This is a genomic window from Paraburkholderia phenazinium (genome assembly GCF_900100735.1).
Taxonomy (GTDB): domain Bacteria; phylum Pseudomonadota; class Gammaproteobacteria; order Burkholderiales; family Burkholderiaceae; genus Paraburkholderia; species Paraburkholderia phenazinia.
The window spans coordinates 111,432-162,219 of the sequence record NZ_FNCJ01000006.1; the positions used below are offsets into that span (position 1 = coordinate 111,432).

Annotated in this window: 70 protein-coding genes (2 of these 70 only partly in view); 11 read left to right on the forward strand and 59 right to left on the reverse strand. The window is 66.8% G+C overall.

The features are described from left to right. The 6 genes from BLQ92_RS15455 to BLQ92_RS15480 all read right to left on the reverse strand — a co-directional run. Positions 1-22: the 5' end (the start) of an ankyrin repeat domain-containing protein gene (locus tag BLQ92_RS15455; protein ID WP_090685405.1), read on the reverse strand. It extends 191 nt beyond the left edge of the window; only the first 22 of its 213 coding nucleotides appear in the window; it begins with the start codon at positions 20-22; the stop codon falls past the left edge of the window. Further along, a complete protein-coding gene (locus BLQ92_RS15460; protein ID WP_090685406.1) occupies positions 19-243 on the reverse strand; it encodes a hypothetical protein in 225 nt (74 codons plus the stop codon). Before BLQ92_RS15460 ends, BLQ92_RS15455 begins: the two co-directional genes overlap by 4 nt. A 139-nt stretch (positions 244-382) precedes the next feature. Then, entirely contained in the window at positions 383-742 is a 360-nt protein-coding gene (locus tag BLQ92_RS15465) for a hypothetical protein (RefSeq protein ID WP_090685407.1), read from the reverse strand. A 67-nt stretch (positions 743-809) separates the two neighbouring features. After that, complete coding sequence (locus BLQ92_RS15470) at positions 810-1,022, reverse strand: hypothetical protein (protein ID WP_090685408.1); 213 nt, start codon at positions 1,020-1,022, stop codon at positions 810-812. 137 nt (positions 1,023-1,159) lie between these two features. Next, positions 1,160-1,666: a hypothetical protein gene (locus tag BLQ92_RS15475; RefSeq protein ID WP_090685409.1), complete on the reverse strand. Its 507-nt coding sequence runs from the start codon at positions 1,664-1,666 to the stop codon at positions 1,160-1,162. Positions 1,667-1,795: 129 nt separating this feature from the next. Then, positions 1,796-2,563: a hypothetical protein gene (locus BLQ92_RS15480; protein WP_090685410.1), complete on the reverse strand. Its 768-nt coding sequence runs from the start codon at positions 2,561-2,563 to the stop codon at positions 1,796-1,798. A 177-nt stretch (positions 2,564-2,740) separates the two neighbouring features. Here BLQ92_RS15480 and BLQ92_RS15485 point away from each other — a divergent pair, with 177 nt between their 5' ends. Both BLQ92_RS15485 and BLQ92_RS15490 read left to right on the forward strand, forming a co-directional pair. Beyond that, complete coding sequence (locus BLQ92_RS15485) at positions 2,741-3,049, forward strand: hypothetical protein (protein WP_090685411.1); 309 nt, start codon at positions 2,741-2,743, stop codon at positions 3,047-3,049. 100 nt (positions 3,050-3,149) lie between these two features. Continuing rightward, positions 3,150-3,893, forward strand: a complete 744-nt coding sequence (locus BLQ92_RS15490) for a hypothetical protein (protein WP_090685412.1) — start codon at positions 3,150-3,152, stop codon at positions 3,891-3,893. A gap of 60 nt (positions 3,894-3,953) precedes the next feature. Here the strand turns inward: BLQ92_RS15490 and BLQ92_RS15495 are convergent, their stop codons facing one another. The 9 genes from BLQ92_RS15495 to BLQ92_RS15535 all read right to left on the reverse strand — a co-directional run bounded on the left by BLQ92_RS15495 (position 3,954) and on the right by BLQ92_RS15535 (position 9,418). Beyond that, positions 3,954-4,589: a hypothetical protein gene (locus tag BLQ92_RS15495; protein WP_090685413.1), complete on the reverse strand. Its 636-nt coding sequence runs from the start codon at positions 4,587-4,589 to the stop codon at positions 3,954-3,956. Positions 4,590-4,635: 46 nt separating this feature from the next. Next, a complete protein-coding gene (locus tag BLQ92_RS15500; RefSeq protein ID WP_090685414.1) occupies positions 4,636-5,148 on the reverse strand; it encodes an ankyrin repeat domain-containing protein in 513 nt (170 codons plus the stop codon). A gap of 7 nt (positions 5,149-5,155) precedes the next feature. Continuing rightward, the gene (locus BLQ92_RS15505) at positions 5,156-5,584 is read right to left on the reverse strand and encodes a hypothetical protein (protein ID WP_090685415.1); all 429 of its coding nucleotides are present in this window, start codon (positions 5,582-5,584) and stop codon (positions 5,156-5,158) included. A gap of 154 nt (positions 5,585-5,738) precedes the next feature. Continuing rightward, positions 5,739-6,509, reverse strand: a complete 771-nt coding sequence (locus tag BLQ92_RS15510) for a hypothetical protein (protein WP_090685416.1) — start codon at positions 6,507-6,509, stop codon at positions 5,739-5,741. Between the two features lie 37 nt (positions 6,510-6,546). Continuing rightward, positions 6,547-6,786: a hypothetical protein gene (locus BLQ92_RS15515; protein ID WP_090685417.1), complete on the reverse strand. Its 240-nt coding sequence runs from the start codon at positions 6,784-6,786 to the stop codon at positions 6,547-6,549. 180 nt (positions 6,787-6,966) lie between these two features. After that, the gene (locus tag BLQ92_RS15520; protein ID WP_090685418.1) at positions 6,967-7,521 is read right to left on the reverse strand and encodes a hypothetical protein; all 555 of its coding nucleotides are present in this window, start codon (positions 7,519-7,521) and stop codon (positions 6,967-6,969) included. Positions 7,522-7,621: 100 nt separating this feature from the next. Then, positions 7,622-8,005, reverse strand: coding sequence for a hypothetical protein (locus BLQ92_RS15525; RefSeq protein ID WP_090685419.1), 384 nt, complete (start codon positions 8,003-8,005; stop codon positions 7,622-7,624). Positions 8,006-8,062: 57 nt separating this feature from the next. Next, a complete protein-coding gene (locus BLQ92_RS15530) occupies positions 8,063-8,314 on the reverse strand; it encodes a hypothetical protein (protein WP_090685420.1) in 252 nt (83 codons plus the stop codon). A gap of 489 nt (positions 8,315-8,803) precedes the next feature. Further along, positions 8,804-9,418, reverse strand: coding sequence for an HAD domain-containing protein (locus tag BLQ92_RS15535; RefSeq protein ID WP_090685421.1), 615 nt, complete (start codon positions 9,416-9,418; stop codon positions 8,804-8,806). Positions 9,419-9,453: 35 nt separating this feature from the next. On the opposite strand from BLQ92_RS15535, the gene BLQ92_RS15540 reads away from it, so the two are divergent. Continuing rightward, a complete protein-coding gene (locus tag BLQ92_RS15540) occupies positions 9,454-10,035 on the forward strand; it encodes a hypothetical protein (protein ID WP_090685422.1) in 582 nt (193 codons plus the stop codon). Between the two features lie 96 nt (positions 10,036-10,131). On the opposite strand, the gene BLQ92_RS15545 is transcribed toward BLQ92_RS15540, so the two are convergent. From BLQ92_RS15545 to BLQ92_RS15635, 19 genes are all read right to left on the reverse strand, one after another. Beyond that, the gene (locus tag BLQ92_RS15545; protein WP_090685423.1) at positions 10,132-10,530 is read right to left on the reverse strand and encodes a hypothetical protein; all 399 of its coding nucleotides are present in this window, start codon (positions 10,528-10,530) and stop codon (positions 10,132-10,134) included. A 462-nt stretch (positions 10,531-10,992) separates the two neighbouring features. After that, positions 10,993-11,547, reverse strand: a complete 555-nt coding sequence (locus tag BLQ92_RS15550; RefSeq protein WP_090685424.1) for a hypothetical protein — start codon at positions 11,545-11,547, stop codon at positions 10,993-10,995. A gap of 154 nt (positions 11,548-11,701) precedes the next feature. Further along, positions 11,702-12,487, reverse strand: coding sequence for a DUF5710 domain-containing protein (locus tag BLQ92_RS15555; protein WP_090685425.1), 786 nt, complete (start codon positions 12,485-12,487; stop codon positions 11,702-11,704). A gap of 57 nt (positions 12,488-12,544) precedes the next feature. Then, a complete protein-coding gene (locus BLQ92_RS15560) occupies positions 12,545-12,880 on the reverse strand; it encodes a hypothetical protein (protein WP_090685426.1) in 336 nt (111 codons plus the stop codon). An 8-nt stretch (positions 12,881-12,888) separates the two neighbouring features. Beyond that, positions 12,889-13,566 carry a hypothetical protein gene (locus tag BLQ92_RS15565; protein WP_090685427.1) on the reverse strand — a complete coding sequence of 226 codons (678 nt, stop codon included), beginning with the start codon at positions 13,564-13,566 and terminating at the stop codon, positions 12,889-12,891. A gap of 247 nt (positions 13,567-13,813) precedes the next feature. Next, on the reverse strand, positions 13,814-14,410 hold the full coding sequence (locus BLQ92_RS15570; RefSeq protein WP_090685428.1) for an ankyrin repeat domain-containing protein: 597 nt from the start codon (positions 14,408-14,410) through the stop codon (positions 13,814-13,816). 9 nt (positions 14,411-14,419) lie between these two features. Further along, positions 14,420-14,614: a hypothetical protein gene (locus tag BLQ92_RS15575; RefSeq protein WP_090685429.1), complete on the reverse strand. Its 195-nt coding sequence runs from the start codon at positions 14,612-14,614 to the stop codon at positions 14,420-14,422. Between the two features lie 10 nt (positions 14,615-14,624). Continuing rightward, complete coding sequence (locus tag BLQ92_RS15580) at positions 14,625-14,999, reverse strand: helix-turn-helix domain-containing protein (protein WP_090685430.1); 375 nt, start codon at positions 14,997-14,999, stop codon at positions 14,625-14,627. Between the two features lie 229 nt (positions 15,000-15,228). After that, complete coding sequence (locus BLQ92_RS15585; protein WP_176860751.1) at positions 15,229-16,005, reverse strand: N-6 DNA methylase; 777 nt, start codon at positions 16,003-16,005, stop codon at positions 15,229-15,231. 65 nt (positions 16,006-16,070) lie between these two features. After that, on the reverse strand, positions 16,071-16,922 hold the full coding sequence (locus tag BLQ92_RS15590; RefSeq protein ID WP_090685432.1) for an N-6 DNA methylase: 852 nt from the start codon (positions 16,920-16,922) through the stop codon (positions 16,071-16,073). A gap of 78 nt (positions 16,923-17,000) precedes the next feature. Further along, positions 17,001-17,954 (reverse strand): ankyrin repeat domain-containing protein, encoded by a 954-nt coding sequence (locus BLQ92_RS15595; protein WP_090685433.1) that lies wholly within the window; start codon positions 17,952-17,954, stop codon positions 17,001-17,003. A gap of 35 nt (positions 17,955-17,989) precedes the next feature. Beyond that, a complete protein-coding gene (locus tag BLQ92_RS15600; RefSeq protein WP_090685434.1) occupies positions 17,990-18,304 on the reverse strand; it encodes a hypothetical protein in 315 nt (104 codons plus the stop codon). A 2-nt stretch (positions 18,305-18,306) separates the two neighbouring features. Beyond that, positions 18,307-18,885 carry an ankyrin repeat domain-containing protein gene (locus tag BLQ92_RS15605; RefSeq protein ID WP_090685435.1) on the reverse strand — a complete coding sequence of 193 codons (579 nt, stop codon included), beginning with the start codon at positions 18,883-18,885 and terminating at the stop codon, positions 18,307-18,309. Positions 18,886-18,908: 23 nt separating this feature from the next. Continuing rightward, entirely contained in the window at positions 18,909-19,172 is a 264-nt protein-coding gene (locus tag BLQ92_RS15610; protein WP_090685436.1) for an ankyrin repeat domain-containing protein, read from the reverse strand. Between the two features lie 24 nt (positions 19,173-19,196). Next, positions 19,197-19,703: a hypothetical protein gene (locus tag BLQ92_RS15615; protein ID WP_090685437.1), complete on the reverse strand. Its 507-nt coding sequence runs from the start codon at positions 19,701-19,703 to the stop codon at positions 19,197-19,199. A gap of 114 nt (positions 19,704-19,817) precedes the next feature. Then, positions 19,818-20,954, reverse strand: a complete 1,137-nt coding sequence (locus BLQ92_RS15620; protein WP_090685438.1) for a hypothetical protein — start codon at positions 20,952-20,954, stop codon at positions 19,818-19,820. A gap of 122 nt (positions 20,955-21,076) precedes the next feature. Further along, positions 21,077-22,150: an ankyrin repeat domain-containing protein gene (locus BLQ92_RS15625; RefSeq protein WP_090685439.1), complete on the reverse strand. Its 1,074-nt coding sequence runs from the start codon at positions 22,148-22,150 to the stop codon at positions 21,077-21,079. Positions 22,151-22,228: 78 nt separating this feature from the next. Beyond that, positions 22,229-22,543, reverse strand: a complete 315-nt coding sequence (locus tag BLQ92_RS15630) for a hypothetical protein (protein ID WP_090685440.1) — start codon at positions 22,541-22,543, stop codon at positions 22,229-22,231. A gap of 503 nt (positions 22,544-23,046) precedes the next feature. Further along, positions 23,047-24,300 carry a hypothetical protein gene (locus tag BLQ92_RS15635; protein ID WP_090685441.1) on the reverse strand — a complete coding sequence of 418 codons (1,254 nt, stop codon included), beginning with the start codon at positions 24,298-24,300 and terminating at the stop codon, positions 23,047-23,049. 204 nt (positions 24,301-24,504) lie between these two features. Here BLQ92_RS15635 and BLQ92_RS15640 point away from each other — a divergent pair, with 204 nt between their 5' ends. The 5 genes from BLQ92_RS15640 to BLQ92_RS15660 all read left to right on the forward strand — a co-directional run bounded on the left by BLQ92_RS15640 (position 24,505) and on the right by BLQ92_RS15660 (position 30,616). After that, complete coding sequence (locus BLQ92_RS15640) at positions 24,505-27,051, forward strand: Eco57I restriction-modification methylase domain-containing protein (protein ID WP_090685442.1); 2,547 nt, start codon at positions 24,505-24,507, stop codon at positions 27,049-27,051. Between the two features lie 197 nt (positions 27,052-27,248). After that, the gene (locus tag BLQ92_RS15645) at positions 27,249-28,082 is read left to right on the forward strand and encodes an endonuclease NucS domain-containing protein (RefSeq protein WP_090685443.1); all 834 of its coding nucleotides are present in this window, start codon (positions 27,249-27,251) and stop codon (positions 28,080-28,082) included. An 89-nt stretch (positions 28,083-28,171) separates the two neighbouring features. Beyond that, positions 28,172-28,621, forward strand: a complete 450-nt coding sequence (locus BLQ92_RS15650) for a LexA family protein (RefSeq protein ID WP_090685444.1) — start codon at positions 28,172-28,174, stop codon at positions 28,619-28,621. Continuing rightward, a complete protein-coding gene (locus BLQ92_RS15655) occupies positions 28,618-29,901 on the forward strand; it encodes a Y-family DNA polymerase (RefSeq protein WP_090685445.1) in 1,284 nt (427 codons plus the stop codon). Before BLQ92_RS15650 ends, BLQ92_RS15655 begins: the two co-directional genes overlap by 4 nt. Before the next feature lie 40 nt (positions 29,902-29,941). Then, complete coding sequence (locus tag BLQ92_RS15660) at positions 29,942-30,616, forward strand: hypothetical protein (protein WP_090685446.1); 675 nt, start codon at positions 29,942-29,944, stop codon at positions 30,614-30,616. 112 nt (positions 30,617-30,728) lie between these two features. On the opposite strand, the gene BLQ92_RS15665 is transcribed toward BLQ92_RS15660, so the two are convergent. The 6 genes from BLQ92_RS15665 to BLQ92_RS15690 all read right to left on the reverse strand — a co-directional run bounded on the left by BLQ92_RS15665 (position 30,729) and on the right by BLQ92_RS15690 (position 33,709). Further along, positions 30,729-31,079 carry a hypothetical protein gene (locus BLQ92_RS15665; protein WP_090685447.1) on the reverse strand — a complete coding sequence of 117 codons (351 nt, stop codon included), beginning with the start codon at positions 31,077-31,079 and terminating at the stop codon, positions 30,729-30,731. Beyond that, positions 31,079-31,399, reverse strand: a complete 321-nt coding sequence (locus BLQ92_RS15670; RefSeq protein ID WP_090685448.1) for a hypothetical protein — start codon at positions 31,397-31,399, stop codon at positions 31,079-31,081. The genes BLQ92_RS15665 and BLQ92_RS15670 overlap by 1 nt, the downstream gene beginning before the upstream one ends. Positions 31,400-31,480: 81 nt before the next feature. Continuing rightward, complete coding sequence (locus BLQ92_RS15675) at positions 31,481-31,903, reverse strand: hypothetical protein (protein ID WP_090685449.1); 423 nt, start codon at positions 31,901-31,903, stop codon at positions 31,481-31,483. Then, positions 31,903-32,244, reverse strand: coding sequence for a hypothetical protein (locus BLQ92_RS15680; RefSeq protein ID WP_143016590.1), 342 nt, complete (start codon positions 32,242-32,244; stop codon positions 31,903-31,905). Before BLQ92_RS15680 ends, BLQ92_RS15675 begins: the two co-directional genes overlap by 1 nt. Positions 32,245-32,424: 180 nt before the next feature. Next, the gene (locus BLQ92_RS15685) at positions 32,425-32,934 is read right to left on the reverse strand and encodes a hypothetical protein (protein ID WP_090685451.1); all 510 of its coding nucleotides are present in this window, start codon (positions 32,932-32,934) and stop codon (positions 32,425-32,427) included. 88 nt (positions 32,935-33,022) lie between these two features. After that, positions 33,023-33,709, reverse strand: coding sequence for a helix-turn-helix domain-containing protein (locus tag BLQ92_RS15690; protein WP_176860752.1), 687 nt, complete (start codon positions 33,707-33,709; stop codon positions 33,023-33,025). A 193-nt stretch (positions 33,710-33,902) separates the two neighbouring features. Here BLQ92_RS15690 and BLQ92_RS15695 point away from each other — a divergent pair, with 193 nt between their 5' ends. Further along, positions 33,903-34,283, forward strand: coding sequence for a hypothetical protein (locus BLQ92_RS15695; protein WP_176860753.1), 381 nt, complete (start codon positions 33,903-33,905; stop codon positions 34,281-34,283). Between the two features lie 84 nt (positions 34,284-34,367). On the opposite strand, the gene BLQ92_RS15700 is transcribed toward BLQ92_RS15695, so the two are convergent. The 16 genes from BLQ92_RS15700 to BLQ92_RS15775 form a co-directional block, all read right to left on the reverse strand. Beyond that, on the reverse strand, positions 34,368-35,048 hold the full coding sequence (locus tag BLQ92_RS15700) for a hypothetical protein (RefSeq protein WP_090685454.1): 681 nt from the start codon (positions 35,046-35,048) through the stop codon (positions 34,368-34,370). 96 nt (positions 35,049-35,144) lie between these two features. Beyond that, entirely contained in the window at positions 35,145-35,609 is a 465-nt protein-coding gene (locus BLQ92_RS15705; protein ID WP_090685455.1) for a hypothetical protein, read from the reverse strand. Positions 35,610-35,699: 90 nt separating this feature from the next. Beyond that, a complete protein-coding gene (locus tag BLQ92_RS15710; RefSeq protein ID WP_090685456.1) occupies positions 35,700-35,918 on the reverse strand; it encodes a hypothetical protein in 219 nt (72 codons plus the stop codon). Between the two features lie 368 nt (positions 35,919-36,286). Next, complete coding sequence (locus BLQ92_RS15715; RefSeq protein WP_090685457.1) at positions 36,287-36,889, reverse strand: hypothetical protein; 603 nt, start codon at positions 36,887-36,889, stop codon at positions 36,287-36,289. Positions 36,890-37,032: 143 nt separating this feature from the next. Beyond that, entirely contained in the window at positions 37,033-37,440 is a 408-nt protein-coding gene (locus tag BLQ92_RS15720) for a hypothetical protein (RefSeq protein WP_090685458.1), read from the reverse strand. Continuing rightward, positions 37,434-38,573, reverse strand: a complete 1,140-nt coding sequence (locus BLQ92_RS15725; protein WP_090685459.1) for a helix-turn-helix domain-containing protein — start codon at positions 38,571-38,573, stop codon at positions 37,434-37,436. The genes BLQ92_RS15720 and BLQ92_RS15725 overlap by 7 nt, the downstream gene beginning before the upstream one ends. Positions 38,574-38,680: 107 nt before the next feature. After that, entirely contained in the window at positions 38,681-39,127 is a 447-nt protein-coding gene (locus BLQ92_RS15730; RefSeq protein ID WP_090685460.1) for a hypothetical protein, read from the reverse strand. 71 nt (positions 39,128-39,198) lie between these two features. Next, a complete protein-coding gene (locus BLQ92_RS15735; protein ID WP_090685461.1) occupies positions 39,199-40,242 on the reverse strand; it encodes a hypothetical protein in 1,044 nt (347 codons plus the stop codon). Positions 40,243-40,358: 116 nt separating this feature from the next. Continuing rightward, complete coding sequence (locus tag BLQ92_RS15740) at positions 40,359-40,955, reverse strand: antirestriction protein ArdA (protein ID WP_176860754.1); 597 nt, start codon at positions 40,953-40,955, stop codon at positions 40,359-40,361. 407 nt (positions 40,956-41,362) lie between these two features. Continuing rightward, positions 41,363-41,608: a hypothetical protein gene (locus tag BLQ92_RS15745; RefSeq protein WP_090685463.1), complete on the reverse strand. Its 246-nt coding sequence runs from the start codon at positions 41,606-41,608 to the stop codon at positions 41,363-41,365. Continuing rightward, positions 41,605-41,910 (reverse strand): hypothetical protein, encoded by a 306-nt coding sequence (locus BLQ92_RS15750; protein WP_090685464.1) that lies wholly within the window; start codon positions 41,908-41,910, stop codon positions 41,605-41,607. The genes BLQ92_RS15745 and BLQ92_RS15750 overlap by 4 nt, the downstream gene beginning before the upstream one ends. A 5-nt stretch (positions 41,911-41,915) precedes the next feature. Further along, positions 41,916-42,269 (reverse strand): phage protein NinX family protein, encoded by a 354-nt coding sequence (locus tag BLQ92_RS15755; protein WP_090685465.1) that lies wholly within the window; start codon positions 42,267-42,269, stop codon positions 41,916-41,918. Positions 42,270-42,338: 69 nt separating this feature from the next. Further along, positions 42,339-42,719: a DUF6876 family protein gene (locus tag BLQ92_RS15760; protein WP_244896648.1), complete on the reverse strand. Its 381-nt coding sequence runs from the start codon at positions 42,717-42,719 to the stop codon at positions 42,339-42,341. A 541-nt stretch (positions 42,720-43,260) separates the two neighbouring features. Continuing rightward, the gene (locus tag BLQ92_RS15765) at positions 43,261-43,692 is read right to left on the reverse strand and encodes a hypothetical protein (protein WP_090685467.1); all 432 of its coding nucleotides are present in this window, start codon (positions 43,690-43,692) and stop codon (positions 43,261-43,263) included. An 88-nt stretch (positions 43,693-43,780) separates the two neighbouring features. Next, the gene (locus BLQ92_RS15770) at positions 43,781-44,230 is read right to left on the reverse strand and encodes a hypothetical protein (protein WP_090685468.1); all 450 of its coding nucleotides are present in this window, start codon (positions 44,228-44,230) and stop codon (positions 43,781-43,783) included. A gap of 306 nt (positions 44,231-44,536) precedes the next feature. Next, a complete protein-coding gene (locus tag BLQ92_RS15775; protein WP_090685469.1) occupies positions 44,537-45,034 on the reverse strand; it encodes a hypothetical protein in 498 nt (165 codons plus the stop codon). A gap of 432 nt (positions 45,035-45,466) precedes the next feature. Between BLQ92_RS15775 and BLQ92_RS15780 the strand changes: the two genes are divergently transcribed. Next, positions 45,467-45,739 carry a hypothetical protein gene (locus BLQ92_RS15780; RefSeq protein ID WP_090685470.1) on the forward strand — a complete coding sequence of 91 codons (273 nt, stop codon included), beginning with the start codon at positions 45,467-45,469 and terminating at the stop codon, positions 45,737-45,739. A gap of 72 nt (positions 45,740-45,811) precedes the next feature. Here BLQ92_RS15780 and BLQ92_RS15785 read toward each other — a convergent pair whose 3' ends face one another. Together BLQ92_RS15785 and BLQ92_RS15790 are read right to left on the reverse strand one after the other, a co-directional pair. After that, complete coding sequence (locus BLQ92_RS15785; protein ID WP_090685471.1) at positions 45,812-46,459, reverse strand: hypothetical protein; 648 nt, start codon at positions 46,457-46,459, stop codon at positions 45,812-45,814. A 95-nt stretch (positions 46,460-46,554) separates the two neighbouring features. After that, positions 46,555-48,744, reverse strand: a complete 2,190-nt coding sequence (locus BLQ92_RS15790; protein ID WP_090685472.1) for a DNA topoisomerase 3 — start codon at positions 48,742-48,744, stop codon at positions 46,555-46,557. Positions 48,745-49,012: 268 nt separating this feature from the next. On the opposite strand from BLQ92_RS15790, the gene BLQ92_RS15795 reads away from it, so the two are divergent. Continuing rightward, positions 49,013-49,321, forward strand: coding sequence for a hypothetical protein (locus BLQ92_RS15795; RefSeq protein ID WP_090685473.1), 309 nt, complete (start codon positions 49,013-49,015; stop codon positions 49,319-49,321). 623 nt (positions 49,322-49,944) lie between these two features. Here BLQ92_RS15795 and trfA read toward each other — a convergent pair. Beyond that, positions 49,945-50,788: the 3' portion of a plasmid replication initiator TrfA gene (gene trfA / locus BLQ92_RS15800; RefSeq protein WP_090685474.1), read on the reverse strand. The gene runs 323 nt beyond the window's last position; the window shows 844 of its 1,167 coding nt (coding positions 324-1,167); the start codon falls outside the window, past its right edge; it ends in the stop codon at positions 49,945-49,947.

The window sequence follows — 50,788 nt, forward strand, 5'->3', positions numbered from 1 at the left end:
CCTCGGGGGTGCCGGTGCTCATGGTTGTGCCCGGTCCGTCGTGCTGTTGATGAGCTGGGCCCAGGCAAGCCGCGAGCCCAAGGCAACGATCAGGCTCACGATCAAGCCCTGGATGGGGAGACACGCGACCGCCACCACCGTGCTCACGGCGGTCAGGATCCTGATCGCAAACGCCAACCGGGCAATGGGTCGCAGGTAGTCTGCGATCACAATCCCCAGAACGACTCCGATGATTTCAAGCATGCCACTCCCATCCGTCTGGTGGTCCCGGGTTAGACCTATATGGTCGAACCTAGCGGGTTCCGAATGCCCGTCAACTATTCCGATCAAAAAATAGCCCGTGCTAGGGCACGGGCGTACGTCGGGTGACGGTGCTCAGGGTTTAGAGCCCTCCGCGCGCCCGCTGGACGGTTCCCCGCATTTTCAAGATCACCATCAGGCTAAGCATGAAGACCTTCCAGAACGCCATGACCGCGTCACCGAACAGGAACACCGCGAGGAGCATGTTCAGCCAGAGCGACTGAATGGGAAGGACATGCGCGATGTAGAGGTAGATCCCCACCTTGATCGCGCCCCACACGATCGGCATGTAACCCATCGTTTTCGCGTCGATCTGAACACCCCGTCGTACCGCGCTGGCGATCACGGATCGCGCCACCCCACAGACCAGGATGGCCGTGATGATGCTGATGATGGCCGCCCAGACTTCGACATGCAGAATGGTTTGAAAGGAATGCAACATGGTGGTCCCCCTTGAATGGATGGGGGCCAGAGCCCCCGGTCGTTGCCCCCCCCTCAGGGCGATGACGTCAGGCGTTGCCGTTCTGGGTGAAGAGCTTGATGGCCTCTTCCCGCGTCACACCGGGGTTGGCAGCCATGTGCGCGTCGATCAAAGCGTGGAGCGCCCGGATAGCCCGGTCTTGGCGGACGTCATGAACCCGCTTCAGAAAGACGCCGAACGCCACGAACAGCACAAACAGGCCGGCGATGATCGCCAAAATGATTCCGATAGATTCCAGCATGGTTCTCTCCTCCAGTGCGTGGCCCCAGGCTGGGACCTTCTCCTCTGTACTTAGCGGGTCTAGCACCCCTGTCAAGCGTCCGGCCCAAAAATAAGCCCGTGCCCGGGCACGGGTTGATGCCTCGCCGGTCGATCGGGTCAGCGCCGGCGTCCCCGCCACCGGCCCAGGACGCTTACCGGCCTCTGCATGCCCTGGTGGCCGATGATCTGGGTGATCCCGACCCCGAGCGCGATCAAGTCCGTGGCGGCGTACCAGAACACGTCGTTACCGTGGTGGGTCGGACCTTCGATCTCGAGCTGAGGCGCCCACATGAGCGACACACCCAGAGCCATGTCGCCCATCATCATGACCACCACCGCCGCGAAGGCCACAACGATCCACGGCTTCGGCGTTTGGAGCGTTTCGATTCTCGATTTGTTGAAGCGGTAAGCAAGCACGATCGCCCCGCCCACGTAGAGATCGACCATGCGGCAGGTGTCGTAGTGGGCGTAGACCCACGTCGTTAGGCCCGAGGCCAGGGATCCCCACACGAGGAGCGCGAAGAGGGCCGCGACGCCCACCGCTCCGAGGTGTCCCACGTGGACGACCCCGCGGCTTTTGCGATCCTCAGGTTCCTGGTTCTGCGATCCGGTGGGGTTCGACATGGCGACTCCGTGGGGTGGTGGGCGCGCCCGACGTTGGCGAGCCCTTCCTCGCTCACCTTAAAGGCTCGCGCTCGCCCGTCAATCGGTTGTGCGTGCTTTAGCACGGGTTGACGCGGTACGAAACCGCCCTCACAACCGCTTGCGCGCCCGCCCTTCCCCACCCGTCCCGGCCAGGCTCTGCCGAAGCACGTCGCCCCGGTGACGCACCAGTGCCGTCGCCAGCAGGTGGGCTTGCTGCTCCCGTGCGCTCGGCGTGGCCCGTGCCGCGCACTCGCCCAGCTCGCCCAGCAGGGGTCGATCCAGGTCCGCACCGGCCTTGGCCAGACGGGGCAGCACGACCGTGGCCAGGCGCTCGACCCAGGCGGTCGCACCGGGCGCCGTCGGGCCCTGCGTTTCGACGTTGTACGGGAGCACCACGGTCTCCCACACGCGCAGGCCCAGGGCGTCCGTCGCGTCCCCGTTGAGGGCCTCGGATGTGCAACGTGCGAGCACCAGCTCCAGCAGGTCGTCACGGGCCACCACGGCCGGCCGGGCGAGCAAGGGGTAAGGCGACGCCCCGAGGGCCAGGCCGACGGCGAGCGGATGGGCTTCCCCCTCGTCGGCGCCCAGCTCGGCCAGGCGAACGCCCAGCGTCGCCTGAGCGTCGGGCGAGAGCCGCCGCAGATCGTCCAGGGGAGCGGTACGTGCGTGCTCCACCAGGGGCCGGACGGCATCACGGTGGTCCTCGTGCGCGACGTTGGTCACCGTGGCGAACGCGCCGCGCTCGTCGATGTGACGAACCCGCAGGTCGTTCGCGCGCGCCCGTTCGTGCAGCTTGCGGATCCGCTGGAGCGTGTCCAGGCGTTGCAGGGCGGTGTCGCGCAGGCCGTTGAAGGTGGTGGTCCAGTCGATCGCCATTGCAGTTGCCATACGGTGGTGTTTGACGAACCACCTTCGCAGGTCGTCTGAGGATGTCAAACCGTGAGCGTGCCCTGGCACGGTCCTCCCGCCTCCTCCAACGTTGACAAGTCTCGTAATGCTGCGATGGTGGTTGGGTCGGCCCCGTCGAGGGTCATCGCCTCTGGAGGGGACGTCATGGAATGGAACGAGACCACCCGGTCGTCGCGAAGCGCGATCATCTACCGTTGCCTCATTGTTGCGCCCGACAGAGTCTTGATGGAGATCGACGTATCGATCCTGGACGAACTGGTTCGTGCAGGATTGGGAAAGGATCATCTATCGGTTGTCTCGAACTCACTTCAGTTTTCACGGTTCCTGGAACGCTTCAAGGATAAGAACGGCTATGTGTTTGTGCAGCAGAAGCCGCACGACATGGTCGCCATTCACGCATTTGACGTCGATCCTCCCGTCCTGGGCGCCTGCCAACCGTTTGGTGTGCCATAGCAGGGGCTTTCCCCTCTCCCTCAACGTTGACAAGCCCTGTAATGCTGCGATGGTGGTTGCGTCGGCCCCGTCGAGGGTCATCGCCTCTGGAGGGGACATCATGGAATGGAACGAGACGACCTGGTCGTCGCGAAACGCGACCATCTACCGTTGCTTGATCTCCCGCGTATACCACCTGAAGCGTGCCCGCTTCCTGGCGTTGTGCGGTCTCCGGGGCAAGGCCCGCCTGCACACGGATCTGGCGAAAGCGTTCGTCGAGCTTCACAGCCGGATCGTGGCCGCGAATGTGTTCGACGAGCAGCAGGCCGCCGCGTTCGAAGCGGAGGTCCTTCGCATCGAGGTCGATGAACCGCGGACCCTGGGGGCGCTGGTCCGGCTCAGCCAGAACGAGGTCAACATGTCGAGGGGCCAGCCGATCGTCCCGGTGACGTTCGTGCAACGCCTGTTCGCCCAGCTCTACGATTTTGATCTGAAACCAGTGCCGATGGAGCAGCCCAACCCAAAACGGCAGGGCGGCCGTGGGTCCTTTGCGCCCGCGACGAGGACCAACATGAACATCGATACTGCGATCCTGGATGAACTGGTTCGCGAAGGGATGGGGGAAAATTATCTGGATGTAATAGACGCTGCCCTCCGGTTGTCGCGGCTTCTTGCAAGGTATAAAGATAAAAACGGCGACGTTTATGTTTTGGCCAAGCAAGATGGTACATACCCAGCCGGCAGCATGATTGCTGTTCACGCCTTTGAATGCTCCTCTCAGCCGCCGGCCGATCCCCTGGAAGGCTGGGCCATTACGGCCTTTCCCGGCACAAAAGCGTCGAAGGAATCCGGCGGTGAACCGTGATCGCGAAACAAAGGCCCCTCGCGGGGCCTTCTCGTTTCAGCGACCAGGGCAAGGCCCGCCTCAAAGGCGCTTGCGCCCACGTGGTGCCCCCGGGGCGCTGCTGCTCGCGGCCATGGCCTCGCGCAGCTCTGCGCCTTCGACGTGGATGCGGACCTCGGGGAACGCGTCGAAGCACGCCTGCACCAGCCCTTCGGGATCGAAGACCGTGTGGCGCGCGATGCCCTCCCGGGTGATGTCGGCCCCGCGGGCCAAGAGGCGTTCCAGCTCTGCCTTGCGCTCGAAGGCCGGCATGCGGAACAACGCGTGAACCCACATCGGCACGAACTGGACCGGGGCGCTAAGGTTGTCCGGCAGGCCACTGCTGGGAAATCCGTGCCGAAGGTCTGTCAGCGACGGGATCCACGGGCCGTTGAGCATGTCGGCCGCCAGATAACGGTCGAGCAGAGGGGCCCACTCGTCGATTCCAGCGTCCGACAGGCAAAACCGGTTGAAGGCCTCCTGCCAGGCCGGACGCCCGTCGTGCAGCAAGGTGTTGAGCTGCTCGGGCGTGCTGGTCTCGTTCAGGGCCAAGACGATGCGATCGTCCTCTCCATCGTCGATGGGTGCCCCCGTGCGGTCTGACTCCGACTCATCCTTCTTCGGATTGCTCCGAAGGAATCGCTCGATCGCGCGCCGGATTTTGGTGATGGGGTTCATGGGGTCGGCCTCGTTCAGGTTGTCCGTGCCACGGCACGGGATGGGGTCAGCGACGCTTCGGGCGCTTCTGCCCGTTGAGCTTCGCGGTCGTGATGGCGAACCGGGTGGCGATGCGCACCAGGTCCTTGTCGTCGTCGGGCAGGTGCTCGGCCACGGCCCAGCCCAGGTAGTCGAGCGGTCGCCGCCCCTTCGCATCGGTGAGCAGCGGGTCGGCCCCGGCCTTGAGCAGCATTTCGATGACGCCCTCGCCCACGCTCTCCACCACGGCCATGTGCAGCGCGGTACCGCCCCAGCGCACCGCGATTTGGTTCACCGGGGCACCCGCGTCGAGCAGCATCTGCACGAGGACGGGGTTGTTCATGTGAACCGCCAGGCCCAGCGGGCTCACGCCACCACGGGCGCGCGTGTCGGACGGTTCGGTGGTCTTGCTGGACACGTCCGCCCCGGCGGCGATGAGCTGGGCCACCCAGTCGGCGTTGCCCGCGTCGATCGCGGCTTCCAGGGCCCAGTCGTCCAGGGGGTAGCCGGGAGCGGTGTTGGAGGTGGAGGTGGTGGTCATGGTGGCCTTAACCCCGCGCCCGTTCGTACGCAGCGTCGATGCGGCGAGACGTCCATTCGAAGACCCGATTACGCACCGTGCGCTGAATACCGAGTCCCACGATCATCAACACCACGAAACAGACCACGAGGGCCAGTCCGCGCGTGACCATCACGTTCAGCAAGGAAAACATCGGACAAGCGCCCCAGAACGTCAACATCATGGCGATGGTCTCGGCGAAGCGCATGGCCTGGTTCTGCCGATCAACCTCACGGTCCAGCATCCACCGGTTGAACGGGGCCGTCACCGCGAGGAACACCACGAACATGATCAAGGCGGCTATGCCGATCCATTTCACTGGCACGTCGCGCCAGAGGTGGACGAACGGCGGAAGGCCAGCGACGACCAGGATGGTGGGCGGGATGAGGGCAAGGTTACGGATGTGACGGGGTTTCATGACGGGGTCTCCTCCTGGATGGCCGCTGCGGACGCGTGGCCTATGCGTACCACCCTAAGGGATGTGCCCGGCCTGTCAATGGGTTGGGGAACTTTTTTAGCTGTGCCTGGGCACGGCTTGAGATGGACCGGTAGCTGGTCATCGTGGTCTCCTGTTAGAGGCGTTTTCGTGGCCGGGGTTTTTCGCGCGTGCCCTGAGCCTGCTCTGCGACCTTCCGCAGCTCGTCCCCCTGCACCTTGCGCCGGTAATGCATCAGGGCCACCACGCCCTGCTCCGTTTCGCCCTCCAGTTCCTCGAACCGCGCGTCCATGACGTCAGCCCCGGCTGCGTGCAGCATGGGCAGCACGCTCTCCACCAGCCGCTCGGTGGTCACGTTCGCCCTCAGGCAACCCTCCCAGGGTGCGGGCGTGCCTCGGTTCATGCCGTCCGACCCAAACCTGGCGATGAGCGCCTGGATGCATTCGTCGTGGTTCAGGATCAACGGATCCGAGAAAAGCCAGAGCCAGACTTGTCCAACGGATGGCCCCAGCGGGATCAGAGCGCGGGCCACGTCGGCGCGGTTTTGCTCGCGTGCCAGCACCAGGACGTCGGACAGGAACGCATCGTCACAACGGGTGTCTGCGGCGTCGATCAGCGGGAGGATCTCCTCGAACGGGGCGTGGCCGATGAAGTGGTCCGCGTCCTTGCGAATCGTCGCGTGGTCAGCACGGACACCGGACCTGCTCAACAGCCGATCCATGAGGCTGTGGGGCCCACGGCCGACCAGGCCAGGCCGGTCCGCAGCGATGTTCTGAATGGCGTCCAGCAGGCGGATCGGCTTGGCCGGCCGGTCGCCATGGCGGGCCTCGCAGGTCATGAAGTAGTCCGCGATGTACCGGGCACTGGGGTGCTGCGCGGAGCGGATCAGGGGTTGAACGGTCAGCATGGGGGTCTCCGGTTCAACGTGAACGTTGGGAGGTTGCTCATTCCACCGTGGCGGTCAGGCCCGGGACCCCAACGGGCTCGCCGAGCATGTTCAAGATGGCGTCGATCGTCTCGCTGTGCTGATGGCGGATGGCGATCTGCAGCGCGTCCTCGCCCTGCTCGTTCTTGGCGTGGAGATCCGCCCCGCACAGGTAGGCGATCAACACGCCAACGCTGTTGCCCTCCGCGGCGTAGTTGAGCAGGTGGGCGTTGGCTTCGGCGTGGGTGGCTTGGCGCATGATGGTCGTCCTCGGGGGTGGTGGTGGACCCGTCGATCGCAGGCCCTACATCCTTCACCTTAGTGGTTTGCCCCAGCCCGTCAATAGGTTGGGGGACATTTTTCAGAGGTGCGTGGGCGCGGGTTGAGGGGGATGCGAAAACGCCCTCCGGGGAGGGCGCTGAGCTGGGCACTCGAAGGGCTAACCGATCTGCCAGGCGGTCCGGTCGGCCCGGGCCTTGTCGATGTGATCGCGCCAGGTGTCCAGGTTGATCAACGCCTTGGTCCGACGTTCGATGCCCTTGAACGCGAACACCCCCGGGCGGGTGAGCAGGTTGTCGGCCGGCGAGATGTTCGCGTAACGCAGGAACGCGGTCACCGCCTGGCTGGAATCCGGGTCGGCGATGCGGTCGATCAGCGCCGGATCCGCCTGGATGAGCGCTGCGAACGGGATCCCGAAGGACATGCCCTGCTGCACCGGGGGCAACGCTTCGATCGCGTGGTACGCGATGGCGTGGCAGGCGTCGTCCTCCACGTGGCCCAGCCACATGTCCTGGGCCTGGAGAACGTCCGCCCGGGCCTGCTCCTTGTCGATCCCCGGCTGCGGCTTGTAGAGCCGGTAGGCGATGAAGAACGGACCGCGTTCGTCCGGCTTGGGCCGCTCGGTGATGCTGAGGGTGTGCTGGTGCAGGGCCTGCAGCTCGTGCGCGTCGATGACGAACCAGCGGTCCTTGAACTCGATCAGGGCGTATTGCATGGGCACTCGGTGTGGTGGTGGACGACCGACCCACCATCGCAGGTGCCCAACTAAAGTCAACGTGGCGGGGCCGTGCTTTGGCACGGGTCTGATCAAAGCCTCAACCGTTCACGACGCTGACCACCCCTTCCCGGGAGAAGCGCACCTGAAACTGCGGCTTGCCGTTCTCGCTCACCTGCACCAGCTCCTCCGTGACGCGGCCCTTCTCCAGCCGCACGGTGGTCAGCACGTCCAGCGGTTTGCCCGTGGCGTCGTGCAGTACGTCGTTGCCCACGACCTGCCAGGTGGCGTTCGAGCCGAGGATCAGGCACGGGCCCTTCGGGCGTGCGCTGCACACGTCCAGGGCTGTGCCGTGGGGAACGCCGATCGGGGCGCCGTTGAGCAGGAGCTGCCCGTTGGTCCCCACCTGGAACGCGATGTTCCCCGTCGCGTGCGCGGTCGAGGCGATCAGAAGCGAAGCGATGAGGAGGGCGAGGCGGCGCATGGGTCAGGTCTCCGGGAGGCTGTTGGGGTGGATCGTGGGTTCGGTGGGTGGTGCGGCTCAGGCCACGAAGGCGAGCACGTGGTCGTCGTGGATGGCCTGGCGGGGGACGCCCAGGGCCACCAGCCAGTCGGCGACGTCGGTGAACCCGTTGTCCTCGGCCAGCTCAGCGGCCGTGCGCTGGAGCGCGTCGGTGGCAAGCCGGTCGGCGCCGTATTGCAACGCGAACTGAACGCCGGTGGTGTTGCCCCTGGCGGCGAATCGCAGCAGTTGCGCGTCGAGCTGGGCCTGGGAGGTGGTGCGTGGCGGCATGGTGATGGATCTTCAAACGTTGGTGGGCACCTCTCCAACGTAATGGATTGCCCAAGTCCGTCAATGGGTTGGGGAAACTATTTTCACGTGTTTTGACGTTGTGCCATGGCACGCCTTTACCGGGCGTTACGTGGGGAACGACGGCGCGTTACCCGGAGGATGGAAAGACCCCTGGAGCCGGAGGCTCCTGGCCGAAAAACCCTGCTGTCGCCTCGGGTGCGCCACGGGTCCGGCCCTGGCCCTCGGTCGCACGGGGTTCCCACCAGGAGCCTCCGGCTCCGTTCGCTTTGGACGTTGGGGTTCGCGCAGCGCCACGCCTTGCTGATTATTTTGACCGCATGGGATTGACTCCCCCTGCGCATTTTGTTTGAATAATCTCAGTCGCAGTACCCGAACCACCGCCCCGCTCTCCGCCAAGCGTGAGCACGCCTTTCAAGGCACGAAGCCCAGCCTCCCGGTTGGGCTTTGTTCGTCCTGCTCCTTGCGTCCTTACCGTCCTTCCCGGCTCAACCGTTTGAGCCGTTCCCGCAACGCGCCCGCGTCCGCGAAGCCGTTCCCTTCGCCGGCCGGGGCCAAGCCTGTCCGTGGGTTGCAGAACAGCACCTGGCCGTGGGACGCCCCGTCGTACAGCGGCTGGTCCTCCACGGCCACCCATGGACGGGAGGGATCGCGCAGCACGTCGGCGAGGAACGCCTCCACCTCGAGACGCCGTGGACCGACCGGGCAGGCCTCGCCCCTCGGATACAGGTGCGCCGGCGTGGCCCCGATGAAGCGCTCGTGCAGCCGCTCGGGGATCCGCGCCATCAGCGTGGCCCACGGCTTCTGGAATCGCCAGGTGCTGGCCCATACCACGTCCACGTCCTGCACCTCGTCGAGGACGTCGATCACCAGGTGCAGCCTGCAGAAGTGGTCGAGCGGATCGCACGCGTCCGGGTGGAGCACCCCGTCCACGTCGAGGAGCAGCAGCGCGTTCCCGCGGTCGGGACGCACCAGGCCACCGGGCCAGGCGGTTCTCCAGGTTCCGGGGGCGAGGGTTGGGCGGGTGCGCAGGTGGCCCCGGATGTCGTCGGACGTGAGGGGCTCGGGGAAGGTGGGCAAGCTCATGGCATGATTATGCCCCGCCCCACCGACCCGATGCCATGCCGCTCACCCTCTGGAACGACTTCTTCGACCGCTTCACCGTGGGCCTCTCCGCGGTGGATCCCATCACGTTCCTCGCGGCCTGGGACCTCGAGGAAGCGCGCACCACGGTCTACCGTGGGATCCTCAAAGGCGTCGCCGATGGCATGGGCCTGGCGTTCAAACGGGAGCATTGCCGGATCGATTTCATGCTCGGTTCGGCGCATCCGGTGGACCGCGATGCCCCCGGGGCGTTCGTGCCGGTGATCGCCGTGGAATCCGAAAACGAAGCGATGGACGCGCACAACGAGGTGAACTACTTGCATGCCCTGACGGCCCCGGTGAAGGTCCTCATCACCTGCGCGTTGTGGACCCGTGAGGGACGTGCCCAGTGGGAGCCCCAACGCTTGCTGGCCCATTGGCGAGCCATCCGCCAGGCGCACGTGGCCGCAGTGCCCCAGCGTCCGGACGATGTGTTCGCCGTCATCGTCGGGGAGAAAGCCCAAAATGGGCGAAGCGTGCGGTTCTTCCTGGAGATGCTGTCGGACCCTGCTGGGAGCACGTCGGGTACAGCGTTCGCCACGGTGTCGCTGCCGGCGTAGGTGTCGGGCCGGCTGGAAAGCTGCAGGCGCCTTTGATGCGAAAAGCCCGGGGAAACCCGGGCTTTGCTCTTGCTGATGGTGAAGGTTCCGCGAACCTCAGTGGATCTGTGGCATGTTGGCCCGTACGGCCGGGCTGAACATCGCCAGGATCTGCCGATTGCCCCACACGCCGAAGTCCTCCACCAGGACATCTTCGACCGTTTCGCCCTTCACGACGCGCTGTTCGATCAGCTCACCGACCGCCCGGAACACGTTCGCGGTTACGGGGTCCAGCGCGGCGTAGGCTTTGGCGGCCACGCTGTAACGGGCGATACGGCGCAGACCTACCGTATTGAAATGCTTGAGGGCCTGGTCGTGCGTCTTGAGATCTTCGCCGCGTTCGTGCAGACCGATCACCTGCTTGTCGATCGCTTGCGCGGTCGCTTTGATGTTGGCCACGATGTCCGGCCGGTTCAACCAGTTGTGGTCCTGACGGGTTTGGGCAGTGTTCAGCATTGAAACCTCCTGAAGGGTGAGCGGTGCGCTCGTGGGATGGACGCCAACCCTCGGGTCTGCGTTGAAAATACCATGGCAGGTTTTTTTGGCCTGTCAACATGAAGGCCCGAGACCACCCGTGCCAAAGCACGGCCTCAGGCGTGCATCCGCCTGGGAGCGTCAAAGCTTGCGAAAGTACTGCCCAGGGCTTCGGAGGAACGCGAGCACGGCCTCGGCCGCACGCGTTTCCAGACGCACAGGCGGCATGGGTTCGACGCGTGGTGGCGGCGTTTCGGTGTAGCCTCGCCAACCGTCTTCCAGGGCTGTCATCACCATCCGCCGTTCGGCGTCGCAGGGTCCAAGGGAGACCGTGTAGACGCCGATGAGGTATGCCCGGGCACGGTTTGGCCGGACGTGAAAACGCCCTCCCAGGAGGGCGTTGGTGGTTTGCTCTACCAGAGCACCCGTCAGCGCTGACGCTCTTCAGGAACGGGCGGTCATCTTCGCCAGGAACGCACGGTCCGCGGCCGATGCTTCCGGGGGTAGTATCAGAGCCATCGCGGTCCCGACGTCGCAGCCGTGCTGTTTCATCAGGTCGTGAACCTTCAACGCGAATCCCTCGTGCAACATCGGACGCCCTTTCCGCTCGGCAACCTCACCGAACACGGCGCGCATCGCTTCGGCGATTCTGGCGTTCATGGCCTGGGCCGTTCCGAACTTGCGCAGCGCCCGGGGAAGGCCACCGAACAGCATATAGACCAGGGCAACGAGGCTAATGAACAGGTTGCCCTTTTGCGCGATGGTCCAGACCGATTCACCCACGGAGCGCTGAAACGCGATGAGGGCGACGAAGATCCACGAATAGATCACGAAGAGCGCCCAGTCGGTGGTCGTGAAGGACTTGATGAACAGAGCCTTCCACCCCTTGCGCGTTGCGACGATGGCCGCCAGGTACACCAGCGACGTCAGCAGGCTCAGCCCGATCACGCCACCATCGGCCACGGCCAGCACCCAAAACGAAAGCTCACGGATCATCATTTCCTCCCATCGTTGTCGCTCACGCGGTCGGGGTGAGCTGCCGTGCCCGTCGGTCAGGACGACGCTGTGGGCCTGCAACCACCTTTGCAGGTTCCTGGCTGCAGTCAATCCATCAGACGCAAAAAACCCGTGCTATGGCACGGTCTTGCCCCAATCAACCGGGCACTTCGAACGGATCGCTGTACATGACGATCGAATCGATCTGCTCCGCGGCGGCGTCAGCGTCCAGGATCGCCTGCTCGTCCGGGGTGAGGGTGCGGGCGCCCATGCCGTCCGCCTGGCCCAGGATGGTCTCGGTGGTCTCCTCGGACAGCTCGATGAAGGTGAGCAGCCACCGGGCGTCGATCTGCCATTCCATCGCGCTTCGCCGAACGTAGACGTCCATGGCCTCCCGGACGTGCTTCTTGACCTCGGCCTCGGTCCAGCCGTTCACGGCCATGAGGTGGGCGGTCGCTTCCGCTTCCCGGCCACGCACGCGGGCAAAGCCAAAATGGGTGACCTCGTGGCACGCCGGGCACAGGGCTTCGATGCTGGTCAGGGTCTGGACGCCGGAGTCCTCGTCGAAGGACCAACGCTCGTGCGCTTCGACCGGCCACTTCGGGCCTTTGCAGAGGCAGATCTGGCAAACGTAATCCGCCGCCTTGGCCGTTTTCTTGCGCGCTGCCGTCCATTCCTCGTCGGTCAGTGCCTTACGCAGGTTGCGGAACCACGCCGACTTCGGCACCAGGTCCACGTACAGGGGCCATTTGGGGCCGTGCCCTGGCACTTGTGGAGGCGGAGGAGGCGCGACGTAATCGGGATCGGTCCATTCCGCGCGTTCGAGGAAGGGGAGCGGGTCCACGTGGTCGGGCACGTACCACTTCTTCTGGTCTTTGTCCCACCGTGCGCCCAAGGCCTTGGCCTCGTCTTTCTGGGCAAACGGAACGTTGAGCAACAGCATGGGAGCCTCCTGGCCCTGATTTCGATTCGAACCAGGCTAGGGGGTACCCACGAAGAGTCAATAGGCGGGAGGCACTTTCAGAGCCGTTGGCGAGGCGTGGACTGGGGCGATGCGGGAAAGGACCCATCCCATGACGTCCGCCCGCCCATGCTTCACCGCCAGGTCGATGAAACGCTCGTTCTGTTCGAACGGAACCGCCGGCATGCCATGACGGTTGACCATGCGATTCCGCTGGGACAGCAGCTCCTCCAGCGTCGCGTGCTGGAACAGCGCGTCCCAGTCGATCTCGCGGTGCCAGTCGATCGAGATGTCCAGGGGTGGCCGTGTTGCCACCACGGGCGGTGCCGGCTTGGGCTTACGGCCCAACAGGGAGGCGATCAGGGTGCGGAGCATGGTGGGACTTACAGGCGCTTGCGCGATTTGGTCCGGGCCACCGGCTTGCTGCTGGCCTGGGCCTCGGCCGCCGGCGCGCGCAGCTCGTGCTGCTCCAGGCGAACGGTGTTGTGGGTCAGCCGTGCGCTGAGCGCGTCCGAGCCGAAGCGGCCGACGAACCGGCCTGACGCCAGGGCACCCTTGAAGAACTCCAGGTCCTCCTCGTTCGTGAAAACGCGCGCCAACCCGGGCCACGTGACGTCCGCCCCCGCCGCTTCGAGCTGGTCCAGGATCGTCGCGTAGCTTTTGGTGAGGACCGCGGCCTCGCTGCTGTTGACCGGGTGTTCGGCGTTCCGGAAGGTGGCGAGCCACAAAGGTTCGTAGTAGCCGTCCAGCCCGTTCAGCATAGCCGGCGTGGTGTGCTTGAGCAGCACCGCCAGGCAGTCCATCGGGATCACCGGGACCTTGCGAAGCGTCCGGCTTGCCGGTGCCCCCAGGTCAAGCAGCATCGCTACAGCCTTCGCAGCGTGCCGGTTCTGACGGATCGCAGAGGTGAAGCTCATGAAGCGCTCGGGCGCCCCGTACTCCTGGGGGCCGTAGGTCAGCAAAGCGCGCGCCGTTCGCACGTCGTGGCGGAGGGCGTAGCGCACCTCGCGGTCGAACGCATCGCGTTGGGCATGGGTGGTCGTGGTGGTGGTGATGAGCATGGAGGGTCTCCTCGGGAAGGGTGGCAGCGCTGTGATCGCGCTGTTGATGGATTCACCTTAACGCGATTTGCCCATCGGTCAATAGGATGGGGAAACTTTTCGCCAACCGATCGAGGATGGACCCTGGCACGGGTTGAAGGATTTCAACGTGCGCCTGGAAACCCACCCGGCTCGCTCCGCGCCCGGCCGCAAAGATCGCCTCCTGGCCCCTTCTGCCGGGCGAGGTTTGGCCTGGGCCCTTCCGGTGTCAGGCCTTGCCGATGCCTCGTGCTTCGTCCAGCATCGCGTCCACGTCGGCCAGTACGCTCTCGTAGGACGCCCTCCCCTTACGATACGCACGCATGAGGGCCGGCACCTCGCGTAGCAGAGCCCAGGCGTTCGCAGGTTCGACGTCGGGCTTGCTGGGCTGGCCAGCATGTCCGCCGTAGCTCGCCAGCAGTTCCAGGATGTCGCCCAGATGGGAGCTGTCCCAACCCCGGCCACCGTTGTCGAGGTCGTCGTCGCTCTCGTCCAGGCGCTCGTCGTCGGACGTGACGGCACGGCCTTGCCTGTGCAGTTCGACCGCTCGCATCACCACCGCCGTCAGGGCCGGATGGTCCACGGTCGGATCCCTGAGCAAGGGGTCGGCCCCAGCGCGCAGCAGCCCTTCGACCGCCTCGATCGAGCCGATGTTGATCGCAGCCCGGAGGGGGACACCGACGAGCTGCAGATCACGTCCGTTGGGATCGACCCCCCGGTTGTGCAAGCGTCGTACCTCGTCCAGATCGTGCTTTCGGAGCGCCGTGATGAGGTCCATCTGGATGCGGTTTTGAGCGGCGTCGTGCAGGCGTGAGCGTGCGTGCATAACTCCTCCTCAGTCGTGCCGGGTGGGTGCGGCCCGGCCCATCGATGCGATGTCGGCGTCGATGTCGTCGAAAATGGCCGCAATGCGGGGGTCCAGTAGCACGTCGAGGATGTCGTCCGGCAGGTCCACCACTGGGCCCAGCAGCTCGTCCAGCTCCGCTTCGATGAGTGCCCGCCGGCCCTCGTCGTTGTTCAAGGTGGTCATCATGGTCTCCTCAGGTGGTCGCCCGGTCCAGCCCTTCCAGGCCGAACTCGCGCAGCAGGGCCGAGACCGTGGTCTCGCGTTGGTCCGCCAGGGCCTGGAGTCGCGCCGCGTCGGGATGGGTGAAACTGGCGAAGAGGGTCTTGCGGTTCAGCGATGGCGGCCCGCGCCGACGGGTGTACGTCGCCTTGAAGGCTTCCAGGTCGGCCCGTTGAAAGCGCCGGTGCGTGCCCACCTGCTCGTAGGCGAGCCGGCCCTCGTCCACCATGCGGTTCAGGGTCGTCGGCTTGATGCCCAGGAAACGCGCGGCCTGGGTCGTGCCCAGGATCTCGGGCACGGGCAGGTCGTCACGGGGTTGGGTTTCCTGGGTGGTGCGTGCGCGAGGCATGGGGCAGATCTCCGTGTGGTTTTACCCACCCTAGAAGATTTGCCCAGCCTGTCAATGGGTTGGGGAAGGTTTTTTTACGTGCCCTGGCACGTAAAAAAACCTGGGAGGCTAAAGCCTCCTGAGCGCAAACCCCGCCTTCGGCCCAGAGGCGTCAGCGGGGTTTTCCGGACCGTGGTCTCCGAGGGTTTGGACGGTGGGGGTCGCGCAGCGTCGTCGCCCTGCTCTGCCGTCAGGTCGTCGCCGCTTCCCTCGCCCGCTTGGCGACCGGGCGAACCCAGCCCTCCCGGTGCGCGTGGAAAAACAGCGGTACGTTGAGGTCCTTGGCCAACGTGTTGCCACACCGCACGATCAGTTCGCCGATCGGACGCTGGTGCACGAACGCGTTCATGCAGAACTGCAACGCCGTCATCGCGCAGCAGAGCGGGTCGAGGTCCTGCGCCTGGATCAACCGGTCTTCGGGTCGAAGTCCCGGCTGGTTTTCACGGTCACGAAACAAGGCCAGCAGCAAGCCGCCCGCCCCGCACGTAGGTTCGTGGATCGTCAGCATCTCGTCGCCGCGCCGAACCGCGAAGTCAATACCGGGGGCCGCCGCCAGGTCGGCGAGGTCGGGCGGCGTGAAATACTGACCCAGCCCGTCGCCCCCGCGCTTGGCGAGCAGTTTGGTGTACAGGTCGCCCAGCACGTCGGTGAACGGCACGCTGTACCGCACCGCGGTCGCGTAGAGCATGAACAGCGCGGTGCTGACCGAGGGGTTGACGCCCGTCGTGTCGATCGGCCCGTGGTACGACGTGCGCAGGCCCGCCTGGTCGCGGAACCCGTCGCTCGCGAACCGGACCATGCCGCCGTACAGCAGTGCTTTGAAGCGATCGGTGCATTCCTGACCGGGCACGTCGAGCCCCTGGGTCAACGCTTTCAGGGCCTCCTTGCGGTTTTTCGGGAGCGTTTTGTGGAGGATGTGCGGGTCGCCGGTGGTGGCGGCGCTGCAAACGGTGTCAAAGGTGGTCATGCGCATCGCCTCGTTCGTGGTGGTTGGTGGTCGGGGCGCCCAACGCGCCCCGTGGTTCGGATCGGTTAAGCCTTGCGATGAGCAGCGTTGGCCTTGATGTCGGCCGCCAACAGCGCGGCGAACACGCGGACCAGCGGCGGAACTTCGACCTCCACCTTCCGAAGCTCGCCGTCTTCCCAGAACCCGTACGCGTGGCTTTTCTCGACGCTCGGGTGAACCGTCACCACGCGGGTCCCATCGGTGTGGTAGTCCTTGATCAGGTCGGCGCGGTGCATCCTCAGGCACCCCAGCGGTACCTTGTGCAGAAGCGAGGACATCGTGATTTGCAGCGTCGCCAGCTTCACCATCGCGGGGTCGATGTCGTTGGCGACCACGAACGTGTTGGCCACCCCGGCCTTGCCGTGCCGGTTGAGCCGGTTGCGCAGCTCAGCGAGCAGCAGCGCCCCCGATCCGCAGGTGGGGTCGCCCAACCGGCGGGGCCCGTGGTCGTCCGCCCCGTTGGCGAACGGTGCCAACAGGTCGGCCATGTCCGCCGGCGTCATGTGTTGCGCCTTGGCCGCGGCCTGTTGCTTCGCGATCGACCCGCCGTACAGATCGCTGAGCAGGTCCGCGAAAGGAACCGCCGACGCGACGAGTGCCAAGTAGTCGCTCCCCAGGTCGCCCAGCTCGGCCCACGCCTCAGGGTGGCCACGGTAATCCTCCAGCTCCACCACGAGCTGGCTGTCGAACCAGACGGACCCGCCGGCAGCGTAGTTGACCAGCAGTATTGGGGGCAACAGGTTGAACGTGACCTGCACGAGGTCGTCGAGCACCTCCTTCACGCCCGAGCGGAACGGGTGACGCTGGGCGAAGCGTCCGACGTGCGCCTTGAAGGCCTCGAACGGGGTGCTGGGCGTGCGGGTGGTTTTACGGGCCATAGGGTTCTCCTGGTGGTTGGGTTGGTCCGGGATGGGTGGTTTGTTTCGTGCGGTTGCTTGCGATGGGTGGTTCTGCGATCAGCCCTGCGCGAGCCCAGTGTTCAGCTCGTCCAGCGCGGGCTTTAAAAGCGTCAAAATCTTGGCGGTTCTCTTGGTGTTGGGGCCGCGCATGTGAAGCGTCTGGTGGTAGAACCGCACGGCGTCGAGCCCGGGACCGCGCGCCGCGCCCGCTTCAACAAACGCCCGTACGATGGACGGGTTCCCCCGGTCGAGAGCGTTCAGGAACGCGGTCCGTCCAATGAGGTCGTCCGGGCGGTGCGGATCCGCGCCGACGCTGAGCAGCAGCCGGACGGTTTTGGTCTTGCCGACCATGGCCGCGTAATCCAGCGGAGAGCGCCCGTTCATCGCGCGTTCGAGATCGCCCCCAGCACGCATGAGACGATCGAGGATCGTGGCCGTCAGCCCGTCCCGGGCGATCAGCCCGTGCAGGACGCTGCCCGTCCGTCCACCGTTCGGGTCGGCGCGGTGATCGATGAGCAGGTCCAACACGCGCCACTGCTCGTCGTCCGCCCATTCCCGTTGTTGCTGCATCTCCAGTTCGTCGAGGGAAGGGCCTTCGTAGTAACCCGGAAGCGATGCGATGTTTCTCAACGCCGTGCCCACCAGCGGACGCGACACACGCTCCAGCGCCACCACGTCACCGCCCATGCCGATCAACGCGGCCAACGCCGTGCTGTCGCCGAGGCCCACCGCCTGACGGATCCGTGCGGTGGCCCACGCCGCGCGCTCGTCCGGATCGTCGAGGTGGTTCAGGAGGTGCACCTCGTCCAAGATCTCGTCGTGGGTGAGCAGGGTGCGCACCGTGCGCTGGCGTTGCTCGCCGGCCGGGACGGCCGCGATCAGCTCGTCCACCGCCGACGTCGATCGGATGAGCGCGCCGCTCATGGCGTCGGTCAGCGGCACCAACCGGTGCAAGACGTGGGCGTGCTCGCCCAGGATCTCGCTCAACTCATTCAAATGTGCGTCGTACATGGCATGTCCTTGTGGGGTGTTGTGATGGTGTCGAACTAGAAGGAACCGGCCACCTCGACCGATCCCACGGGCTCCCCGTTGCGAAGCAGCTCCGCGATGTACGCCCACGTGGTCGCGCCACCCCGGACCACCACGGGCCCCGCGGTGTAGCGGTCCATCGAGCAGTAGCCCAACTCACGGGCGACCATCGCGAAACGCCGGGCCATGTCGTTGCGGGACAAGGCGCCGGTGTCGATGCCGTCGAACACGTCGAGCAGCAGGCCGTTCACGCGCGGAACGTTCGTCCGTGCCATCTCGTCCAGCAGCTCGGGCTTCCAGTTGCAAAACGCGTTGTGCGTCGTCGTTTCCATGGCTACCCCCGTCCCTTGGCTTTTTGAATCGCTTCGACCACGGCCGTATGGCCCCGCCGCGTGGCGAGGTCCAGCGCCGTCCGGCCGTCCGTGGTGAGCGCTCGCAGGTCGATCCCCGCCTTCACCAGCGGTTTCACAAACTCCGCCAGACCGTGCATCGCCACCACGTGAAGGGGGTTGAGCCCCGTCATGCCGGCGAGCGTTTGCCCAGGGTCGCCCCCGTGGTAGCGGACCGCGTTCAGGTGCTTCGCTGCCAACGGCGACGCCAGCGTTTCGCGGAAATCCGTCAGGTCCGCGTTGGCGATGTCGCCCAGCAGGGCCAACCCGAGCAGGTCCGCCTGGTGCGCCCGGCGCAGGTCGTCCCAGCTCGTGCTGCCGCCCCGCATCGCTGCCGTCTGGATGTCCAGCAGGAACACCGCGACGTGGTACTCGTAGGAAACCCCGTGCGGGGGCATCGGGAGCGAGACCGTACGCGAGGCCCGAAGCGGAACGGGCGAAGGCGTGCGGCGCTCGTAAGGACCTGCCTTCGAGTGCTTCCGGGGCTTGTAGTGGCGCGGCCGATTGCGCTGGATGGTGCTCATCGTGGTGGTCTCCGGTGATCGATTTAGGGGTTCGTGGGGAACGCGGTCCAACCCGTCCCCGCATCGACGTCGGTGGGCGATGCGCCCCACGACATCAGCAGGTACATCGCCTCGACGTGGTCGCCCGCGCTCGCCCACATCAGCGGGGTGCGCGCTTCACCGCCGACGCTCTTCAGGGTGCCGTTGAGGTCCGCACCGGCGTCGAGCTGCTCACGCATGGCGTCGAGGTCGCCCGCGTACGCCGCGGCGCACAGGGACGCGGTGGCGAGGTTCAGGGGGGTGGTCATGGGGTTGGCTCCTGAGGGCGCTGGTCAGGCGAGGTCGAACGTCAGCGCCAGCGCAACGGCGGCGTCGAACGGCAGGAGGTTCAGCACCACGGAGCCCGGGTTTTGCGCTTGGACCTTGAGCGCGATGGCGTGGGTGTCGGCCTTGCGCGGGCTCTTCACGCAGCCAAGGCCCTTCTCGTCCATGAACCACACGAGAACCTGACGGGCCATGTCCCTGGTCAGGTCCTTCTCGACCAGGTGACGGGTCACGAGCCGTACGATGGGAAACCCATGCTCGTAGTACGACGCGAGCTGCAGGTCCGCCGGCGCGGTGGCGATCGCGTGCGCGCGAAAGGCGTCTTCTTCTTCCCGGCTGACGAACGAACAGGGCATGTCGCCGCCGTCGCCACGCTCCTCGAAGGTCGCGATGCGCACGCCGTTGCGGTAGAGGGTGCCGGTGTACGCCCAGCCCTCGTTGCCCACGGTTTGCGACCCGATGGTCACTGCGTAGTGGGTGCCCGTTTGCAGGTCTTGCGAGGTGTTCTGGTTCATGGTGGTTCCTTGAGGTGGTGTGGGGTGATGCCAGTGTCCCGGAGGGCCCGGCCTCGGTTGAGTCATCGGGTGGCAAGTCCCAGGGGCGGCCCGAGACTCACAGAACCGGGCGGATCAGAGACGTGCCCGGGCACGTGCGGGCACCGATGCCGGCGTCGCCTGCGCGGCGAGTGCCTCCTCGACGGCGGCGGCCAGCACCCGGGCTTCCTCCTCGACGATCCGCTGCTGAACGTGGGCGAACGCATGGCGGCCCTTCTCGTCGAGGCCGGTCAGGCACCCGGGGTTGAGGGCGATCTGCTCAAGCACCGTTTCGAACCGCCCGTCGGTCAGCGCTCCCGCAGCGATGAACCGCTCGATCAGGGCGCGGTCGCCGCTCCGGATGGCGAGCACGAAGGGGGTCATCCACCCGCCGCGGTAGCTGCTCAACGACACCTCCGCGTGGAGGTTGGGCTTATGCGCGAGCATCAGGTCCAAGGTCCGTTCACGGTTCGCGCTCGGCTTCATGCGGATCAACAGCTCGCACATGACGTGGCCGTGCACGCCCTCATCCCCGTGCCCGTCCACGAAGGCCCCGGCGTTCAGGAAAATGGGCACGAACCGGTGGTAGGAGGGAAAGAGGTTGCGCGGCAGCGAGCCGGTCATGACGTTCAGCGCATCGGCGGCGACACGCTGCCGTGCCGTCGTCGAGCGGATCCGGTTCAGCAGGTGGTCGGTGAGCGCGTGGTACGAAAGCTTCCAGCGGACGAACCCGGTCACCATGGCCCCGGCCAGCTCGTCCTCCTTGCCCGGCGACAGGTGGCTGACTTGCTCGAGCAACGCGTCCACCAGCCCGATCGTGGGCTCGGTCGGTGCGCGGAGCAGCGCCCGGTAGGGCGGCTTGTCCATGTCGTGCTGGTCCAGGATCTTGCGGTCCAGCCCGGCGTCGAAGAGCGCCGTCACCATCCCGATGTCGTGACGCAGCAGCGCCTCCTCCAGCGGGGTCAACGTGTGGCGGGCCGGGGTGCCGTCCACCGTGTCCCGGAACGGCTTGGTCAGCGACACCCCGTGCTGCGCCAACAGGTGCAGCGCTGCGACGTTCCCGGTGCGCACGGCGTGGTGGACCAACGGCAACCCGTGGTGACAGTACGTCCCGGGCTTGGCTTTCGGGTTGGCCACCACGGTGGTCACGAGCTGGGCGAACGCGGCTTGCTCGGCCGCGTCGGAGGGGATCGCCGCCGGGATGACGATGGCGTCGAGGAGGATGAAGGTCATGGTTGCTCCGGGGTTTGGGATGGTTTGAAGTCTCGCGGCCCGGGCGCCGCGGTTTGAGTCATCGGGAGGGGGGTGCCCAGCGCTGGGCGAGACTCACGCGCTGGGCATAGGAAGCGAGGCGCCTAGTGGCAGGTGGCCATCTCCGGGGGCAGGAATCCGGAGGCCACCATGCGACCGCGGATGTGGGCGAGCACCTCGCCCATGCGGGCGTCCAACGGCGGCAGGCACGCGACCGCCTTCGCCTGCGTCTTGCCCTGATTGATGAGGGTCTGGACATACGAGGAACGGATCAGCATCCAGGCCGTCGGCGTCTGGCCGTGGACCAGCGCGACCTCCAGCAAGCCCATGCCCCTCTTCGTCAACGCCAGCATGTCGGCGCCCTGCTCCATGAAGCTGTGCATCTCGTCGGCGTCGCCCATCGCCACAGCGTTGTGCAAAGCGGTGTAGCCGCTGTCGATCGGAACGCACACCGGGGCGTTCGCCCCGTTGGCCGGCGCGTCGATCGTGGTGATGTGACGCAGCACCGCGGCCACCTCGTGATGCTTCATCGCTTCAGCGATGCTCAGGGGCGTGTGGCCCCGCGAGCGGTCCACCACGTCCGGGTTCGCGCCGGCCGCCAGCAACGCGTGCACGAGGGCCAGACGGTCGTCCGCCGCGGCGTAGCCCAGCGGGGTGTACCCGTCGTGGTCCGTCGCTTCGAGGTCGGCGCCCGCCGCCAGCAGCGTCAGGACCACCCCGAGCTGGTTGGTCCGAACGCCCCAGTGCAGCGGGGTCGCCCCGTCGCTGTCGCGGGTGTTCACGTCGTAGCCCGCGTCCAGCAGGATCGGCAGCAGGTGGGCGTGCCCAAAATGCGCGCTCAGGTGCAACGCGTTCACGTTGTAGACCGGGCCCATGCCGCTGTACGACCGGACGTCGATGGCGTTCAGGTGCTCGATCTCGAGCGCGAGGGTCAACGCCTCAGCGTTACCGCTGCGAACGGCCGGAAGCAGGCGGTCGGTCACCGCCGCGCCGGCGTGGTTGAGCGCTGCGTCGGACAGCGTGATCCCACGGTGCGGGCACGCCGTCAGCAGCGAACCGACCGCCCCCAGAGGGCCGCGAAGCCAGACCTCCGCCGGCGACGTGACGACGGGCAGGTGGCGGATCGTCAGCGACGGACGGCGATCGGCTTTCCGACCGGTTTTGCTCTTCTTGCTCATGGTGATGCTCCTGTACTATTGAGAGGACTACTTATTGAACGATGAAGGGTTTGGCTGTAATAACCGGCGGGGTTCGGCTTACGTGGGGGCCACCTGCCCCGGGGCGTCCGGCAGGGCCAGCACGATCGTGGGCTGGGCGCCCCCCATCAAGAGGGAGATCAGGACCATCGTCCAGAAGGACTGGGCGTGGCCCTCGCTGCCCTTCTTCGCGCCCTGTGCGTCCAAGGCCTTCACGCACCCGTCGAACATCTCCTGCGGGATCAGAAACTCGGCGATCCACACCGGGTTGCTCCCGGCTTCCCGGATGACCGGGAGGATGTCCACAAGCTGGCCCGCGCGCGGGCCCTTTTTCGGTTGCTCGGTGATGCCTTCGATGCGCGGTTGGTTCGTCATTTGCCCTGCTCCTCGTGGTGGTTGTGCTTCGACGGTACCCAGCATGGTCGTGCCACCGCCCGCGGTTGGGTCTTGCGGGTCCCGCCAAAGCGGGTACTCCAAGACTCACGCGGACGGCGACGCTGGTGTAGGCATGGCCGGCCTTGCGGGCCGACCACCGAACGAAGTTTGAGGAAGGGCCTGCGCCAGGCCGAGTCCTGGCCGATGCGGGCCGCCCAGGGGCGTGAGACTCACGGGCGGTGGTCGGTGCGGACGGGCGCGTGGGTGGGGATCACCGGCCGCAGGCCAGCAGCGCGCAAGCGGGGTCGCCCTCGCCTCAAGAGGTGGTGGGCGCGGTATGGGGGCTGGTTCGTGGGTTGGTTCGGTTGTTCAGGCGTGGGGGTGAAACGGTGCCGCTGCGCGCCACCCCAACACCCTCGGGGCTCACGCTCCCGATCGCCCTCCGGGCCGTGGCCACCGGCGAGGGGGTAGTGCCCGGATGGGGAAACCGGGCGGTGCGCCGATCAGACGCTGATGTGACGCGTCCTGGCGGAGTAGCGGGCCTCGCCCATGGGGCGGCCCGGGCGAGCGGGCGCGATCGCCACCTGTTCAGGGTCCTGCCCCACGACGTCCGACGGCAGCGGAGCGCGCCCGTAGCCGTTGCGGTCGAGGTAATCGCTGTGCATGCGACGCAACCAGCGACGCACCCCAGCCTCCACGCCGAACCGTGCGGCGTAGGCCAGGATGCGCGGTCGCACCACCCGCAACAGGTGGAACACCCGCTCCTCGAAGTGGTTCTCCCGCCATTCGATGCCCTGACGCTCGCCCTTGGTGACGCTGGTCGCCACCGCGAGCACCAGCGCCTCGTGAACAAAGAGGAACCCGGGCTCCGGATCCGGAGCCACCGGGACGTCCCGTCCGAACTGGTCCGGATCGACGGTGTTCACGGTGCGAGCGCCCAGGCGCATCGCCCGCATGAAGGCCTCGCCCGTGAAACGCGAGAGCTGGTCCGCGTGGTACAGCTCGTTGCGGTCCAGGAGGCTCGCGGGTTGATCCTTGGGCGCCAGGTCCGGGTTCAGCCAGGCGCGCAGGCCGTGCCTGAGGTCGTCGCTCCGCGCCTTGCCCGCCTCCGGGTGAAACGCCACCCCGTCCAGCTCGCAGACCTCCGCCACGGACCGGTGATCGTCCGACCGCCCTTCGCGGTAGCAAAGCAACGGGTGCCAAAGCCCGTCCCGGGACGTGTCGCCCCGCAGCATCGCCCATAGGGGCAAGGGTAGGTCTTCGTCGTCGTGGCACGGGCCGACGGTCCAGAACCGTTCAGCGCCCGGGACCACCTTCTCCGCGACCGTCCAGAACGTCGTGGCCAGGGTGGTGTCGCCCACCGCTCGCTCTTCGTCGTCCGCTTTGGTGCCGCCCGGCACGATGGTCCCGGCTTCCCAACGCGACCAGCCGTTGCCCCGTCGTCCGACCAGGCGGTCCATCTGCCGGCCGGACAGCACCCGGCGCTTCGGTTCGACGGGGGCCGCGCTCGCCGCCTTCTTCTTGTGGACGGTCGCCGCATCGTCCAGCACCGGCTTGTCCGACCCGCTGACGTCCTGACGCTCGACGTTCGCCTTCCCCAGCTCGACGTCCAGGTGCTCGCGCACCTCCGGATCCGCCAGACGTGCGGAAAGCCCGGGCTCCCCGTTGAGGATCCGCTCCGCCGTCGTGCGCACCCACCACGCCCACGCCCGGCCCCGGACGCTCTCCCAGTCGTTGTCGTTCTTCCTGTTCGCCATGCCGCCCCGTCCTGCCCGTTCGTTGGTCCTGCGCCCATTTTAGCCGGGCTGGCCACCGGGGGATCGCCAAGGGCAACGCCTGGCCCGTCGCGGGCGCCGTGGTCGTGAGTCTCGGGGGCCGTTCGCGACCGGGGGTCTGAAGACCCAGCCCAGGAGCGGGCGTGCGACGAAATAGGGGTCCGCCCACTCCTGACGACGGACACCATGACCGCCCTCGCCCGTACCTCCCGCTCCGCTCGCGAGCTGGACCAGTTTTACACCGCCACCCCCATCGCCGCCGCGCTGATCGACAACCTCCCCGATCACCTCGGGGGCGTCGCCCTCTCCGGGTTCCGCTGGCTCGAGCCGTCCTGCGGGACCGGCGCGTTCCTGAACCTGCTGCCCGACGGTTCGATCGGGGTGGACCTTGAGCCGAAGTGCCCGGGCGCCGTGCAGGGCGACTTCCTCACGTGGGACCTGCCCACCACCGACGACCCGCGCCCGCTCGCGGTGCTGGGCAACCCGCCGTTCAAGCATGACGTCGCCTTTTTCAACCGCTGCGCGTCGCTGGGCGCTGCGTTCGTCGCCTTCATCGTCCCCCGCTCGTGGGAAAAGGCGTCCGTCCAGAACACGCTGGACCGCCGCTTTCACCTGGTTCACGAGGAGGTGCTGCCCCTCGATGCGTTCGTCTTCGAGGGCGCCCCCAAGGCGGTGCCCACGGTCTTTCAGGTCTGGGAAAAGCGTGACGAGCTGCGCCCGCTGATCGTCCTGCCGACCACGCACGCGGATTTCGCGTTCGTGCCGGCGGCGCAACGCGAGACCGCCGACTTTGCGATCCAGCGCATCGGGGTGAACGCGGGCGCCGTGAAGGATCTCGACGCCGAGCACCTGAGCGAGAACTCCCACCGCTTCGTGCGCGCGATCGACCGCTCCCGGGTGGCCGAGGTGCGCGCCGTCTTCGAATCGGTGGACTGGGCCCCGGTGAAGGCGCGCGTCGCCGGCAACCCCAGCATCGCCAACGGCGAGATCGTGCAGGCCTACACCGAGGCGGTGCACCACCGCTGGATCGACGTGTGGGCCGCCGAATGGTTCGCGCAGGACGAGCAGGACGCCAAGGTGGAGGCGGTCCGGTCGGCCCAGCCGTTCGCCCTGTCCTTCGAGGACGGGTGCGACGTGGCCGCGGTCTACGCGCACATCGCCGAGCTGCAGGCCGCCTCGGGCCTCGACGCGGAAGGCCGCGCCACCGGGGGCGTCGTCTACACGCCCCCTCGTGTGGCCCGCACGCTGGTCGATCTGGCCCGCCTGCAACCGACCGAAACGGTCGTCGAACCGGCCGCCGGCCGGGGGATGCTCGTCGCCGCGCTGATCGAGCACTGGCTGGACCAGGGTTGGACCCACGAGCAGATCGCCCTCTGGGGCGAGGAACGTCTGTTCGTCGGGGATCTGGACGGTTTGGCGCTGCAGGACCTCGCCGGCTGGTGGCGTGGGTTCTTCGCCGCCCACGGCGTGGTGTCCGAGCTGCGCAACCTGCGCGCGGGCGATGCCCTGTTCGAGGGGTGGTCGGACCGCACCTTCGACGTCACGTTGGCCAACCCTCCTTACGTCGGGCTGCAGCACCTGCCGAAGGACCACGCCCAGCGCGTGCGCTCGACGTTCAAGACCTGCGCGAAGGGCCGTGGGGACCTCTACCGTGCGTTCCTCGAACGTGCGCAAACGCAATCCCAGCGGTCCGTGATGATCGTGCCCAACGCGTGGATGCGCACCACCGCCGGCACCGCCTTGCGCGAGCTGTTGCGCAACCGGGTTCGTGCGGTGATCGATTTCGAGAGCCGTCGTGTCTTCCTCGGTCCGCAGGGGGCCAGCGTGCTGACCGCGATCGTTTCGACCGGCCCGGCCACGCAGGCGCCGGTGCTGTTCCGCACGGACATGCCGCACGAGAGCAGCACGCCCTGGACCGTGGCGTTCCGCCAGAGCGACGCCGCGCTGGGCCCCAAGGCGTGGGCGCTCGCCCCGGCCGTGCCGGGCGACGAGGTGAGCCCGGACGCGGAAACGCTCGGGGACATCGCCGAGATCCACATCGGGATCGCGACGAACTGCAACCCGGCGTACGAGCTGGTGACGGGCACCGTGGACGGTGACGAGCTGGTCACCCACGACGAGGTGCAGGGGCGCGACGTGCGCCTGCCGCTGGGCCAGGCCCCGCTCTACCTGAAGGGCACGACGGTCAAGGATCGCACCGATCTGCGGACCGCCCACCGGATGCTGTGCCCCTACGGGGAGGATTTTGAGGTCGTGCCGGAGCACGGCTTGACGCCGGACGTGCGCGCCTGGTTCGAGGCCCGCCGGGGCACGCTGCTGGCGCGCGACAAGGGGGACGTGGCGCAGTACGAGGCGTGGTACGCCTTTGGCCGCCGGCAGGGGTTGATGGCGTTCCGCCCGGACGAACGTCTGTTCCTCGTCCCGAGCATGGCCAAGGGGCCGTTGGCCCCGGTCGAGTTCATGCCCTGCGAGGTGGGTGGGCGTTTCCTGTGGACCTCCGGCTACGTCGTGCGTCCCAAGGACCGGTCGCCCGAGGGTTACGACCGCCTGCGGGCGGTGCTCGAATCCCCGGGCACGTGGCGCTTCCTCGCGCGCCGCGGGAAGATGTGGACCGGTGGGCACCGCTCGTTCACGCCCAAGCTGTTCGCGTCCGTGCCGACGGGGAACCTGAAGGCACCGGTGGCGGTGACGGTGACCGCCGGTTCGCACGTGGCCGACGATCTGGTGGTGTAGCCGGTCGGCTACACGTGAAGGGGTGCGGTGGCACGAGGTGACACCCCCACCCGGAGGCGAAGGGCCTCCCGCTGCCGCGCCCCTCCCCGGGCCCGAGCAACTCTTTTCTGCTGGTGCCCGCGCGTGGCCCCGTGGTATCAAGTCGTCTGGCCGGGATTCCCCAGCGCCACCACGACGACACCACGACCGGGACACGTATGAGCACCGCCCCCACCACCAGCCGCCCGCCGATCTGGCAACTGATCCGCGATGCCGTGTCGCCCCTGGGTCGCGAGACCAGCAACGTGGAGATCAAGCAGCTCCTGCTGCGGGCGTACCCGGATCTCAACGCGGCGACGATCGCCTGCCAGATCGCGATCTGCACCGTGAACCGGGTGGGCCGCGTGGGCTACCCGGAGAACAAGAAGCCCCGCCTGGCGAACGGCCGGTACGACTTCCTGTTCGCCACCGGCCGGGGCAAGGTCACGTGGTACGACCCGGCCAAGCACGGGGTGTGGGCGATCGAGCAGACCCCGGAGGGCCTGGCGGTGCGTCGGACCGACGACGAGACCGGCGAGGACGTCGACTCCCCGCCGGAGGTGGACGCCGTGGAGCCCGTGGACGACGGGTTCGGCGGTGGCGCCTTCGCCCTGGAAAGCCACCTGCGCGACTACCTGGCGCGCAACCCGCCCGGCACCACCACGCACGGCGCCCTGAGCCTGTTCGTCGATGCCGACGGGCGGGACGGGGTGGAGTACCAGACGGATTGCGGCCCGGCGGATCTGGTCTTCCTCGACCGGGACGGGAACTTCGTGGTGTTCGAGTTGAAACTGGGCCGGGGCCCGGACGCGGCGCTGGGCCAGGTCCAGCGGTACATGGGGTGGATCGAGCACCACCTCGCCCAGGGCAAAACCGTGTCCGGGGTGATCGTGGCCAACGCGATCAGCGAGAAGCTGAAATACGCCGGCAAGGTCGCCCCCCGGGTCCAGCTCATGGAGTACAAGCTGGCCGTGACGCTCGCCCCGGTGGCGCTGCAGGCGCCCGTGGCGTGAGCGCCGCCGGCGACCGCACGCTTTGGTCCCCTGGGGTCGCAGCGGGCTGATACACTGTTCATCCATACAGTGTTTGTTGCTCCGCCCCCATGAACCACCCCGTCCCCCTCGTCGAGGATCCCGCCGCTCTGCACATCGTCGAGACGCTTTGCCGTGTGCCCGCGGGCTTTCCGAGCCCCGCCCAGGATCACACGCAACGTCGCATCGACCTGAACGAGGTGCTGGTGCTGAACCCGCTTTCGACGTTCCTGTTCAACGTCGAGGGCGACAGCATGAAGGGCGCCGGGATCCAGCACGGGGACAAACTGGTGGTGGATCGGTCGATCGAGCCCAAGCACGGCCTGGTGGTGCTGGCGTGCGTCGATGGGGAGTTTACGGTCAAGCGGCTCTACCGCCGCGCGGGGATCGTCAAACTGGTGCCGGCGAACCCGGCGTACGAGCCGATCGTGTTTTCCGATGGGCAGGAGATGAGCGTGTGGGGCGTGGTGACGTGGAACCTTCGCCAGGTGCTCGCCACCCGAGTGCGGAGCACGTCGTGACCACGTTCGCCCTGGTGGACGGGAACACGTTCTACGCGAGCTGCGAGCGCGTGTTCCGGCCGGACCTCGTGGGCAAGCCGCTCATCGTTCTGTCGAACAACGACGGGTGCGCGGTCACCCGGACGCAAGAGGCGAAAGACCTCGGCGTCAAGATGGGCCAGCCCTTTTTCGAGGTGCGCCACCTGGTCCAGGAAGCCGGGCTGGTGGCGTTGAGCAGCAACTACGCGCTCTACGCGGACATGTCCGCCCGCATGATGGCCATCCTGGGCCAGTTCTCCCCGGTCCAGGAGATCTACTCCATCGACGAGTGTTTCCTGGACCTCACCGGGATGCACGCCGTGGCCGGGGACCTGACGTCCTACGGCCTGGCCATGCGCGAGCGGGTGCTCCAGTGGATCGGGATCGCCACCTGCGTGGGAATCGGCCCGTCCAAAACGTTGGCGAAGCTGGCCAACCACATCGCGAAGAAGAACGTGGGCCACGCCTGGTCGGGCGTGTGCGACCTGACCGCGTTGAGCCCGCCCGAGCTGGACGGTCTGCTGGGCACGATCGAGGTGGGCGACGTGTGGGGCGTCGGCCGCCGGCTGCGCGAGCGTCTGACCGCCGACGGGATCGCCACCGCCCTGGACCTGAAACGGGCCAGCCCGAGGTTCATCCGCTCGACCGTTTCGGTGGTCCTGGAAAGGACCGTACACGAGCTGAACGGCATCGCCTGCTACCCGTTCGAGAGCGAGGCCCAGCCGCAAAAGCAGATCATCTGCTCGCGCAGTTTTGGCCACCCGGTGGTGACCCAGGACGATCTGGCCGTGGCGGTGCGCGACTTCACCAGCACCGCGGCCGAACGAATGCGCCGCCAGGGCCTGAAGGCCGGGCAGGTGCAGGTGTTCATCCAGACCAGTTCGTTCCGCAAGCAGGACAAGCAGTACAGCGCCGGCGTGGTGGTCCCGCTGGCCGTGCCGGTGGGCGATACCCTGAGTCTGGTCCAGGCGTCGCTGAGCGGTCTGGCGCGGATCTTCAAGCCCGGGTTCAAGTACGCCAAGGCGGGGGTCATGCTGCTGGACCTGACCGCCCGCACGGTCGAGCAAGGCGACCTGTTCGCCGACACCGGGAACGCGCGCAAGACCCGGTTGATGGAAGCGCTGGACGGGATCAACGACCGGTTTGGCCGGGGCACGTTGCGCGTGGGGAACGTCGAAGGGCACCAGGCGTGGCACATGAGCCAGAACGCGAAGACGCCCAGCTACACCACCGAGTGGGAAGCTCTCCCCACGGCCCGGTGACGTGCTACCGTTGAGCGATCGCAACGGTGGAGAAGGACGCATGGACGTGGCCCACTTTCTGAACGAACGGCTGGGGTTCATCCGCCAGCTCTACGCCACGTCGGCGGCCCCCTTCGTCGAGCGGCAACGCCTGATCGAAAACGAGGAAGAGCCGTTCGTTCCGCCGTACGCCGAGGACGGGGAGCCCCCGTTTCTGACGGAGTGGCAGGAAGCCCAGGATTCCATCGATGTCCTGGGCCACGCGTGCCTGTGCCTGTTGACGTCCGGTCTGCAAGCGTATTTGCAGACCCGGCACATCCTGCACGGTCCAGAACTGACGGACGTCGAACGTAAGAACGTGTTTCGGCACGGGTGGGTCCGCGGGTACAACCGCATCTTCACCGAAGCGTTCGGCATCCCCTTTGCGGACGGTCCGGTGAGCATCGATGCCCTGGAGGACATCGTTCTCGCCCGCAACAGCATTCAGCATCAGCTCTCCATCACGTCGGTGCGGGCTGCGCACGCCGATCGCAAGCCGGGGCAGGCCCGATCGTTTTTCCTCTCCGATCGCGAGGTCGAACTGCTCGACCGGCTGGACCCGGAAGCGATGAAATGGGTCATGCCACCGGCGGTGCACGTGGACCAGGCCAAGCTGGAGGTCACGCTCGACACCGTGGCGCGGTTCGTCACGTGGCTGGACGGTGCGATCAGCGCGAAGTTCTCCCGCGAGGTCTGAAAAGCGCTGCTCCCGGGTTCTGGTTCTACTCCTCTTCCTCTTCCTCTTCCTCTTCCTCCGGTTTCGCCAGTGCTTCTTCGATGTGTACGCCCGGGCCAAGGGGTGCAGGTCATCAGAGCCTCGCTCGCCGACGTGCCGGTGCAGCGGGTTGCCTCGGGGTCGCCATGGCCTCATCCGCCGCCTGGCTGAGGATCGCGTTCTCCACCGCCTGCCGGAGCAGGTTCCCGTCGGACCGCCAGGCTTCGCCGCCGGTGAGCGCGATCGCGGCATCGGCGTACGGTTCTGGCACGACCTGCCCGTGCTCCAGACGCCATTCGACGAACTGCACCCAGGTCGTGAAACCCCAGTTCGTGCCATCGCGCCGGGTCTTCGTCCGGACGTGGCGGTCCAGCTCGTCGGACCACGCCTGGTAGCTCGCGAAACCTTGCTGGCGAGCTTTTGCGTCCAGTCGAGCGGTGTTCATCAGAGCCTCGCCCGCTGACGTGCCGGTGCCGGGGCTTGCCCCGTGCTCGCCTGGGCGTCCTCCGCCACACGGCAGAGGATCGCCTCGTCCGCGGCTTGCCGAAGGACCACCTGCTCGTACCGGAGGTTGAGCAGCCAGGCCTTGTCGCCGGCCAGCTCGAGAACCTCCGGTGTGATCTTCAACGTGCCGCCCATCAGCATCTTGCTGGAGATCGTGTCCACGTCCGGCCCGAACGCGCCGTTCCGAAGGGTCGTGACGAGATCGTCAACCAGCCGGGGCCGCAGGTCCGGGTTGTCAGCGTAAAACGCGGTGTTGGACACGGTGGGCCTCCTATGGGGGATCGGGCATGGCCCGGGATGGTCCAGAACTACCAGGTCCTGGCGGCACGTCAACGTTGAGCTTCATCGCTTCCCGAACCGCAGGTCGGTGCCGCCGGTCGTCGCGAGCGGGATCTTCCCCGCCTTGCCGAAGGCTTGCGCCTTGGCCAACGGGTTCACCGCCGGCCGGCGCCCCTTCACGTCCTTGTATTCCCCACGGGCTTCCAGCGCGACGTCGAGCATGTGGCCCAGGAGTTCCCAGTGGGCGAAAATGCCCACGACGTGCGACAGCACCCCGATCACCAGGATGTGCACCAGCTTGTCGAACCAGCCCTTGCCGACGGGCTCCGCCACGGTCGCGCTGTCCTCCGGCTCCGCGCGGAGCATGCCCGGGGGCACGAACGACGGCTTGCCGAACGTCGCCTGACGGGAAACGCCGGAGGCCTGGAAGGTGATCCCCCGGCGGGGATGGACGATCACGTCCTGGCTGGTCAGATCGATCTGCATCAGAAGCTCCGACGGTCAACGCGCCGCAACAGGTCGATCACGTCCTGCCGATCGACGAAGGTCCAGCCTTTCTCATCCTTGCGCGGCGTGATCAACCCCTCCGCCAACGCGCGGAAGTAGCGCGGACCGCCCAGCATGGCGACCGCCTTCTTGACGTTCAGACGGGGACCGCCTGCAGCGCCCTGACGGAAGCCGGTCGTCGGCGTCGCACGCTGGGCCGCTTCCAGCACGTCCAGCGAACTGACGAAACGCCCGGACGTGCGCAAGCCCTCCACGGTGTGAGCGGTCTGCTCGGCCGTGGGCCAGAAGCTCAACGTTGAAATGGGGGTGGTGGGGTTCACGATCGTCTCCGGTTGATGTGCCTACACATCCACCTTAGCAGCCGTTGGGAGCCAGTCAACCCGTGCCAACGCACGGATGCAAACTTATTTTGATGTAGGGGAGCTGGACCTGCCCCCGCGCAAAAACCCCTCCTTGGGAGGAGGGGCTCGCACCTGGCGGCCGGGGCCTGCGGCCACGGTTCAGCGCTCCGTCGGGTACGCCGTCGGCCGCGTCGGACGGTCCCGCTCGTCCAGGATCGGCCAGTTGCGCATCACCTCCGGGAGCACGAACGGCTTGCGCCCGGACGGGTCCGGTTGGGCCCGGGCGGCCCGGGCCGCTGCGCGGGTCGGCCACTCCTCCACGGGGCGCCCGGCCTTCTTGTCCGCGCACCGCTTCGCCCACACGGGCGCATACGCGTGGATCTCCTGCGGGTCGAAGTGCCAACGCCCCAGGATCTTGCGCCCGGAGACCTGGCCGTGCTCGAGCAGGTGGAGCATGAGCCCCATGTTGACCCCGATGATCGTCGCCGCCTCCCGGGTGTTCAGCGTGGTGGCCTCGGCCGGCTGGACTGTCTTGCTGGCCTTCTCGACGATCGACCGGTCGGGCTGCGCCGCTTTGGACGTGCGGGTTTTGGCCCGGGCCTTGGCCGGTGCAGGGGGTGCGGGGGGTGCGGGGGGTGCGGGGGGTGCTGGGATTCGAACGATGCGCATGGCGTCTCCGTGGGATTGGGTGGTTGTGAGGCAGGAAGGACGCCCCTGGCGCCCTCCCCTGGGTGAACGTTGAGCGCGGCCGGGGCCGTCAGTAGCGTGTGCCGCGCAGCCGGTCCCGCTCGTCCAGGATGGGCCAGTTGCGCATCGCCGTCGAGAGCACGAAAGCGGGTCGTGGTGCCTCGGCGTCGAGCCGGGCTTGCATGGCTTGTTTGATCTTGGCGCGTCGCTGCGCCTGCGCCTGTTGCAAGCGGTACATGAGGTGACCAGTGGGCATCGCGGCGCGACGCTTCAGCAAGGCGTCCACCACCTCGCGGGTGAAGGTCCAGCGATGCCCCTGCTTTGTGCCGCGGAGCAGACCCTTGTTGATGAAGTGCTGCAGGTAGGCCCGGGACGTGCCCAGGAGCTGCGCGGCCTCCTGTGACGACAACAGGCCGTCGGCCAACAACGACGACTTCTTTTCAGGCGCCTCGTCGCGTGGAGTTTTTTTGCTCCCGGCCTCTTTCCGCGGCCTCTTTTTGCACGCGGCCTCTTTCCACGCGTTCCGCTCCCGGACCGCACGCTCCAGCTCGTCGGGATCGAACCGCACGCGGTGGTTCACCACCATGCCAGTGATCCGCCCAACGCGCCGAAGATACACGACGTTGTAGGTGGTGCAGCCGAGCCGTTCGGCCGCCTCCCGGATGGACAGCAACCGACGCATGGAGGCGTCCGGTTCGATCCGTGGTGGGGCGAGGGCCGTTTTTTGGGAATGTTCGTCGGACAAAACGGTGGTCATGCGGTGGTCTCCTTGTGGTGGTTGCGGGACGGTATCCTGGTGTTCGCCCGTGCCCCCCACCTGTACCAGGTTGGCCGGCCCTGTCAAACGGAGCGAGGCCGCCCGATGCGTGCCCTGGCACGTGTTTCGTACTTGACTTGGGGCCACGGGCCTGTACCTTGTGGGGATCGCAACACCACAACGGGAGGGGTCCATGTTTTTCTTTTTCTGGTTTTCCGGTGGGGCTCCCCTCACCCGTGAGCAGCGGATCGTCCGCTTCAAGATCCTGGGCTGGACCGTGGGCGTGGTCGCCCTCGTCCTGCTGCTCGCCGCGGCGATCTCCTCGCTCATGCCCAAGCCGGTCCCGGTGGTTCAGCCCAACGTGCCGGTGTACGTGCCCTTCCCGGTCGCCCCGCAGGTCGTGCCCCAGGCCCAGCTCGACGCCACGCGCGAAAAGATCCTGACCGGCTCAGATCAGATGGCGAAGGACGTGGAAAAGCAGGCCCCGGGGAGCCTGGGTGCGATGCAGGCCCGCAGCCTGGCGGACTTCATCGCCGCGCATTGCGGGAAGCCGGGCGGGTGCCTGAAGAAGTAAGGCCAAACGCTGCGCGGATGAGGAAACGCCCGGGAAACCGGGCGTTTTGCATGTCAGGGACGCCTCGACAACGTGCGCCGTCGTTCAGGCCTGCGCGTCCCGCGTCGCCTTCTTCGCCGCCCGCTGCGCGGCCAGGGCCTCCACGTCGGCGCGGTTCACGCGCTTGTTGCCATGCTCGTCGAGCACGACGGGCAACCGGCCACGCTGAACGAGCCGCGTGATGCTCGCCCTGTCGGCAAAGCCCAGCAAACGCCAGGCGTCGGAGAACGACAGCAGCGGCCCGGACCGCACGGCCTTGCTGCGCGCACCCTTCTGCGACCGGGGCGGCCGTGGCCGGCCCGTCGGCGTCGGCGTGGCCCGCCACGTTTCAAGGTCGGCCCGGTCGAACGCGCGCACGCCGTCGATCAGCACGAACGGCAGGTCACCCAGTTGCGCAGCGCGGCTCACGAGGGGAACGCTGCGGCCGATGAACGCAGCGGCCTCGTCGGCGGTCAAGCGGCCGGCGGCGGCGATCGCCGCACGGGGGCGTTCGGACGGCCGCACGAACGTGTCGAGCGCGGCGGGGTTGACCAGCCGGCCGCGGCGCTTGTCGTACCCCGTGGCGGGACCGTATGGGGCTCGGTACCAGATCGTGTCGGGCTTACCGGGCGGCGGGCGATCGAACTCGCCATCGTGCCACCAGCGCGTCGCGGTGATGTACGTGACGCCGAGCCGGTCGGCGACCTGCTGCAACGTCAGCCATTGTTCGAACGGTGTGGTGGTCATGCTATGGACTCCCAGGTGGGCAGGACCGTGGCGGCCCTCGTACCACCGAACCCGCCGGTGAGGGCGGGCACTGGTGGAGCGTCGATGTTTCAGGCGTCAGAGCCGTGCGTGCTCACGGGCCGGGAGCGATGCGCCAGCGCTCGCCACCGCCGCCTCGCGCAGCAGGCTGCCTTCGAGTGTTTCGAGCCACGCCTGGGACTCGCGTTTCACGAGCGGCAGGCCTGCGTCCGTGGCCTCGGCCCGCTCGTTCAGCACGCGGCGCAGGGCCAGCACGTCCTCATGATCCGCGCCGTGCAGGGCTTCTTTGTGCGCCAGGGACAGGCAGTGTTTGAGTTTCGAGAACGGCCAGGCACGGGACGGGCTGCGGATCATCGCGCAGCATTCGAACTCTTCGTCAGGCCACCAGCGGCTGGCGTTGTCGTACGAACCGGCGGGCTTCGCACCGCTTTCGTGGTCCGCCAGCGCTTTGAGCGCAGCGGCCTGGCGGTCGGCCGGAACTTTGACCCAGGCGCGTTGATGCTTCGTGAGTTTGATGGGGTGTGCGGTGGTGAGGTTGTGCATGATCGGCTCCGTTGGTCAAGAACCGGGGCGGTCCTTGTACCGCCAAACCAGCCGTCAGGCTGGCACTGGTGGAGCGTTGCGCTGGCCGGCCTACTTCGCGTCGGTCCATTCGCCCGTGTCGGCGTCGCGCTGCTGCTCGACCTCGACGATGTAGCCGTTTTCGTCGATGTCGGCCTGGGTCATCATCGGCTCGCCGAGCGTCGCGCGGGCGTCGTCGAGCGCTTCGATACGGGTCTCGCCGTGGCCGTACACAACCTCGTTGTGGCCGACGAAACGGAACTTGGTGCGGGTTTCGATGACTGCTTGCATGGTGTGTCTCCTGGGGTTTAAAGGGCTTTGCGTTGTGCGCTGCCTACAGTCAGTGTCTCGTACCGGTTGAGAAAAGCAATATTTTTTAGCGCGAAATGTGCATGGTGGAAAAATAAATGTGTTTCCATCTGTTACGGACTACATACCAATATCATACGGCGCAAAACGACGGCCGCAAGCGACGGGCCGCAGGCCAGGGCCAGGCGCGAACGCGCCCGTTTTGGGGTTGGGGTTTGCGGAACGCTTCGCGCAAAACCCTGGGACGCCGGTGCGGCCGGCGACCCCTTCGGCCGATCCGCGGGCGGGTGAGCGTGCAGCAAAAAGGCCCGCGTTTGCGGGCCTTTTCTTCATCGTGCTGCCACGTAGCATCAGTCCGCGTCGGTGGGACCCTGGTCGTCGCGCGGCACGAAAATCACCTGACGCTTGACCCAGTTCTTCTCGAGGAACGCGTCCAGCCATGGGCGGTCCGGGTTCACGTTGTTGCCCTTGCCCGTCGCGCGCCGCCACCAGTCGAAGTTCAGCTTCACCAGATCGTCGTACGACTTAAGAACCTTGCGCCGGTCGCGCTTGTCGATCGCCACGATGTCGTCGTTGGCCTCGATCTCGAGCTTCATCGGCCCGTTCTGGTAGAACCCGCCGATCGTGATCTCGCCCGAGCTGCCGTCGATGTTGAACGGCACCCCGTTGCGGTTCATCAGCTTGATGAGCGGTGGCATGAAACGCATGAAGCCCTTGTTTTCGTCGTGCGTCGGCCCGAGGGGTTTCAGGTCCACGTCCTCGACCTCCGGCTCCGCCGGCGTGGCACCCTTCTTCCCGCCCTTGGCCTTCCCGTGCGTCGCGGACGCGCCGAAGTCCAGCGCCGGTTCCGGATGCACCACCGGGTCGAGCGTGCCCAGGTCGTTCGACGCGATCGCCGGAGCGCTGGCGTCGATCAGGTGGTCCTCGTCGTGCTGCGTGCCGTAGTGTTCCATCGGTGTCTTTCTCCTGGGTGATGGCCCCGCGGGATGCAGGGCCGTTCGGTGGTGGGCCGGATCACATTAGCGAGGTTTTGCTGCGCGTCAACCCCTTGGGCCGGGATTCTTCGAGGCATTTCATCCGTGCCATAGCATGTCGCTCATGAACCCATGGCGCTGGGGCGACCTACCGCCCCCCGGTACTTGTGCAGCAGCTCTTCCACCCACGGGTCCCCGGCCGCCGCCTGGCGGTGCTCCTCCTCCACCGCCACGCCGGCGTCGAGCAGCAGTTGCAGGGTGGCCACGCTGCGCCCCCTGCGGATCGCGGCCAGCAACACCTCACCGTCCGGTTTCGCTCCGCCCTGCAGGAGCGCTTGCGTGAGGTCGTACGTGAGCCCACGGATCGCCTGGGTGGCGACCCAGTGCAGCATGGCCCGGGTGGGCCTGGCCCCCTGGGCGATCGCGGCCCGCACAAGCACCAGGTCCTGCTCGTCGGACAGGCCGTGCCAGAGCTGCGCCAGGGGGTCCGGCCGGCGTGCGGTCAACCAAGGTCGCGCGAGGGTCAGCATGCGAGCGCTCCCGAGGCAGGCGCCATCGTCCGGCCTTTCGTGGTCGTGCCCTGGCACGGGACCGAACGTGGGTTCCGCGCACGGTAGGCGTCCAGGTCCGCGATCCGGAAACGCCGGAAGCCGTTGAGCCCCACGGTCGCGCGAATGTGCCCACGCAGCACGAGCTGGGACAGCCGTTGCCGGGACACGCCCAGGTGAGCGCAGGCCTCCCGCTGCGTGACGTGCCCGGCCGGCACCGCTCGCGCAGCCGCACGACGGGCGATCAGGGCCGTCACGTCCTCCGGGTTGAAATACGGGGAGTTGGACCGACCGCGGGCCGCCGGGGGCAACACGCCCCGTTGCGCGTAGTCGAGCAGCGTGAAACGCGACAGGCCCACCAGTTGAGCGGCGGTGAGCACGTTGACCAGCCCGTCCACGCTGCGCGCGGCCAGGGCCTCCCGGAACCGTGCCACGTCGTCAGCGCTGTAGTAGCGCCAGTTGCGCGGACCGGTCAACGGCCGGAGATTCAAACGCTGGGGCAGGCGCTCGACCGTCCAGACACCGACCCCGAGCAGCGTGGCGACCTGCGCACGGGTGAGCATGCCTTCCGTGGCCGCGTTGCGTGCTTTGAGCGCCGCCAGGTCCTCACGGTTGATCGCCGGGCCGTCGGGCGTATCGACCCGCCGGAGGATTCCCACGTCGAGATAGCGTTGCAGGGTCTTACGGCCCATGCCGAGGTCGCGGGCAGCGTCCCGGACGTGCTGCTGCGCCGCCCGTGCTGCCGCCCGCTCCGCAGCCGCCTGCGCTTTTCTAACCAGGATGGCCGCGCGTTCCCGCTTTCGCCGGTCGATCTTCAGACGGCGAGCTGCCTCCAATGCGTCGCGCTTCGCCCGGTCCACCGCCTGGCGGTCCAACGTTTCCCGCCGCTTCTGCCCGTGAGCGTCCACCGCCTCCGGCTGGAAATACAAACGCTCATGCGGACCGCGGACCACCTCCCCCAACCGCCCGGCACCGGCCAACCGGCCGATGGTGTCGCTCGTCACGCCCAGGCGTGCCGCAGCTTCCGCGGCGCTGATCAGCCCCACGACGCGCTCGCGTCGCTCCTGCGCGTCGCGCTGCTTCTTGGGTGGGGCGGTGGTGGCGGGTACGGGCATAGGGTCTCCTGGCGTCGGGTTGGAATGGCGCATGGCTATAGGATGGGCGATCCCTATAGCCGTGCTCGGTCGTGGCCACTCCAGCCTTAGCAGAACCCCGAAGCTAGTCAAGCAACGGCGGCGAAAAAGGTGGGGCCGTCCAGGCGCCGCACCAGGCGGTCGCCTCGCCGCTGCTCGTCCAGGTGCTGCACGTGCAGGGTCCAGGCGTGCAGGTCGTCGAAGGTGGTGATGCCCGCGAGCGTCGCGGACGGTTGCGGCACCACCGGATCAACGGGCTGACCCGAGGTCGAGCGGGTGGTGGTGATGTAAGGCTTGAACGTGACCGGCGCACCGCTGAAGCTGTGCCAAAGCACGGACTGGGCCCCGCCCAGGCTGAACGAGCGCAGGACCTGCTGCACCTGGGGAACGGTCGGACCGTCGCACCAGGTGACGGTGATGCCGCACCGCCCGGAGGGGCTGGGGCTGGCGTCGATGGCGTGCGCGGGGAAGGTCTCCCGCAGCGCGTTGCGCAAGAGCTTAAGGGTGGCGGGAAGGGACAGCGTGCGGTGTTTCATGGTGGTCTCGCGCTGGGGGGAGCGAGAACCACCATAGCAGGGCATGGGGAAAGGTCAAACGGGGGCGACGATCACCCGCCGTTGGCCTCCATGTCCTTCTCGTCGTCCTTGCCCAACGTCGCCGCCTGCTCCTTCTCGAGAACAGTGATGAGGTCCTCCTGCCAGGTCAGCAGGAACATCGTCAGTTCCTGGACGGTGGAAAACATGGCCCAAAACCCGTTCGCCCCCGCGATCGCCACCTTGATCTCCGGCTTGGGCACGATCGTCCCCCCTCCCTTGGGCCCGGTCTTTTTCGGGCGCTTGCGAGGGAGCGGCGGGTTCACGCGCAGCAGCGCCTGCAGGTAGTCGCAAAGGCCCAGGGCGGTGACGCCGTGCGGCACGTCGGGATCGTCGCCCCACACGATGTCCTCCACGTTGAACGACTTCAGGCCCCCGATGGCCCGGTTGTTGGGATCCTCGAACGCCTTGGCGGTCGGACCACCTTTCGCGATCACCTGGGTGATCGTCGCCACGAGCCCTTTGAACTGACCGGCGAGGGTATCGCTGTGGTACTCGGACAGGTTGGCCAGGTTCACCCAGTCGAGGTAGGGGTGAGCTTCGATCTCGAGATGGTCCCCGGGCAGGAGCCGTGCCACGGTCGCCTTGACGGTCTGGCTCCGATCGACCATGAAGGACTTTTCGAACGTCGTCGATTTATCGGGCGCTACGCGACCGAACACCCCGAAATGGCACGCCCGGGAGAGCGTCTCGATCGTGCGGCGTTGCTCGTCGGTCGCGTCCAGCGCCATGATGGGGCGGAGGTTGTTGAACAGCCGCTTGGTTCGCTCATCGACGTGGCCATCCCTGGTGCTCTTGAACTCGAAGACGAAGAAACGGTTGCCGTGCGCCGTGATGGCGTCGCCGAACGTCGACTCCGCCGTGTCGTCCAGCTTGGTCAGGTAAGCCGGGCCGATCCGCGCCACCTGCAAAAGGGCCTCGCCTTTGAGCGTACCGACGCTCGCCTTCCTCTCGTACGCGCTGGTCCAGTGATCGACCCACCGGGTCCACTGCCTGTCCCGAAAGGCGAGGATGAGCGAATCCTCCCACACGCAGCCGTCGCTGATCCATCGGTCCATGCTTTCCCCGTTTGTTGTCTGGTCGTTGAAGTGTGCCAGCGATGCGTGCGTCCCAGCAAGCTGGCCGCGCGATCATGGGAAACGCATAACCCGGGGTGGTGCCCCGGGCGCAAGGCTCAAAGGCTCGATGCGTTGACGCAGGTGTAGGTCGTGCCGTCGAACTCGAACTCAACGATTTCGCCGTTCAAGCGCAGGTCCCTTGCGAACGACTCGTAATCGACGTAGCTCTTTGCCCCTGCCGGCATGTTGTCCATATACATCTCATCGAAAATCTCGGTGCCCGCGTCCAGCTCCGACCCCTCGCGCAGCATCACGTCGTCCCGCTTGTCCATCGCGTCGTCCAGGTCCATGCCGTTGTTGTCCACCAGGAAAAACAGGGCGGCCTTCTCGTTGTCGTTGAGGTCTTCCACCTCGTCGAACCAGCGCTCCAGGGTCGATTGGTCGATCTTCAGGGCGTTGAAGAGCTGGGCGTCGCCCGTCGATCCGTCGATGAACTCGATCGAATATTCTTCGATCATCGGCAGGCCAGCCTCGTAGCCCTTGCTGTACTCCTCCATGTCGGAGAAGTAGAACGACCGGCCGCTGTAGCCGTAGGGCACTGCGCAGTAGCGGTTGCCGTATGCTGCTGTTTGGTGAGCCGTGGGGAGTGCGAGGGGAACGCTCGCGTCGTTGCTGTTGAGGTTGGCCGGGTTGGGTTGGTTGCTGGTGGTCATGATCGTTCTCTCCATCCTGTTGGGTTGTATGTGCTCTTCGGAGCCGCCGTGGGCGCATCAGAAGGCCAGGACGAAAGAACGGGTGCCAGGGCACGAACGCAGGCCGCACGCCGTGACCGAACCGCAGGGAGGGAGGGGATCGGGTGAGGCTCGAGGCGCGAACGCGCGAACCCTTGCACCTGGGCAGGACTGGACCATGCGTCGATCAACACGCGGCCCGACGAGCACGCAACCGCTTCAACGGGAGGGGTACGACCAGCAGCAACCGTGGGTAAGCCAATCCGCGAGCCGTGCATGGGCACGGCGCGAGCTGTGGACCTGGACCTTTACGGGATTGCCTGGCGTCTTGGGTGTTGGGGGTTGTGGGTGTGCCCTACCGATCGCCGGGGCCAATGCCCCGGCCGCGATCATGCCTGCTCGTCCCGGCAGGGTTCGCACCACATCGTCGGGTCGCCCAGGTGCGCACGGGCGTGCGCCAGCGTACTGTGGTTGCAAATGGACGCGTGCTCTTCGCAGACCGTCGCCCAGGCCCCGCTGTCCGGGTCCATGCCGGCCTGCTCCGCGTGGTAGAGCCCGACCATGTGCCCGGTGGTCCGGCTGCGCCGCTGTTCGACGCAACCGGCCAGGTCGTTGTGCTCGTAGACCTTGGTCATGCCGTCGTGCCCTCCAATGGCAATGGCTGACCGTCGGGCGTCAGGCCCAGGCTCGCGGCGTCGCCGCCCCGTTTCAAGGCCTCGCGTTTGAGCTTGAGGACGGTGGTCTCAGCGCGCGCCAGCTCGTCGGGCAGGCCCTTGTAGTCCCCGTCGTTGATGCTGTTCTCGGCGGCGGTCCATTCGTCGCACTGCGGGCAAAGGTGGGCCATGCCCTGGTTGGTGTGACGGGTACGCCGGCCGCAAAGGCCGCACGCGAACACCCCGCCGATCATGCCGCGCCGTTGAAAGGTGGATTTGGCCATGGCGTTCACGCCTCCACCAGGTTGGCCGGCACCGCCACGGTCTCGCCCAGCTTGCTGCGCACCAGGCAGCGCAGGCCGGCGACCAGCGGAGTCGGGCCGTGCGCACGGTAGCCGTGCCGCAGGATCGGGGCCTCGTCGAGGTTCACGATGCGGTTCGCCTCCCAGCGCTTGCCCTCGTTCGTGTAGACGCGCTTGCCGTTGCGGAAAAAGCCGACTCCATGCAGCTCCAGGATCGGGCCGCCCAGGGCCCAGTCGGTCGAGAAAGGCCCGGTCGTGAAGGGGGCGTCGATCGCCGTGGCCACGGCCCAGTCGAGCGCGCGGCCGATCAGGTCGGCGGTGTTGATCTTGATGGTGGTCATGCGGTTCGTTCCTTGGTGGTGCCGTGGGATCTGGAGCCCCGGAAACCGTAGCGTCCGGAGCGGGGTCGATCAGTGCTCGCTGGCGAGCAGGACGATCCATTGCGGTTTTTCCACCTCGCCAAACTCCGCGAACATGCGCAGGGGCTTGCCCAGCTTGTAGGCGTGCGAGTTGTAGACCTGACGGTGGACGTCGGTGCCGTTGCCATCGCCGATGACCAGCTCGCCCGAACCGTCTTCACGGGGTGTGAACTCGATCATGAAGAAGCCGTCATGCTCCGGCCGGGTCGTGACCACGGCCATCGCGTCGGTGACCAGCCATGCCATGCCGTTGCTCATCAGGTAGTGCACGCCGTCCGTGCAAAGCGCGTCGCGCAGGACGGGGCCAAGGCGGTAGTACGTTTCCGTGCCGGTGAACTGGGCGAGGACTTGCGGATCGATGGTTGCGTTCATGGTGTTGCTCTCCTTGGTGGTGTAGGGGGTGCTGCTATCTGCTCGGTGGTGAGCCTCGGGAGGCGGAGGAACTGCCGCGGTGTCGGTGTTGCCGTTGGTGGTGCGTTCGACGCCGTGGACCATTTCCCTGCCTCCCCGTTGGGTTTCGTTTCATCTGCTCGGTGGAGCCGCCTCGGACGTGGAAAAAGACCGGCCCGGGACCCGGGGCCAGGCCGTCGCCGGATGCCGCACGCCTGGACGACCGGAGGGAGGGAAGGATCGGGAGAGGACGACGAGCGTCAGCGGTGCCTTGCCCCATCGAGGGGACCGGGTTGGGCTACACGTCGTCGTTGAGGAAAGGCGGACCACCCAGCAGGTGGAGCGAGACGGGGATGCTGGAATCACGGCGTCACGGTTGAACGCACCACCCCGCGGTGCATGCCGCGGGTGCTTTAGACGTCCAGGGGTCGAGCAGCGCCGCAGCGCTGCGGGTCACCAGGGATCGCGGACGGTCGCGACGCCCGTACAGCAAAACGCCCACCGGGTGGTGGGCGCTTGATCGTCACTCGGGTCGTACGGTCGGCTTGAACTTGCGGGCCAGCAGCAGCCCCATGACCGGCTTGCTCGCCAGCCAAACGTAAACGAACACCAGCAGCCAGAGCGCCGGCACGCCCGTCGCGCATCCGGCCGTGAGCAGCGTCACGATCACGTAGACGACCAGCAGGCTCTTCAACCAGCCGGTGTCGGTGCGCACCGAACCGTCGGCGAAGCGTGCACCGATCACGACGGGACAGCCCCGCTGGCGCACGGTGCACAGCTCGATGTCTTCACCGATGGCATCGTCAATGTAAGTGCCCAAATAGGCGCTGTACGACAGGTTCATGATTTCCCGCTGCCCGATCTTGGTGATGGAACGGGTGGTGGCACCGCGCTGATTGGTCACCCCCTTTCCGAGGGAATGCAGGGTGCCGCGAAACGTGTTGGTGGTGCTCATAGGGTCTCCTGGTGGTCGGGTGTTGCCGGTGGTTTCTGGAGCGTGCCAGGGCACGCTTTAAGGGCTGGGGCTTGCGCCCCACGGGTGGTTACGCGGATCGCCGCTCGTCCAGCGCGTACCGCTGGATTTCCTCCGGGGTCATCGCTGCGAACGAACGTGCCAGCAGGATGCCCTTGATCGGCGCCAGGGCGAGCCAGGCGAAGAGCAGCACGCCCCATCCGGCGCCGTGCCCGATCGCGTCCAGCAGCAGCGAAAGCATGAGGTAGATCCCCAGCACGACGATGTTCCAGAGCGGTCCCTCGCGGCGGACCCGACCGTCGGCGGTGGCCACCGCCACCACGCTGCGCCCGCCCAGGATCTTCTGGATGCCCAGGGCGATGGGCTGGTTGAGGCTGCCCTCGATGTAACTGGCGAGGTACGGCGAGTAGACGATGTTCCTGAGGTCCACGTCGCCGACCTCAATCACCGCCCGACGCGTCCAGTTCTGTTTCACCCAATGCCCTTCGCCCAACAGGTTGAGCCGTCCCGTGATCCGCATGATTCCTCCTGATGTTGTCGCTGGCCGGGTGGCCAGCGGTCCACACAACCTAGCGGGTCCTGGATCGCCGTCAACCCCCAAAGGGTGGCGCTGGACGATCGGTATTGGGTCGTGCCCTGGCACGCTTTGAAGTCGGGGAGCGTGTCCCACGCCCCCATCCTGCGGCCTCGGCCGTCGGCAAAACGTTGCGCGGTTTCGGCAACTTTTTGCGCGCCGTGAACATCGGGCGCACACCCCGTCGTGCGCTTCGACCATGCGGGCGGTTCGTCCGGGCCGTGGACCGGCGCCCCACCCGATCCGGTCGCTTCACGCCGGAACGCTCGCCGGTTCCCAGCGGTCCCGGTCGCCGTAGAGCTGCGCGATCGCCGCTGCGTCGGCCGGGTCGTTCAGGTCGAAGACCCATGCCTCGTCGCCCCACACGAGGCGCAGCCAGGGATCGACGATCCACCGGCCGTCGATGACGGCGAAATCGTGCCCGCCAGCGTCCTGCCCGATCCGGCTGGTGGGGTTGTCCTCGCCCCAGAAGCCGACGACCGTCACGCGTCCGGTGCCCAGCGTGCCGGCGATGTGGTTGGCGTAGTTGGTGCAGACCGTGGCGGATCCACCGTCCGGGAACACCTGCGTCAGGTCCTGCGCCGTGTCGAGGCCCGCCTCGATCATCGCCCGACCCTCGGTGAGGGTGAAGCGCTGGCCGGCCGTGGTTTCGAACGCCAGACCGAACGATTCGTCGGTCGCGAAATGCTGCGCTGCGTAGGCGCGGAAATCATCTGCTGCCGTGGTCGGGGTGGGTTGTTCGATGGTCATGCCTGATCGTCCTGGTTGGAAGGTCTGCTGCCGTGTTTCGCCTGGCGCATTCGAAGACCTGCCGGCACCGGGACAAGGGGCTGGCCACAAGCCGCACGCCCGAAGGGTCGGGTGAGGACCAGCAGCGGGCGAGCCCTTGGCCACAACGGGGACGGTCGGTCTATGCGTCGGTGAAGGCGAAACGGGGCGGCTTTCCAGCCCGGAGGTGGACTGGCGCGCACCAGGGGAGCCCGCCCCCTTCCGGCGGGACGCGCCGTGGTGGTCTGGTCGTGAACGTGCGGTGCCGTGGCCGTCGGCAACATGTTGCGCAGTTTCGGCAACTTTTTGCGGGCCAGGCTCTTGCAAGGCGGCCGGGCACCCCAACCTCTCGCGAACGGCGTACGAGCGGGGCTCGCGCGCACGGTTGATCAACCCACCGCAGGAGACCTTGAAATGATTGACGAAAACGCTGACGCAACCCGGGCCCGCGCCGAACAAGGGCGCAAAAACGCCGAGTTCCGCGACTTCATGGATTCCATCCGGCTGGACATGAAGGATCAGGCGGACCTTGGCGGCAACAAGACCACGTACAAAGTGTCGAAGAGCTATCGCGAGTTCGTGGACGCTGCAATCGAGCGCCTGAGCGAGGAGGACTACAAGGTCACGGTCGTGGACCCGGACGCTGAGCGCCCCGTCCTGCACATCTCCTGGGATGCACCCACCTGATCGACGGTCTCGCGTCGAATCAAAAAGCGCCCACCAGGGTGAGCGCTTCGATGGTGCTGGCGGTGCTGGCCCTCAGTGGAACGTGATGCCGCCCGCCCCAGTGGCCCGACGCTTGGCGATCGCCTCGGCGATGGGGCTGTGCTTGAGGCTGAGGCGGACCTGCCGGCCAATCTCGTCGAGGTCGTCCAGGTCCTCCCACGCCTTGCCCATGGCGATCAGCGCGCGCTTTTCGATCTCGGGCAGGTCGAGCATTGCGGCCTGGTAGCGGTCGTTGATCCGCGCGCCGTCGAGCTTCGCGGCCCGGTGAAACGCGTTGATGCCCGGCTCCTTGACCTCGTGCTGGAACGCGCACAGGGCGCTGATCTCCAGGAGCGAAAAGGTCTCGCCCACGGGGGCGTTCATGGCCAGGCCCCGTTCCTCGCGCTCGCCCAGCACCACCATGATCTGGACCAAGGTCCACAGGTCGGCGGCGGTCGTGTCGTCGCGCACCTGTTGCTCGTCCGCGGGGCCTTTGGCGCCGACGATGACGAAGCGCTCCTCCATCGGCACGCCGACCATCAGCAAACAGCCCAGCGGGATCGGCTCGGAGCACGCCACCATCAGGCGGGTGACGTCGTAGGCGTCGAACTTGGCGCTCAGGACGTCGGCCACGATCCGCTCGCGCTGGGGTTCTGCGTTTTGGTGGTCACCGGCGGAACGGTGGGCATTGGGTTGCTGCATGGTGGTACCTCCTGGATGGAAAGGGGTTGATGGGCATGAAAAAGCCTTCCCGGTGGTCGCCGTGGAAGGCTCGATGAACGATGGACGTCGGGCGGTTACTTCGGCCAGACGCTGTGCTTGCACTCCGGGTAGTTGGTGCAGCCCTTGAACGTCTGGCCCGCCTTCGGGCCGTTCTTCACGGTGCGCGGCACCAGGTGGCCCTTCTTGCACTTCGGGCACTTTTCTGCGCCCGCCGGCACCGGCCGTGGGGTGGGTTTGCCGTTCGCGCCGGTGTACGGCTTGCGTGCGGGCATGGCCTCGGGCGGGATGGTCGGCAGCGTGGACGCCTGAGCTGCGCGCACCAGCTCGACGATGGTCTCCTCCTGCGCCTTCATGAAGGCGTCCAGCGGGACCCGTTTGGTGGCGATGCCGTCGAGCAGCGCTTCCCAGCGGGCGGTCATGCCCGGGTCGATGAGTTTCTTCGGCAGCGCGTCCACCAGGATCCGCCCGATCACCGTGGAGACGAGCTGCTTGCCCTTGGCCTCCACGAAGCTGCGCTTGAGGATCGTCTCGATGATCGCCGCGCGCGTCGCCGACCGGCCGATGCCGTCCAGGGCTTTGAGCTTCTTGCGCTCCTCGGGGTCGCTGACCGTGCGGTAGACGTGTTTCATCGCGGTCAGCAGCGAGCCTTCGGTGTAGCGCGGCGGGGGCGTCGTGCGTTTGGCCGCGACGTTCACCGCCTTGCAATCGACCCAGGATTGCTCGGCGAGCACCGGCAGGAGCGGCGTGCTGCCCTTGGGGGCCTTGCCGGCGTCCGCGGCCGGGGCCTCGCCCTGAAACACGGCCCGCCAGCCCGGGTCCTTCACGACCCGCCCGTTGGCGGCGAAGCGCTCGTCGGCGATGGTGATCTCGATCTTGGACTTGTCCACCAGGCAGTTCGGGTAGAACTGCGCCACGTACTGCCTGGCCACCATCTCGTAGGTGTGCTTCTGCACCGCGGTGAGGCTGTTCCAGTCCGGCGCCTGGACGGTCGGGATCAGCGCGTGGTGCTCCCCGACCTGCTTGTCGTTCCAGGCCCGGCTGCGGATCGTCACGTTGGCGTTGGCCACCAGCGTGGCCAGGTGCGGAGCCCCCTGCGCGATCGCGTCCAGCACGACCGGCGCTTCACCGTGCTGCGATTCCGGCAGGTAGGCGCAGTCCGAGCGCGGGTAGGTCACGTGGCCCGCGAGGTACAGCTCCTGGAAGGTGTCCAGGACCTGCTTGGCCGAATAGCCGTACCTGGCGTTCAGGGCCGTCTGCAGGCCGGTCAGCTCGAAGGGCATCGGGGCGCGTTCCTCCACCGGCTTGTTCAGGTAACGCGTGACCACGCCCTGGCCGGCCTGCTGGACCTTGGCCGCGAGCTGGTCCGCCTTCGCCTTGTCGATGATGCGGTTCTGCGCGTCGAGCCAGGCCGGACGGGTGCCGCCCGCGGTGCCGGCGGCGCCCTGCAGCTCGTCCGCGTCGGCGCACTCCTCGTCCTCCTCCGCTTCGCCGTTGGCGTCCAGCTCGGCCTGCTTCTCGGCGCTTTCCAGGGACAGGCCCGGGGGGAGCCAGCGCGACCAGAACGGCAACGCCGGTTGCGCCGGGTCGGCGAACTGCGCCTCGATGGTCCAGAAGTCCTTGGGGACGAACGCGTCGATCTCGCGATCGCGCTTCACCACGATCGCCAGGGTGGGCGACTGCACGCGGCCGACGGAGAGCACGCCCGGGTAGTTCTGCTTTTTCGCGAGGATGGTGTAGGCCCGCGACATGTTCATGCCCACCAGCCAGTCCGCGCGCTGACGGCCCAGGCCGGCTTCGTAGAGCGGGAAATACTGGGTGTTGTCCTCGAGGTTCGCGATGGCCTTCTTCACGGTCACCGGGTCCATCGCGCTCATGTGAATCCGCGCGACCGGCTTGGTGTTGCCGAAATGGAGAAGCACCTCATCCACCAGGAGCTGGCCTTCCCGGTCGGCGTCCCCGCCGTTGACCACGGACGTGCACTTTTTCAGCAGGGCCTTGATGACGGCCACCTGGTCCTTCTTGTCCTCGGTGATCTTGAGCTTCCAGTCCTTGGGGATGATCGGCAGGTCCTCGAACGCCCAGGGAAACTTGCCCCAGCGTTCGTCGTAGTCGCCCGGCTGCACCTGTTCCAGGACGTGGCCGGCGAGCCAGGACACGTAGCCGTCGCCCGTTTCCACGTAGCCGTTCTGGCGCTTGTGCGGCTTGGGCAGGTGCGGCAGCACGGCCTGGGCCATGGACGGTTTTTCGAAAATCCAAAGACGCATCTGCTCCTCCCGTTGTGGTCGTGCCGAGCTGTGCTATGGCACGGGAGCAGTACGTACTAGCAGGTCGAAAGGGCCTGTCAAATCGGGCGTGGCGCAGGGCGGTGGGGATCGAGCGATGCAGCGCCCGGGTCGGTGACCTGGCCCTGGCCGGCTGACTTTTTTGTAACAGTTTGGGAAAACGGTGAGGTTATGGGCGGTTTTTCACTATATGTATGGCCACCTCGCGATCGTGCGGGCGTGGCGCCCGTCCAATCGCCCAGGAGGCACCATGACGACCACCCCGTTTGACCATCCCGACACACCGGCCGCGATCGCTCGCGCGCTGCTCGCCTGGCTGCTCACGCAGCTCGACCACCGGGACGGCACCCTGCGCACGCTCTGCGCCGCCGATCCGCACCACGCCGCGCTGTGGGCCGCGCTGCCCCATGGGTGGCGGAGGAAAACCGGGCGGGCGTTCAACCGCCTGGTGCGCGAGCGCCGGCGTGGCCCCGGTGAGCCGCTGGTGTGGTGCTACAACCTGCCCGCCGACCGTCCGCACGTCCACGCGCGGTACGAGGTGTTGCCCGCGAGGCGGTAGCGCCTGGGATGGCAGGATCTGACCGCGACGCTGAGGTGTGGCCCTGCGGGAACGTCAAAGGCCTGGGCCTCCGGCCAGCACTCCCCTTCGGCCGGATCCTGCGGAGAGGGTTCTGCTTCGATCGTGGGCCCGCCTCGTGCCGCCAGGCCACCGGGTGGTGTTGAGTGCCCTCGCCTCCGGCGGGGGTTGGTTGTTCGCTGTTCCGGGGTTGGGGTTCGCCGGAGGCGCTGAGCAACGCTCCAGGTTTTTTCAACCGGTGGGTTCGGGTGAACCGCCTCCAGGCGGGTTCACCCAGGAACCCCCTCACCGATTTTTTCTCGCTTGTACTACAGTACCTTTCAAGGGGGGACGCGCCCCCCGGAGGGGGCGCCCCCCTTAAAAGGGTTTCTTAAGCTGTACCTTAGAAAGACGTACCTTAAGGAGCGCCGCAAACCCAATACCAGCAAGGCTTTGCGGGGAGCCGTGGCTGCGTTTTTTACAGTCCCCTGGATGCGTTTTTTACAGTGGGGCGCTGCGTTTTTTACAGTGACCCGGATGCGTTTTTTACAGTCACCGCTGCGTTTTTAACGGTGCCCTGGCACCCTGCCCGCCCCATGAAAAACGGCCCCGAAGGGCCGTGCGGATCAGAGGGCAACCTTTGATCGCTGTCGCGCTGCCGTTTTCTCGGCCGCCGACCGGGTGTCCCCCTCCTCCGGCTTCGGGTTGGGTTTGCGATCGGTGGGCGCCACGTCGATCGCGCGCCCCGGCTCTTCGTACGGCTTCAGGCGGGACTGGCTGGCTTTGGTGACGTGCAGCATGCCGTCCTTGATCGCCGTGCTGGGGGCGAACAGGCCGCATGCCACCAGCTCGCCGATGGCCCTGATCATCTTGGCCCGGAAGTTCTTCGGAAGCATGTGGTCCGAGCCGCTCAACGTCCGCAGCTTTTCAAGCGACATTGGAATCGGATCGGAGTGGGTGGAGTAGTAATCGTGGCACCACTTCGCCAGCGCTGAATCCAGGCCCGCCTTGCGTCGAAGGTCCAGCAGGGTCATGTCGCTTTCGAACAGCGGCATGATGGCTTCATCGAAAGCGATGAAATACCGGCGATCCCGACCCACGCCGATTTCGTCGAACCGTTTGAGCAAGTTTCCGCGGCACACGATCCGGGCGTTGGCGAACCGCTGATCCTGGTCCACCTGAATGCCGTCCTTTCGGGGCATCCGTTTGACACGCAGCTTGCCGGAATGGAGGCGCTCCAGGGACGCGGTGATGATCCGGTTGGTCGCCCCGCTGTCGGTCTGCCGGCCGAGCATCTTGCACAGATCGTTGAGCTTGATCATCACCCGGTCGCCCATCCGGGCCCCGGCGTTCCGGCATGTGATCACGCAGGCCTGCCAGACCTCGCTGTCCGTCTGGTTCAGGCGGGGGCCGATGTAGTCGATCAGGTACGGATCCTGGGCCATCACGGTCCGGATGATGAAGTCCCCG

Coding starts and splice junctions, on each gene's coding strand:
- BLQ92_RS15725 (WP_090685459.1), bottom strand. CDS start 38,573: ATGCCCGTACCCGCCACCACCGCCCCACCCAAGAAGCAGCGCGACGCG.
- BLQ92_RS15610 (WP_090685436.1), bottom strand. CDS start 19,172: ATGACCACCCCCCTGAACCTCGCCACCGCGTCCCTGTGCGCCGCGGCG.
- BLQ92_RS15555 (WP_090685425.1), bottom strand. CDS start 12,487: ATGCTGTTGCTCAACGTTCCGTTTGCCCAGAAAGACGAGGCCAAGGCC.
- BLQ92_RS15765 (WP_090685467.1), bottom strand. CDS start 43,692: ATGAGCACCACCAACACGTTTCGCGGCACCCTGCATTCCCTCGGAAAG.
- BLQ92_RS15660 (WP_090685446.1), top strand. CDS start 29,942: ATGGACGTGGCCCACTTTCTGAACGAACGGCTGGGGTTCATCCGCCAG.
- BLQ92_RS15520 (WP_090685418.1), bottom strand. CDS start 7,521: ATGCAATACGCCCTGATCGAGTTCAAGGACCGCTGGTTCGTCATCGAC.
- BLQ92_RS15505 (WP_090685415.1), bottom strand. CDS start 5,584: ATGAAACCCCGTCACATCCGTAACCTTGCCCTCATCCCGCCCACCATC.
- BLQ92_RS15775 (WP_090685469.1), bottom strand. CDS start 45,034: ATGACCATCGAACAACCCACCCCGACCACGGCAGCAGATGATTTCCGC.
- BLQ92_RS15465 (WP_090685407.1), bottom strand. CDS start 742: ATGTTGCATTCCTTTCAAACCATTCTGCATGTCGAAGTCTGGGCGGCC.
- BLQ92_RS15720 (WP_090685458.1), bottom strand. CDS start 37,440: ATGCTGACCCTCGCGCGACCTTGGTTGACCGCACGCCGGCCGGACCCC.
- BLQ92_RS15735 (WP_090685461.1), bottom strand. CDS start 40,242: ATGGACCGATGGATCAGCGACGGCTGCGTGTGGGAGGATTCGCTCATC.
- BLQ92_RS15630 (WP_090685440.1), bottom strand. CDS start 22,543: ATGACGAACCAACCGCGCATCGAAGGCATCACCGAGCAACCGAAAAAG.
- BLQ92_RS15750 (WP_090685464.1), bottom strand. CDS start 41,910: ATGGCCAAATCCACCTTTCAACGGCGCGGCATGATCGGCGGGGTGTTC.
- BLQ92_RS15790 (WP_090685472.1), bottom strand. CDS start 48,744: ATGCGTCTTTGGATTTTCGAAAAACCGTCCATGGCCCAGGCCGTGCTG.
- BLQ92_RS15755 (WP_090685465.1), bottom strand. CDS start 42,269: ATGACCACCATCAAGATCAACACCGCCGACCTGATCGGCCGCGCGCTC.
- BLQ92_RS15675 (WP_090685449.1), bottom strand. CDS start 31,903: ATGCAGATCGATCTGACCAGCCAGGACGTGATCGTCCATCCCCGCCGG.
- BLQ92_RS15785 (WP_090685471.1), bottom strand. CDS start 46,459: ATGCAGCAACCCAATGCCCACCGTTCCGCCGGTGACCACCAAAACGCA.
- BLQ92_RS15490 (WP_090685412.1), top strand. CDS start 3,150: ATGGAATGGAACGAGACGACCTGGTCGTCGCGAAACGCGACCATCTAC.
- BLQ92_RS15495 (WP_090685413.1), bottom strand. CDS start 4,589: ATGAACCCCATCACCAAAATCCGGCGCGCGATCGAGCGATTCCTTCGG.
- BLQ92_RS15480 (WP_090685410.1), bottom strand. CDS start 2,563: ATGGCGATCGACTGGACCACCACCTTCAACGGCCTGCGCGACACCGCC.
- BLQ92_RS15650 (WP_090685444.1), top strand. CDS start 28,172: ATGAACCACCCCGTCCCCCTCGTCGAGGATCCCGCCGCTCTGCACATC.
- BLQ92_RS15640 (WP_090685442.1), top strand. CDS start 24,505: ATGACCGCCCTCGCCCGTACCTCCCGCTCCGCTCGCGAGCTGGACCAG.
- BLQ92_RS15760 (WP_244896648.1), bottom strand. CDS start 42,719: ATGAACGCAACCATCGATCCGCAAGTCCTCGCCCAGTTCACCGGCACG.
- BLQ92_RS15615 (WP_090685437.1), bottom strand. CDS start 19,703: ATGAACCAGAACACCTCGCAAGACCTGCAAACGGGCACCCACTACGCA.
- BLQ92_RS15540 (WP_090685422.1), top strand. CDS start 9,454: ATGCCGCTCACCCTCTGGAACGACTTCTTCGACCGCTTCACCGTGGGC.
- BLQ92_RS15485 (WP_090685411.1), top strand. CDS start 2,741: ATGGAATGGAACGAGACCACCCGGTCGTCGCGAAGCGCGATCATCTAC.
- BLQ92_RS15565 (WP_090685427.1), bottom strand. CDS start 13,566: ATGCTCATCACCACCACCACGACCACCCATGCCCAACGCGATGCGTTC.
- BLQ92_RS15470 (WP_090685408.1), bottom strand. CDS start 1,022: ATGCTGGAATCTATCGGAATCATTTTGGCGATCATCGCCGGCCTGTTT.
- BLQ92_RS15715 (WP_090685457.1), bottom strand. CDS start 36,889: ATGGAACACTACGGCACGCAGCACGACGAGGACCACCTGATCGACGCC.
- BLQ92_RS15560 (WP_090685426.1), bottom strand. CDS start 12,880: ATGCTCCGCACCCTGATCGCCTCCCTGTTGGGCCGTAAGCCCAAGCCG.
- BLQ92_RS15745 (WP_090685463.1), bottom strand. CDS start 41,608: ATGACCAAGGTCTACGAGCACAACGACCTGGCCGGTTGCGTCGAACAG.
- BLQ92_RS15700 (WP_090685454.1), bottom strand. CDS start 35,048: ATGACCACCACACCGTTCGAACAATGGCTGACGTTGCAGCAGGTCGCC.
- BLQ92_RS15710 (WP_090685456.1), bottom strand. CDS start 35,918: ATGCAAGCAGTCATCGAAACCCGCACCAAGTTCCGTTTCGTCGGCCAC.
- BLQ92_RS15705 (WP_090685455.1), bottom strand. CDS start 35,609: ATGCACAACCTCACCACCGCACACCCCATCAAACTCACGAAGCATCAA.
- BLQ92_RS15620 (WP_090685438.1), bottom strand. CDS start 20,954: ATGACCTTCATCCTCCTCGACGCCATCGTCATCCCGGCGGCGATCCCC.
- BLQ92_RS15575 (WP_090685429.1), bottom strand. CDS start 14,614: ATGACCACCTTGAACAACGACGAGGGCCGGCGGGCACTCATCGAAGCG.
- BLQ92_RS15500 (WP_090685414.1), bottom strand. CDS start 5,148: ATGACCACCACCTCCACCTCCAACACCGCTCCCGGCTACCCCCTGGAC.
- BLQ92_RS15740 (WP_176860754.1), bottom strand. CDS start 40,955: ATGACCACCAGCAACCAACCCAACCCGGCCAACCTCAACAGCAACGAC.
- BLQ92_RS15595 (WP_090685433.1), bottom strand. CDS start 17,954: ATGTACGACGCACATTTGAATGAGTTGAGCGAGATCCTGGGCGAGCAC.
- BLQ92_RS15545 (WP_090685423.1), bottom strand. CDS start 10,530: ATGCTGAACACTGCCCAAACCCGTCAGGACCACAACTGGTTGAACCGG.
- BLQ92_RS15600 (WP_090685434.1), bottom strand. CDS start 18,304: ATGGAAACGACGACGCACAACGCGTTTTGCAACTGGAAGCCCGAGCTG.
- BLQ92_RS15645 (WP_090685443.1), top strand. CDS start 27,249: ATGAGCACCGCCCCCACCACCAGCCGCCCGCCGATCTGGCAACTGATC.
- BLQ92_RS15550 (WP_090685424.1), bottom strand. CDS start 11,547: ATGATGATCCGTGAGCTTTCGTTTTGGGTGCTGGCCGTGGCCGATGGT.
- BLQ92_RS15685 (WP_090685451.1), bottom strand. CDS start 32,934: ATGCGCATCGTTCGAATCCCAGCACCCCCCGCACCCCCCGCACCCCCC.
- BLQ92_RS15690 (WP_176860752.1), bottom strand. CDS start 33,709: ATGACCACCGTTTTGTCCGACGAACATTCCCAAAAAACGGCCCTCGCC.
- BLQ92_RS15570 (WP_090685428.1), bottom strand. CDS start 14,410: ATGCACGCACGCTCACGCCTGCACGACGCCGCTCAAAACCGCATCCAG.
- BLQ92_RS15510 (WP_090685416.1), bottom strand. CDS start 6,509: ATGCTGACCGTTCAACCCCTGATCCGCTCCGCGCAGCACCCCAGTGCC.
- BLQ92_RS15535 (WP_090685421.1), bottom strand. CDS start 9,418: ATGAGCTTGCCCACCTTCCCCGAGCCCCTCACGTCCGACGACATCCGG.
- BLQ92_RS15635 (WP_090685441.1), bottom strand. CDS start 24,300: ATGGCGAACAGGAAGAACGACAACGACTGGGAGAGCGTCCGGGGCCGG.
- BLQ92_RS15460 (WP_090685406.1), bottom strand. CDS start 243: ATGCTTGAAATCATCGGAGTCGTTCTGGGGATTGTGATCGCAGACTAC.
- BLQ92_RS15780 (WP_090685470.1), top strand. CDS start 45,467: ATGATTGACGAAAACGCTGACGCAACCCGGGCCCGCGCCGAACAAGGG.
- BLQ92_RS15580 (WP_090685430.1), bottom strand. CDS start 14,999: ATGCCTCGCGCACGCACCACCCAGGAAACCCAACCCCGTGACGACCTG.
- BLQ92_RS15530 (WP_090685420.1), bottom strand. CDS start 8,314: ATGCCGCCACGCACCACCTCCCAGGCCCAGCTCGACGCGCAACTGCTG.
- BLQ92_RS15590 (WP_090685432.1), bottom strand. CDS start 16,922: ATGGCCCGTAAAACCACCCGCACGCCCAGCACCCCGTTCGAGGCCTTC.
- BLQ92_RS15585 (WP_176860751.1), bottom strand. CDS start 16,005: ATGACCACCTTTGACACCGTTTGCAGCGCCGCCACCACCGGCGACCCG.
- BLQ92_RS15475 (WP_090685409.1), bottom strand. CDS start 1,666: ATGTCGAACCCCACCGGATCGCAGAACCAGGAACCTGAGGATCGCAAA.
- BLQ92_RS15695 (WP_176860753.1), top strand. CDS start 33,903: ATGTTTTTCTTTTTCTGGTTTTCCGGTGGGGCTCCCCTCACCCGTGAG.
- BLQ92_RS15730 (WP_090685460.1), bottom strand. CDS start 39,127: ATGAAACACCGCACGCTGTCCCTTCCCGCCACCCTTAAGCTCTTGCGC.
- BLQ92_RS15625 (WP_090685439.1), bottom strand. CDS start 22,150: ATGAGCAAGAAGAGCAAAACCGGTCGGAAAGCCGATCGCCGTCCGTCG.
- BLQ92_RS15515 (WP_090685417.1), bottom strand. CDS start 6,786: ATGCGCCAAGCCACCCACGCCGAAGCCAACGCCCACCTGCTCAACTAC.
- BLQ92_RS15525 (WP_090685419.1), bottom strand. CDS start 8,005: ATGCGCCGCCTCGCCCTCCTCATCGCTTCGCTTCTGATCGCCTCGACC.
- BLQ92_RS15605 (WP_090685435.1), bottom strand. CDS start 18,885: ATGAGCACCATCCAGCGCAATCGGCCGCGCCACTACAAGCCCCGGAAG.
- BLQ92_RS15795 (WP_090685473.1), top strand. CDS start 49,013: ATGACGACCACCCCGTTTGACCATCCCGACACACCGGCCGCGATCGCT.
- BLQ92_RS15770 (WP_090685468.1), bottom strand. CDS start 44,230: ATGCGGATCACGGGACGGCTCAACCTGTTGGGCGAAGGGCATTGGGTG.
- BLQ92_RS15665 (WP_090685447.1), bottom strand. CDS start 31,079: ATGAACACCGCTCGACTGGACGCAAAAGCTCGCCAGCAAGGTTTCGCG.